Annotated in this window: 56 protein-coding genes and 2 tRNA genes (1 of these 58 only partly in view); 23 read left to right on the top strand and 35 right to left on the bottom strand. The window is 60.0% G+C overall.

Annotated elements, in window-relative coordinates; genetic code table 11:
- Positions 1-116, top strand: partial view of an amino acid permease gene (locus ACYP2A_RS20850; RefSeq protein WP_459747761.1) — the end only. Its footprint begins 1246 nt before the window's first position; the window shows 116 of its 1362 coding nt (coding positions 1247-1362); its start codon lies off the left edge, out of view; it ends in the stop codon at positions 114-116.
- A gap of 167 nt (positions 117-283) precedes the next feature.
- On the opposite strand, the gene ACYP2A_RS20845 is transcribed toward ACYP2A_RS20850, so the two are convergent.
- Positions 284-1945, bottom strand: a complete 1662-nt coding sequence (locus ACYP2A_RS20845; RefSeq protein WP_459747760.1) for an OFA family MFS transporter — start codon at positions 1943-1945, stop codon at positions 284-286.
- A gap of 428 nt (positions 1946-2373) precedes the next feature.
- Here ACYP2A_RS20845 and ACYP2A_RS20840 point away from each other — a divergent pair, with 428 nt between their 5' ends.
- The 4 genes from ACYP2A_RS20840 (at position 2374) to ACYP2A_RS20825 (ending at position 6132) form a co-directional block, all read left to right on the top strand.
- On the top strand, positions 2374-4605 hold the full coding sequence (locus ACYP2A_RS20840) for an AsmA family protein (protein ID WP_459747759.1): 2232 nt from the start codon (positions 2374-2376) through the stop codon (positions 4603-4605).
- A gap of 14 nt (positions 4606-4619) precedes the next feature.
- Positions 4620-5687: an A/G-specific adenine glycosylase gene (gene mutY, locus ACYP2A_RS20835; RefSeq protein WP_459747793.1), complete on the top strand. Its 1068-nt coding sequence runs from the start codon at positions 4620-4622 to the stop codon at positions 5685-5687.
- Positions 5684-5956 carry an oxidative damage protection protein gene (locus ACYP2A_RS20830; RefSeq protein WP_459747758.1) on the top strand — a complete coding sequence of 91 codons (273 nt, stop codon included), beginning with the start codon at positions 5684-5686 and terminating at the stop codon, positions 5954-5956. The genes mutY and ACYP2A_RS20830 overlap by 4 nt, the downstream gene beginning before the upstream one ends.
- Before the next feature lie 100 nt (positions 5957-6056).
- Positions 6057-6132 (top strand) — tRNA-Phe (locus ACYP2A_RS20825).
- Between the two features lie 266 nt (positions 6133-6398).
- On the opposite strand, the gene ACYP2A_RS20820 is transcribed toward ACYP2A_RS20825, so the two are convergent.
- Positions 6399-6644 (bottom strand): type II toxin-antitoxin system ParD family antitoxin, encoded by a 246-nt coding sequence (locus ACYP2A_RS20820; protein WP_459747757.1) that lies wholly within the window; start codon positions 6642-6644, stop codon positions 6399-6401.
- Positions 6645-7142: 498 nt separating this feature from the next.
- Here ACYP2A_RS20820 and ACYP2A_RS20815 point away from each other — a divergent pair, with 498 nt between their 5' ends.
- Positions 7143-7358 carry a hypothetical protein gene (locus ACYP2A_RS20815; RefSeq protein WP_459747756.1) on the top strand — a complete coding sequence of 72 codons (216 nt, stop codon included), beginning with the start codon at positions 7143-7145 and terminating at the stop codon, positions 7356-7358.
- Between the two features lie 375 nt (positions 7359-7733).
- On the opposite strand, the gene ACYP2A_RS20810 is transcribed toward ACYP2A_RS20815, so the two are convergent.
- The 5 genes from ACYP2A_RS20810 to ACYP2A_RS20790 all read right to left on the bottom strand — a co-directional run bounded on the left by ACYP2A_RS20810 (position 7734) and on the right by ACYP2A_RS20790 (position 13157).
- The gene (locus tag ACYP2A_RS20810; protein WP_459747755.1) at positions 7734-8039 is read right to left on the bottom strand and encodes an NIPSNAP family protein; all 306 of its coding nucleotides are present in this window, start codon (positions 8037-8039) and stop codon (positions 7734-7736) included.
- A gap of 98 nt (positions 8040-8137) precedes the next feature.
- On the bottom strand, positions 8138-8977 hold the full coding sequence (locus tag ACYP2A_RS20805) for a suppressor of fused domain protein (RefSeq protein ID WP_459747754.1): 840 nt from the start codon (positions 8975-8977) through the stop codon (positions 8138-8140).
- Between the two features lie 113 nt (positions 8978-9090).
- Positions 9091-11574 carry a TonB-dependent siderophore receptor gene (locus ACYP2A_RS20800; protein WP_459747753.1) on the bottom strand — a complete coding sequence of 828 codons (2484 nt, stop codon included), beginning with the start codon at positions 11572-11574 and terminating at the stop codon, positions 9091-9093.
- 99 nt (positions 11575-11673) lie between these two features.
- A complete protein-coding gene (locus tag ACYP2A_RS20795; protein WP_459747752.1) occupies positions 11674-12660 on the bottom strand; it encodes a FecR domain-containing protein in 987 nt (328 codons plus the stop codon).
- The gene (locus tag ACYP2A_RS20790; protein ID WP_459747751.1) at positions 12657-13157 is read right to left on the bottom strand and encodes a sigma-70 family RNA polymerase sigma factor; all 501 of its coding nucleotides are present in this window, start codon (positions 13155-13157) and stop codon (positions 12657-12659) included. The genes ACYP2A_RS20795 and ACYP2A_RS20790 overlap by 4 nt, the downstream gene beginning before the upstream one ends.
- A gap of 217 nt (positions 13158-13374) precedes the next feature.
- Between ACYP2A_RS20790 and nhaA the strand changes: the two genes are divergently transcribed.
- From nhaA to ACYP2A_RS20750, 8 genes are all read left to right on the top strand, one after another.
- Positions 13375-14571: a Na+/H+ antiporter NhaA gene (gene nhaA / locus ACYP2A_RS20785; RefSeq protein WP_459747749.1), complete on the top strand. Its 1197-nt coding sequence runs from the start codon at positions 13375-13377 to the stop codon at positions 14569-14571.
- Positions 14572-14954: 383 nt separating this feature from the next.
- The gene (locus ACYP2A_RS20780; RefSeq protein WP_459747748.1) at positions 14955-15413 is read left to right on the top strand and encodes a type IV pilin protein; all 459 of its coding nucleotides are present in this window, start codon (positions 14955-14957) and stop codon (positions 15411-15413) included.
- Complete coding sequence (locus ACYP2A_RS20775; RefSeq protein ID WP_459747747.1) at positions 15413-15883, top strand: prepilin-type N-terminal cleavage/methylation domain-containing protein; 471 nt, start codon at positions 15413-15415, stop codon at positions 15881-15883. Before ACYP2A_RS20780 ends, ACYP2A_RS20775 begins: the two co-directional genes overlap by 1 nt.
- Positions 15867-16283: a type IV pilus modification PilV family protein gene (locus ACYP2A_RS20770; RefSeq protein ID WP_459747745.1), complete on the top strand. Its 417-nt coding sequence runs from the start codon at positions 15867-15869 to the stop codon at positions 16281-16283. Before ACYP2A_RS20775 ends, ACYP2A_RS20770 begins: the two co-directional genes overlap by 17 nt.
- Entirely contained in the window at positions 16280-16972 is a 693-nt protein-coding gene (locus tag ACYP2A_RS20765; RefSeq protein WP_459747744.1) for a PilW family protein, read from the top strand. The genes ACYP2A_RS20770 and ACYP2A_RS20765 overlap by 4 nt, the downstream gene beginning before the upstream one ends.
- A 12-nt stretch (positions 16973-16984) precedes the next feature.
- Positions 16985-18841, top strand: a complete 1857-nt coding sequence (locus tag ACYP2A_RS20760; RefSeq protein ID WP_459747743.1) for a hypothetical protein — start codon at positions 16985-16987, stop codon at positions 18839-18841.
- Between the two features lie 136 nt (positions 18842-18977).
- A complete protein-coding gene (locus tag ACYP2A_RS20755; RefSeq protein ID WP_459747742.1) occupies positions 18978-19469 on the top strand; it encodes a hypothetical protein in 492 nt (163 codons plus the stop codon).
- Between the two features lie 72 nt (positions 19470-19541).
- A complete protein-coding gene (locus tag ACYP2A_RS20750) occupies positions 19542-20327 on the top strand; it encodes a hypothetical protein (protein ID WP_459747741.1) in 786 nt (261 codons plus the stop codon).
- A 48-nt stretch (positions 20328-20375) separates the two neighbouring features.
- Here ACYP2A_RS20750 and gabP read toward each other — a convergent pair whose 3' ends face one another.
- Positions 20376-21770, bottom strand: a complete 1395-nt coding sequence (gene gabP, locus ACYP2A_RS20745) for a GABA permease (protein WP_459747739.1) — start codon at positions 21768-21770, stop codon at positions 20376-20378.
- Positions 21771-22262: 492 nt separating this feature from the next.
- Between gabP and ACYP2A_RS20740 the strand changes: the two genes are divergently transcribed.
- The 6 genes from ACYP2A_RS20740 (at position 22263) to ACYP2A_RS20715 (ending at position 28441) form a co-directional block, all read left to right on the top strand.
- On the top strand, positions 22263-23036 hold the full coding sequence (locus ACYP2A_RS20740; RefSeq protein ID WP_459747738.1) for an ABC transporter ATP-binding protein: 774 nt from the start codon (positions 22263-22265) through the stop codon (positions 23034-23036).
- 14 nt (positions 23037-23050) lie between these two features.
- Positions 23051-23815 (top strand): ABC transporter substrate-binding protein, encoded by a 765-nt coding sequence (locus ACYP2A_RS20735; protein WP_459747737.1) that lies wholly within the window; start codon positions 23051-23053, stop codon positions 23813-23815.
- A 72-nt stretch (positions 23816-23887) separates the two neighbouring features.
- Entirely contained in the window at positions 23888-24583 is a 696-nt protein-coding gene (locus ACYP2A_RS20730) for an ABC transporter permease (protein ID WP_459747736.1), read from the top strand.
- Positions 24580-25269: an ABC transporter permease gene (locus ACYP2A_RS20725; protein ID WP_459747735.1), complete on the top strand. Its 690-nt coding sequence runs from the start codon at positions 24580-24582 to the stop codon at positions 25267-25269. Before ACYP2A_RS20730 ends, ACYP2A_RS20725 begins: the two co-directional genes overlap by 4 nt.
- Before the next feature lie 103 nt (positions 25270-25372).
- On the top strand, positions 25373-27040 hold the full coding sequence (locus ACYP2A_RS20720; RefSeq protein WP_459747734.1) for a DNA glycosylase AlkZ-like family protein: 1668 nt from the start codon (positions 25373-25375) through the stop codon (positions 27038-27040).
- 180 nt (positions 27041-27220) lie between these two features.
- The gene (locus ACYP2A_RS20715) at positions 27221-28441 is read left to right on the top strand and encodes a methyltransferase (RefSeq protein WP_459747733.1); all 1221 of its coding nucleotides are present in this window, start codon (positions 27221-27223) and stop codon (positions 28439-28441) included.
- A gap of 198 nt (positions 28442-28639) precedes the next feature.
- On the opposite strand, the gene ACYP2A_RS20710 is transcribed toward ACYP2A_RS20715, so the two are convergent.
- On the bottom strand, positions 28640-29620 hold the full coding sequence (locus tag ACYP2A_RS20710; RefSeq protein ID WP_459747732.1) for a J domain-containing protein: 981 nt from the start codon (positions 29618-29620) through the stop codon (positions 28640-28642).
- A 261-nt stretch (positions 29621-29881) separates the two neighbouring features.
- On the opposite strand from ACYP2A_RS20710, the gene ACYP2A_RS20705 reads away from it, so the two are divergent.
- Both ACYP2A_RS20705 and ACYP2A_RS20700 read left to right on the top strand, forming a co-directional pair.
- Positions 29882-29957, top strand: a tRNA-Thr gene (locus ACYP2A_RS20705).
- A 1132-nt stretch (positions 29958-31089) separates the two neighbouring features.
- Positions 31090-33225 carry a hypothetical protein gene (locus tag ACYP2A_RS20700; RefSeq protein WP_459747730.1) on the top strand — a complete coding sequence of 712 codons (2136 nt, stop codon included), beginning with the start codon at positions 31090-31092 and terminating at the stop codon, positions 33223-33225.
- A gap of 157 nt (positions 33226-33382) precedes the next feature.
- On the opposite strand, the gene ACYP2A_RS20695 is transcribed toward ACYP2A_RS20700, so the two are convergent.
- The 26 genes from ACYP2A_RS20695 to ACYP2A_RS20570 all read right to left on the bottom strand — a co-directional run bounded on the left by ACYP2A_RS20695 (position 33383) and on the right by ACYP2A_RS20570 (position 54245).
- The gene (locus ACYP2A_RS20695; RefSeq protein WP_459747728.1) at positions 33383-34360 is read right to left on the bottom strand and encodes a hypothetical protein; all 978 of its coding nucleotides are present in this window, start codon (positions 34358-34360) and stop codon (positions 33383-33385) included.
- Entirely contained in the window at positions 34345-35043 is a 699-nt protein-coding gene (locus ACYP2A_RS20690) for a hypothetical protein (protein ID WP_459747727.1), read from the bottom strand. The genes ACYP2A_RS20695 and ACYP2A_RS20690 overlap by 16 nt, the downstream gene beginning before the upstream one ends.
- A complete protein-coding gene (locus ACYP2A_RS20685) occupies positions 35040-35591 on the bottom strand; it encodes a baseplate complex protein (protein ID WP_459747726.1) in 552 nt (183 codons plus the stop codon). Before ACYP2A_RS20685 ends, ACYP2A_RS20690 begins: the two co-directional genes overlap by 4 nt.
- Positions 35588-36511, bottom strand: coding sequence for a hypothetical protein (locus ACYP2A_RS20680; protein WP_459747725.1), 924 nt, complete (start codon positions 36509-36511; stop codon positions 35588-35590). Before ACYP2A_RS20680 ends, ACYP2A_RS20685 begins: the two co-directional genes overlap by 4 nt.
- Positions 36508-37215 carry a phage tail protein gene (locus tag ACYP2A_RS20675; RefSeq protein ID WP_459747723.1) on the bottom strand — a complete coding sequence of 236 codons (708 nt, stop codon included), beginning with the start codon at positions 37213-37215 and terminating at the stop codon, positions 36508-36510. Before ACYP2A_RS20675 ends, ACYP2A_RS20680 begins: the two co-directional genes overlap by 4 nt.
- A 9-nt stretch (positions 37216-37224) precedes the next feature.
- Complete coding sequence (locus ACYP2A_RS20670; protein ID WP_459747721.1) at positions 37225-38835, bottom strand: phage tail-collar fiber domain-containing protein; 1611 nt, start codon at positions 38833-38835, stop codon at positions 37225-37227.
- Between the two features lie 3 nt (positions 38836-38838).
- Positions 38839-41676 carry a phage tail protein gene (locus tag ACYP2A_RS20665; RefSeq protein WP_459747720.1) on the bottom strand — a complete coding sequence of 946 codons (2838 nt, stop codon included), beginning with the start codon at positions 41674-41676 and terminating at the stop codon, positions 38839-38841.
- Positions 41669-42190: a hypothetical protein gene (locus tag ACYP2A_RS20660; protein WP_459747719.1), complete on the bottom strand. Its 522-nt coding sequence runs from the start codon at positions 42188-42190 to the stop codon at positions 41669-41671. The genes ACYP2A_RS20665 and ACYP2A_RS20660 overlap by 8 nt, the downstream gene beginning before the upstream one ends.
- On the bottom strand, positions 42187-42813 hold the full coding sequence (locus ACYP2A_RS20655; protein WP_459747717.1) for a phage tail protein: 627 nt from the start codon (positions 42811-42813) through the stop codon (positions 42187-42189). The genes ACYP2A_RS20660 and ACYP2A_RS20655 overlap by 4 nt, the downstream gene beginning before the upstream one ends.
- The gene (locus ACYP2A_RS20650; protein ID WP_459747715.1) at positions 42803-43978 is read right to left on the bottom strand and encodes a baseplate J/gp47 family protein; all 1176 of its coding nucleotides are present in this window, start codon (positions 43976-43978) and stop codon (positions 42803-42805) included. Before ACYP2A_RS20650 ends, ACYP2A_RS20655 begins: the two co-directional genes overlap by 11 nt.
- Complete coding sequence (locus ACYP2A_RS20645; RefSeq protein WP_122700795.1) at positions 43975-44292, bottom strand: DUF2590 family protein; 318 nt, start codon at positions 44290-44292, stop codon at positions 43975-43977. Before ACYP2A_RS20645 ends, ACYP2A_RS20650 begins: the two co-directional genes overlap by 4 nt.
- On the bottom strand, positions 44289-46277 hold the full coding sequence (locus ACYP2A_RS20640; protein ID WP_459747712.1) for a phage tail tape measure protein: 1989 nt from the start codon (positions 46275-46277) through the stop codon (positions 44289-44291). The genes ACYP2A_RS20645 and ACYP2A_RS20640 overlap by 4 nt, the downstream gene beginning before the upstream one ends.
- A gap of 3 nt (positions 46278-46280) precedes the next feature.
- Entirely contained in the window at positions 46281-46421 is a 141-nt protein-coding gene (locus ACYP2A_RS20635; protein ID WP_164708277.1) for a DUF6890 family protein, read from the bottom strand.
- A 23-nt stretch (positions 46422-46444) separates the two neighbouring features.
- Positions 46445-46735 carry a putative phage tail assembly chaperone gene (locus tag ACYP2A_RS20630; protein ID WP_459747709.1) on the bottom strand — a complete coding sequence of 97 codons (291 nt, stop codon included), beginning with the start codon at positions 46733-46735 and terminating at the stop codon, positions 46445-46447.
- 30 nt (positions 46736-46765) lie between these two features.
- On the bottom strand, positions 46766-47269 hold the full coding sequence (locus tag ACYP2A_RS20625) for a lysis protein (protein WP_459747707.1): 504 nt from the start codon (positions 47267-47269) through the stop codon (positions 46766-46768).
- Positions 47266-47790 carry a lysozyme gene (locus ACYP2A_RS20620; protein WP_459747706.1) on the bottom strand — a complete coding sequence of 175 codons (525 nt, stop codon included), beginning with the start codon at positions 47788-47790 and terminating at the stop codon, positions 47266-47268. Before ACYP2A_RS20620 ends, ACYP2A_RS20625 begins: the two co-directional genes overlap by 4 nt.
- Positions 47787-47993 (bottom strand): hypothetical protein, encoded by a 207-nt coding sequence (locus ACYP2A_RS20615; RefSeq protein WP_459747704.1) that lies wholly within the window; start codon positions 47991-47993, stop codon positions 47787-47789. Before ACYP2A_RS20615 ends, ACYP2A_RS20620 begins: the two co-directional genes overlap by 4 nt.
- Positions 47990-48202 carry a TraR/DksA C4-type zinc finger protein gene (locus ACYP2A_RS20610; protein ID WP_459747703.1) on the bottom strand — a complete coding sequence of 71 codons (213 nt, stop codon included), beginning with the start codon at positions 48200-48202 and terminating at the stop codon, positions 47990-47992. Before ACYP2A_RS20610 ends, ACYP2A_RS20615 begins: the two co-directional genes overlap by 4 nt.
- Entirely contained in the window at positions 48202-48657 is a 456-nt protein-coding gene (locus ACYP2A_RS20605; RefSeq protein WP_459747701.1) for a phage protein, read from the bottom strand. Before ACYP2A_RS20605 ends, ACYP2A_RS20610 begins: the two co-directional genes overlap by 1 nt.
- A 3-nt stretch (positions 48658-48660) precedes the next feature.
- Complete coding sequence (locus ACYP2A_RS20600) at positions 48661-49767, bottom strand: DUF2586 domain-containing protein (protein ID WP_459747699.1); 1107 nt, start codon at positions 49765-49767, stop codon at positions 48661-48663.
- A 12-nt stretch (positions 49768-49779) separates the two neighbouring features.
- A complete protein-coding gene (locus tag ACYP2A_RS20595) occupies positions 49780-50454 on the bottom strand; it encodes a phage virion morphogenesis protein (RefSeq protein WP_122700804.1) in 675 nt (224 codons plus the stop codon).
- Entirely contained in the window at positions 50447-50887 is a 441-nt protein-coding gene (locus ACYP2A_RS20590) for a phage tail protein (RefSeq protein ID WP_122700805.1), read from the bottom strand. The genes ACYP2A_RS20595 and ACYP2A_RS20590 overlap by 8 nt, the downstream gene beginning before the upstream one ends.
- On the bottom strand, positions 50884-51348 hold the full coding sequence (locus tag ACYP2A_RS20585) for a head completion/stabilization protein (RefSeq protein ID WP_459747697.1): 465 nt from the start codon (positions 51346-51348) through the stop codon (positions 50884-50886). Before ACYP2A_RS20585 ends, ACYP2A_RS20590 begins: the two co-directional genes overlap by 4 nt.
- A gap of 98 nt (positions 51349-51446) precedes the next feature.
- Complete coding sequence (gene gpM / locus ACYP2A_RS20580) at positions 51447-52265, bottom strand: phage terminase small subunit (protein ID WP_459747696.1); 819 nt, start codon at positions 52263-52265, stop codon at positions 51447-51449.
- Positions 52262-53290, bottom strand: coding sequence for a phage major capsid protein, P2 family (locus ACYP2A_RS20575; protein WP_459747694.1), 1029 nt, complete (start codon positions 53288-53290; stop codon positions 52262-52264). The genes gpM and ACYP2A_RS20575 overlap by 4 nt, the downstream gene beginning before the upstream one ends.
- 1 nt (position 53291) lies before the next feature.
- Positions 53292-54245 carry a GPO family capsid scaffolding protein gene (locus ACYP2A_RS20570; protein WP_459747693.1) on the bottom strand — a complete coding sequence of 318 codons (954 nt, stop codon included), beginning with the start codon at positions 54243-54245 and terminating at the stop codon, positions 53292-53294.
- Between the two features lie 162 nt (positions 54246-54407).
- Here ACYP2A_RS20570 and ACYP2A_RS20565 point away from each other — a divergent pair.
- Positions 54408-56069 (top strand): terminase large subunit domain-containing protein (locus ACYP2A_RS20565; RefSeq protein ID WP_459747692.1); only part of this gene is annotated, 1662 nt, incomplete at its 3' end.

Here is a 56069-nt window from a genome sequence, read left to right as displayed (position 1 = left end):
TGGTGATCATGTACCTGACGCCGGGCATCAGCAGTTCGGTGATCGCGATGCCGATCTGGCTGGGTGTGCTGGCGGCGGCTTACTACTTCAAGAACAAGGCAGCCAAGGTCCTCTGACCTTTTGTATCGCCCATAAAAAAGCGCCTGCAAGGGGCGCTTTTTTCATTTGGCTATACCGAACTCTGTAGGACCGACTTCAGTCGGGAAAGGCGCGATACGGTGTTAAGGCCCTTCGCGGCTGAAGCCGCTCCTACAACGATCTCCAATCGTTCGTAAATCGACGATCAGTTAAACAACACCGCCGTCTTCTGCAGCGTGACCCACACGCCCCACGCCAGCGGGATGCCCACCGCCAGCCAGGCAGCGATCACGAATGGCGCGCTGCCAGGAGCGGCTTTCCATTCCAGTACCGCAGCGGTGCCGGTGCTCTTGTCGTGACCGATGGCGCGCTCGGCGGCCAGTTCAGCGTCGGTCATGAAGTACTTGTCGGCCACCGGACGAATCAGCAGGTTGCAGACAAAACCCAGCACCAAGAGGCCTGCGAGGATATACAGGGTGATGTCATAGGCATCGGCACGCGCCACGCCATGGCTCAACTGGTACTCGCGCAGGTAGTTGACCAGTACCGGACCCAGTACGCCAGCAGCGGCCCAGGCGGTCAGCAGGCGACCGTGAATCGCACCGACCATCTGTGTACCGAACAGGTCGGCCAGGTAAGCCGGCACGGTGGCGAAACCGCCACCGTACATCGACAGCACCACACAGAACGCCGCGACGAACAGCGCGATGCTGCCCAGGTGACCCAGTGTCGGCACCGAGGCGTACAGCACAAAGCCCAGGGCGAAGAACACAAAGTAGGTGGCCTTGCGACCGATGTAGTCCGAGCACGAAGCCCAGAAGAAGCGCCCACCGATGTTGAACAGGCTCAACAGACCGGTGAAGCCTGCCGCGATGGCGGCGATGGCCTTGAGCTGGTCGGCGTTCAGTTCGCTGAAGGTCAGCGTGTTGCCCAGCAACTTGCCCGCAAACACTTCCTGCAACAGTGGCGAGGCCATGCCGAGAATACCGATACCAGCCGAAACGTTCAGGCACAGCACCAGCCACACCAGACGGAACTGCGGGGTTTTCCAGGCCACGCTGACGTGCACATGGCGGTCGGTGATCATCTGGTTGTTGGCTTTCTTGGCAGGAGCCGTCCAGCCTTCAGGCTTCCAGCCGGTCGGCGGCACGCGGTAGCCCAGCGCGCCGCCCATCATGAACACGAAGTAGATCACGGCCATGACCGCGAAGCTCTGCCATACGCCGACGCTGTCAGCGGTAGCAAAGTGATTCATCAATGCGGTCGCCAGCGGCGCACCGACCATCGCACCACCACCGAAGCCCATGATCGCCATACCGGTGGCCATGCCGCGCTTGTCCGGGAACCACTTGATCAGGGTCGATACCGGCGAGATATAGCCCAGGCCCAGACCGATACCGCCGATCACGCCCGAACCGAGCCACATCAGCCAGATCTGGTGGGTATGAATACCCAGCGCGGAAATCAGCAGACCGCCACACCAGCACAGTGCCGAGACGACACCGGCCTTGCGCGGGCCTGCGTGTTCCAGCCAGCCACCCCAGATGGCTGCCGAGCAGCCGAGGAAGATGAAGAACAGCGTGTAGATCCAGCCCAGCATCGAGATCTGCCAGTCGCAGGTCGAAGCGAACATCTGGGCAAAAAAGCCCATGTCGGGCGCGCAAGCAACGGGTTTGGAAATGCCGATGGCCTTGGACAACGGCAACCAGAACACCGAAAAGCCATACGCCATGCCGATACACAGATGGATGGCCAGAGCAGCCGGTGGAACCAGCCAGCGGTTGAAACCCGGCTTGGCAATAATGCGCTCTTTGGACAAGAACGCAGACGGGGCGGACGAACCACCCAACGCTGTGCTTGTACTCATTGTAATAACCCCAATGTAAGGAATGCTCGCAAGGACAATGACGCCGAAACCCCTTGGTTTTTCCTTAAAGGGAAGACCATGACGTTGTTATTCAAGGGGTTACGAAGATGTGGCAAAAAGCCGCATCTGCTCGACGATGGCGCAAGATTAGCACTTGTCGGGGACAGTTAAGTGTTTTTGTTACATGTTTTTTATTACGTGATCAATACGCTCTATCTATCGCGCAATAGATATAACCAATAAGCAGTAGTTGCCGAATCGCAAAGCGTTTTAATGCTGAAACATGCGTAAAGAGCATAGAAGGCTATAGCGGTTCGCGCCCGCCTTTTTCCACCTGACCGGCCATTACGGCAGCCGCGCCCGCCGTGGCGGCCAGATCGGTATACTCTCTGACCTGATTTCAACTGATTGACCACAAGGATCCGCTTATGAAAGCGTTCGGCAAAATTCTGGGGCTGTTTGTCCTCGGGTTGTTGCTGATCATCGTGGCTCTCGGCTTTGCCTTGACCCATCTATTTGATCCCAACGACTACAAAGACGAAATCCGCCAGCTGGCCCGCGACAAGGCCAATATCGAACTGACCCTCAACGGCGATATCGGCTGGAGCCTGTTTCCGTGGCTGGGCCTGGAACTGCATGAAGCACAGGTCGCGACCCTGAAGAACCCGACCCAGCCGTTCGCCGATCTGCAAATGCTCGGCCTGTCGGTGCGCGTACTGCCGCTGTTGCGCCGCGAAGTACAGATGAGCGATATCCGCGTCGAAGGCCTGAACCTGATCCTGCTGCGCGACAAGAGCGGCCACGGCAACTGGGAAGACATCGGCAAGCCGGTCAGCAGCACCGATCAGGCCTCCACCCCGCCCGCCGACGGCACATCGACTGCGCCTGCGGAACCTGAAAAACCTTCGCGGCCGCTCAAACTCGACATCGACAGCCTGACCGTCAACAACGCCCGCGTGCAGTACACCGACGAAGCCGCCGGCAAGACCTACAGCGCCGAGAGCATTCAACTGAGCACAGGCCCCGTGCGCGAAGGCTCGGACATCGCCCTCAAGCTCACCGCGTTCTTCAATGCCAACCAGCCTGTCGTACGGGCGCGCACCGAACTGGTCGGCAACCTGCGTATAGACCGCGCGCTCAAGCGCTATCAGTTCGAAGACATGCGCTTGTCGGGCGAACTGGCTGGCGAGCCGCTGCAAGGCAAGACCGTCACCTTCGTTGCCCAGGGCCAGTTGCTGGCAGATCTGACTGCCAACATCGCCGAATGGAACAGCCTGAAAGTGTCGGCCAACCAGTTGCGCGCCCTGGGTGAACTGCGCGTGCGTGAGCTGGACAAGACCCCGCAGGTCAGCGGCGGCCTGTCGATTGCCCAGTTCGACCTGCGCACCTTCATGGACGGCATCGGCCAGCCGCTGCCCGCCATGGGTAACGGTGCCCTGAGCAAGATCGAGATGGTCACCCGCCTGAGCGGCACGCCGACCAGCCTGATTCTCGATCAGCTCAACCTCAAGCTCGACGACAGCACTTTCACCGGCCGCATCGCCGTCGAAGATTTCGCCCGTCAGGCACTGCGCCTGCAACTCAAGGCCGACACCTTCAACGCCGACCGCTATCGCCCGGCCGAAAGCGAAACCACCAAGGGCACCAAGGCCGCGCGTCAGGCCGAAGTGCAAGGCAGCGAAGCCGCCGCCGTGGCCGGTGCCGGCACCACGCCGCTGCCTGAACAGCCGAGCAAGGCCGCCTGGAGCAACGACAAACTGCTGCCACTGGAGCGCCTGCGCAGCCTGGACGTGGAAGCCGACCTGAGCTTCGGCAAACTGATCGCCAACAAGCTGCCGATCGACAACGCCGCGCTCAAGACCCAGGCCGCGGGCGGCGTCATCCGCATCGAGAGCCTGCGCGGCGACCTCTACAACGGCAACTTCGAGGTCAAGGGCAACCTCGATGCCCGTCAGGACATTCCGGCCTTGAGCGTGCAGACCCGCGTGGCCAAGGTGCCGGTCGAGCGCGTACTGGAAAGCCAGGGCCAGACCCCGCCGGTGCGTGGCCAACTGACCCTCAACAGCGACCTGAGCGGCCAGGGCAACAGCCAAAAAGCGCTGATCGACAGCCTCGACGGCACCGCCAGCTTCACCGTGAACAACGGCGTGCTGGTCAACGCCAACCTCGAACAGCAACTGTGCCAGGGCATCGCCTTCCTCAACCGCAAACCGCTGAGCGGCGAGCCGCGCGGCAAGGACACCCCGTTCCAGCAACTGGGCGGCAGCCTGACGATTCGCAACGGCGTGGCCACCAACCCGGACCTCAAGGCGCGCATTCCCGGCCTGACCGTCAACGGCCGTGGCGACATCGACCTGCGCGTGCTGGGCATGGACTACCGCGTGGGCATCGTCATCGAAGGCGACAAGAGCGAGATGCCCGACCCTGGCTGCCAGGTCAACGAGCGCTATGTCGGTCTGGAATGGCCGATGCGCTGCCGTGGCCCGCTGGAGCTGGGCGCCAAGGCCTGCCGCGTGGAAAAAGAAGGCCTGGGCCAGATCGCCGCCAAGCTGCTCGGTGACGAAGCGCGCAACAAGCTGAACGACAAGATCGACGAAAAACTGGGCGACAAGGTCAGCCCGGAACTCAAAGACGCACTCAAAGGGCTGTTCAATCGATGAATGCTGCACACGCTCTGCCACCTGAGCAGTTCTCCCAGGCGGTGCTGGACTGGTTCGATGTCCACGGCCGCCACGACCTGCCCTGGCAGCAGAACATCAACCCGTACCGGGTATGGGTGTCGGAAATCATGCTGCAACAGACCCAGGTCAGCACGGTGCTCAACTACTTCGACCGGTTCATGGCCGCCCTGCCCGACGTGCAGGCGCTGGCCGATGCGCCGGAAGACGAAGTGCTGCACCTGTGGACCGGGCTGGGCTACTACACCCGCGCCCGCAACCTGCAAAAGACCGCAAAGATCGTCGTCGCCGAACACGGCGGCGAGTTTCCGCGCAGCGTCGAGCAACTGACCGAACTGCCAGGCATCGGCCTGTCGACCGCCGGCGCCATTGCCAGCATCAGCATGGGCATTCGGGCGCCGATTCTGGACGGCAACGTAAAACGCGTTCTGGCGCGTTATGTGGCGCAAGAGGGTTATCCGGGGGAGCCTGCGGTCGCACGCCAACTGTGGGCGGTTGCAGAGCGTTTTACGCCCCATGCACGGGCCAACCACTACACCCAGGCGATGATGGACCTGGGCGCCACGCTGTGCACCCGCAGCAAACCCAGTTGCCTGCTGTGCCCGCTGGAGCGCAGTTGCGAAGCGCACTTTCTGGGCCTGGAGACCCGCTACCCGATCCCCAAGCCACGCAAGAGCATTCCGCAAAAACGCACGCTGATGCCGCTGCTGGCCAATGCCCAGGGCGAAATTCTGCTCTACCGCCGCCCGTCTACCGGGCTGTGGGGCGGCCTGTGGAGCTTGCCGGAACTCGACGCCTTCGACGACCTGCAACACCTGGCCGACCAGCACGCACTGGCGCTGGGCAACCACCAGCAACTGCCGGGCGTGCTGCACACCTTCAGCCACTTTCAGCTCAGCATCGAGCCCTGGCTGGTTCAGGTTCAGGCATCCGCCGCCCGCGTGGCCGAGGCCGACTGGCTCTGGTATAACCTCGCCACCCCACCGCGCCTGGGCCTTGCCGCCCCGGTGAAGAAGCTGCTCAAACACGCAGCCGACGTATTGAATGCAGGAGAGTCGTCATGACCCGCACCGTAATGTGCCGCAAGTACAAACAAGAACTGCCAGGCCTTGAGCGCCCACCCTACCCCGGCGCCAAGGGCACCGACATCTACGAGCACGTCTCGCAGCAAGCCTGGGGCGACTGGCAGAAGCACCAGACCCTGCTGATCAACGAGCGCCGCCTGAACATGATGAATGCCGAGGATCGAAAATTCCTCCAGGCCGAAATGGACAAATACTTCTCCGGCGAGGAATACGCGCAGGCAGAAGGCTACGTCGCCCCCGAAAAATAAGGGGTTTTCTGGGTGTCGGACGTAAGCGCCGGTAAATAATCAGATTTTTTTCAAAAAAAGTTTGACGAGGTGCCGAAAAAGACGTTTAATGCGCCCCGTTGCCCAGATAGCTCAGTCGGTAGAGCAGGGGATTGAAAATCCCCGTGTCGGCGGTTCGATTCCGTCTCTGGGCACCATCATTAAGATTCAGATGGTGCATGCAGCATCTGAATGAACAAAAAACCCGCCTAGTGCGGGTTTTTTGTTGTCTGGGGTTTGGCAAATCCATCCCAAGTACACCACAAGACCTGTAGGAGCGCGCTTACCCGCGATTGAGTGCGCCAGCGCTCACAAAAATCGTCTAACCAATGAAAATTTACGACTGCCAACTCAGCCAGTCGCCCGCGTGCAGCCCAGACCAAGCGCGCCTCTACGAATCCGTGTCGCCGTTAACCGATCGCCATCACCCATGCGCTTTCAACATTCTGCCTTTGAATTCATCAGCACTGAACAGGCGAGGCTCCCCGCTTGATTCGCCCTCGTTCAAGGCAAGGCGAATAGCCTCAACCCCGGCGCTCCGAGCCTGTTCACCCCGGATAAGATCGCGGACGCACTCACTGTCGCTGGCATAGCGCCCCGCATCGATCTGCGCCTTGATCCAGGCACCCTGCTGATCGTTCAAGATGATGATTTTGCGCACGGCTGCCATGGTGTCCCCAAGCTTGGTTATCGGCGGCGCATGAAGCCGGCACAACCAATATCTCAGGTTGCACATCATCACGCTCGCGGTTACGGTTCGTCCGTCACTGCAAATTCAGCCGACCAACGATAGACGTACAGGTGCCCCCCCCCATGACGATTACAGGCGCTTTTTTACGCCTGCACATCCAGTTTATGGCAGCTGTGCGCAGGAGACCTTCGGGTCTGCCGGGTACCTATCGTCCTGGTCCGCGAACCCGCGCACAACTGCCACCCTTATTCTTTTCGCAGCAACTCCACCTGCGTCAGCGCAGAGCTGGCGCACGCAACTTATGGTAGCGCTGTGAGGGAGGGCTTCTGCCCTGTCGGGCTCCTTTTGCCCCGACCTTGCACACCCGCACAACGCTGCCGCCCTTCATGTACAAGTGATGACGGTAGCTCCATAACAAAAGGATTTGGAGAAACATGATCAAACTGCCAGGACGATTAATGCAGCAGGATCTGGTCGATGGGTGAACTATTGGGTGTACTGGCTGAATTTGTTTTCCAGGCAATTTGCTTCCCTATCGGCTGGCCCCCGATGAAGCTTCTCACCTTGGGAAAGTACCCTGCTAAAGGCTCCTGGTTTTCGGAAAGCCCGCCAGCCCAATGGACCTCAGCGATTGGGCTGGCTGTTCTGGTCATCGCGATGATGGCTGCGCTGAAGCAGTTCGTGCTGGCCTAGCAAATTGAATTAAAAAACACCGCCTGTAGGAGTGAGCGCAAGCTCGCGAATGCTGAGGTACAACCACCATAAATGTGCTGATTTTACGGACCCTTTCGCGAGCTCTACGCTCGCTCCTACAGATCCGGTGCCAGACGAAATATCGGCGAAAATCGTCTTAACTGATCGGCATTAGCCTGTAGGAGGGAGCTCTGCTCGCGATTGAGTGCGAAGCGCTCACAGAAACAGAAATAGATCACCACCGACCACATCGGCAAGCAGCACGGCACAATGACGGCCATTGCCTGGTATCGGCCCAGCAGCTCGGGCAAAGGCACGCTCTGCAGGCCTCGTCGCCTGCATAGCTTGCCTCCACAGGCTGACGACAGCCGGGCTTTATTCGAACACCGGTCGCATGAAGCTGCGCTCATAACTCACGATGAACTTCAGCTCATTGGCCTCATCCATCAATTGCATGCACACCGGATCTTGCGCCGCCTCCTGCCGATAACGCTCGTAATCGGCAAGGCTGGCAAAGCTGAACGAGCAATACGCAATATTGTTGGCGCCTTCGGACGGCATGAGATAGCCGTGGTGCTGGCCGCCAAAGTGTTTGACCAGGCCGATCCATTGACGCGCATAGCGCTCGAAGGCCGGCAACTGGTAGGGGTCGATGACGTATTTGAGGTGGCAGGTGATCACAGAATCAGTCCTTTGGGTTGGCGCGTAATTTCGATGCCTTGTATACGCCGGCCTCCTCGCTTTGGACAAGTCCAGCGCTTCGCACATTCAGCCAACCATCAAACAACACTGGCACGATGCAGGCTGCTCATATGCCCGATGCCCGCTGCCGCCAGACAGCTCACCAGCTCTTCGCGTGCCTCTCGTCCACCTGCACGCACATAGTCAAGCTCTGCCGCGGTGATCAAGACCACGGGCACCAACCTGACCGGGGATAAAGGCATGTCATCGAGTCGGTCAGGGAAATCCGGTTCAGGGCCGCCCAGCAAGACACCGATAGCGTCGTCAGCGGTCACGAAGTGTCCGGGCAGTTGATCGCTCAGGTGGTGTGACTGGCTGAACCCGGGAATCTCCAGCGATAGCGCACCGTGCTGGTCAAGCTGGGCGGTGATGCCGCCAGCGTCTGCCACGGTCCTGGCAACGTTCTCCACCAGCTCGAAAGCCCAACTGCGCTTCAAGGGATCGACTTCGCCCACGGCGCCGCGAGCATGCTCGGGGATATCGGCGGTTTCCACGAACAGTTCCATCTCGAAACCATTGCCCATCCCTTCAGTGTCGTCGAAGGGGTCTGACAGGCCCTCGGTGGCGATGATGACGGCATCGCCACGGCGAATCACGCGGTAGGCCTGGCGGGTCGAGGGCCAGTGAGGGCCGCCCGAAAAGCTCGGGCTGATGAGGTAGGAAAGGACATCGCGCTCGACAGTGCCAACAGCCCCCCAATGACGGTCCAGGCACGCTGCGCTGGCTTGCCGGGCGGCCTGGTTGGCCGCGTCAGCGTCCGCCTCAGCCGGGGTGTCAGGAGCCATCGGCTCATGCAGCTCGGCGGGCGGCGGTGGGGTCTGGACGTCCTGGGTTGCAGGTCGTTTCAACGATTCGAGAAGCTTCTTGAGGAAATTCATGCGCGTTCCTTGCCGGGTTTCGGCTCCTGCTGGTCAGGATATGAAACGCAAAAAGCTGCTTCGTTCCTGTACGGCCCGTGTGCAAGCGGTTGAGTCCGCGCAGATCCCCCCTATCAGAACTGATAACTGAGCGTCGCACTCACATTGCGCTCTTCGCCCACGTAGCAGTAGCTCAGGCTGGCGCAGGAGGCGATGTAGGATTCATTGGTGAGGTTGTTGGCATTGACCCGCACGTCCAGGCCCTTGAGCCCCACCTTGCCCAGGTCGTACCCGACCGACGCGTCGTAGAGCGTGTAGGACGGCACCTTCATCGTGTTTTCGGCGTCGGCCCAGCTGTACCCCACGTAGCGCACACCCGCGCCCAGGCGCAGGCCGTCGAGTGCGCCACTGTTGAACGCGTAATCGCCCCAGAGTGACGCCATGTGTTTCGGTGCCTGGGTCGGCGAATGGCCTTGGTTCTCGATAACATTGTCCGCTGTGCTGAGCGTGCTGGGCATGGACTTCGAATATTCGATGTCGGTCAGCGTGTAGCTGCCCAATAGTTTGAATTGCTCACTCAGTTGCAGGTGTGCTTCAAGCTCCAGCCCTTGTGATCGCACGGCGCCGATAGGCCGGTAGAAGTTCTCCTGAGGCAGTTTGGAGGCGAGGTTTTCCTGCTCGATGCGAAACACCGACGCCGTGAACAGGTCGTCCGTGCCTGGCGGCTGGTATTTGATCCCGGCCTCCCACTGCTTGCCGTCCGTCGGCGCCAGGGGATTGCCGGCGCTGTCGGAATACGAGTTCGGGTTGAAGGATTCCGAATAACTCAGGTAAGGCGCCAGGCCGTTGTCGAACAGATACAGCACGCCTGCCCGGCCCGTGGTCTTGGTGCGTTTATCCTGGCGCTCGGTGCCTACCGGTCGCCCCGCTTCGGCCAGTCGATTTTCATCCGAGGTCTCGACCCAGTCGTGCCGCAGACCCAGCGAGATGCGCCACTGGTTCCACTCGATAAGGTCCTGAGCGTAAACGCCGGTTTGCTCCAGGCGGCGCAGGTAGCGGGTAGGGTCGTAATAGCTGATCGCGTCATTACCATACACAGGCTCGAAGCCGTTCAGGGGGGCAACCGCGCCGCTGGTCCAGTCCACGACGGTCTTGCGCCGCTGGTAGTCCGCCCCGAACAGCAACGTGTGCTTGGCATTGCCGGTGAAGAAATCGGCCTGCAGCATGTTGTCGATGATGAACGCATGCAGACGCTCGTCGCCGCTTGAGTAATAGCGGTTCAGCTCGTTGCTGGTGGGCGTCGTCCAGCCATAGGCGTAGACCTGATCGAGTTCGACTTTCGACTCTTGGTAGCGGAAGTTCTGCCGGGCGGTGAAGACATCGTTGAGGCGATGCTCGAACTGATAACTGAAGGCCTGCTGATCCCGGCTGAAACCGTCGACACCGGGTTCGCCATCGAAGAAGTGCTCGGAGATACGCCGGCCATTGCGCTGGTGCAGGCTGCCATCGGCTGGAATGCCGCCGTGATAACCGCCCTCGGGATCGTGCTGCAGGTAGGCCTGTAGCGTCAGCGAGGTGTCTTCGGTGAAGTCGATGCTGACGGTCGGCGCCAGCGCGTAGCGTTTTTCTTCGGCATGATCGAACTGTGTGTCAGACCGGTCGACCAGGCCGGTCAAGCGATAGGCCACGCGCTTGTCGTCATCGACCGGGCCGCTGAAATCGAACCCCAGGCCGCGCTGCCCCTGGGTGCCGACGGTGGCCTGGATCTGGTGATAAGGCGTGAACAGCGGCTTCTTGCTGGTCAGCGCCACCAAGCCACCGGGCGAGCTGCGACCGTAAAGCACCGACGAAGGCCCCTTGAGGATATCGACCCGCTCAAGAAAGTAAGGGTCTACCTGCATGGTGCTGTAGGTGCCGCTGTCGCCCATCGACTTGAGGCCGTCGAGGTAGATGTTATCCACAGAGCCGTCGTTGAAGCCGCGCAGGGCGACGTAATCGTAGCGGTGGGTGGCACCGTAAGGGTTGGTCAGAACGCCTGGGGTATAGCGCATGGTCTGGGCGACGGTCTGCGAGCCTTGATCGTCCATTTGCTGGCGTGTCACCACGGAAACCGACTGCGAGGTTTCCAGCAGCGCGGTGCTGGTCTTGGTGGCGATCTGGCTGTGCGTGGCGTTATAGCCATCGACGCTGCCCAGCGCGTTGCCCAGCGCAAAGCCGCGAATATCCGTGGTGGGCAGGGACATGGGTTCGTTTGCCACACGGGTGAGCACGTAACGGCTGCCGTCCGCAGAGACCGCTTGCAAAGGGTTGCCACCCAGCAGGATCGTCAGGCCCTGCTCGACCGAATAGCTGCCCTGCAACCCCGGCGATTGCAGGCCTTGCGTCTGCTGAGGGGTGGCCGAAAGGGTGATGCCCGCCTGCCGTGCGAATTGATTCAACGCCTCGCTCAGCGGCGCAGGCGCAATCGAATAACTGCGCGTGCTTGCAGCCACCGCTGGCGCCTCCTGAGCCAGAGCCGACGCCGGCAGAACAACCGCGCCCATAGCAGTGGTCAGTGCAGCAAGGCGAATCGCAGCACCCAGCGTGTTGCGGTGTGGGGCGCGAAGGGGCGAAGACATCAATTGCCGGATCATTGAGGGTTCCGTGAGCAGGTGGGTCAAGAGGGGGTGATTTCTCTTAGCCGGCCAAGCGTGAAAAACCCGCCAAAAAAAACCGGATCAGGCCTGATGCCGCGACTGCTTGCTCAAGGTGACCCACCACGGCGTGCGGTAGCGCACCTCAACGGGCAGCGTTTGCGGCAGCACCGCCAGCAGTTTGTCGGTGTCTTCGAGACGAAATACCCCGGACAGCTGCCAATCGGCGATGTCGTCGGTACAGGCCAGATGGCCCCTGCGGTAGCGCGCCACCTCGGACAGAAACGCTGCGAGGCACATGCCGCGCGTGACGATCAAGCCGTCGACCCAGGCCATGGCGTCCATTTCCGGCTGCTGGACGAGGGTCGCCTGCGTGGCGCTGACCGAGTAATTCTGGCCGGCCCGAACCTCGACAGGGCTGGCGCCGAGCAGCCGGACCAGCACCTGGCCGGCGCTGACGCTGAGCCGGGTTCTGTCGCTGTCCTGACGCACGACAAAACGTCCGCCCAGGGTTTCGAACAGTGCCTGCCGGCTGCGTACGAGCAAGGGCCGCGAAGGTGTATCAAGGGTCACCAGAATTTCGCCCCGAACCAGACGGATCAGCGGCTGTAGACCGCTGAAGTCCTGGTCCACCGCGCTGTCGGTATTGAGCTGCAACTGCGTGCCATCGGCCAGACGAAAGCGGCCACGCTGCCCGACCCCGGTGGCGTAATCGGCGCGCCACTGCTGCACCGGCGCCAGGTCGCGAGCCAACCAGCCCGCCGAGCCGAGCACCGCGACGCCTGACAACAGCGTCAAGGCCCGCCGGCGGCTGAGCCGTTGTGTGCCCTGCTCCAGCGCCTCCAGGGCTGCGCCCGAAACCGGCAGCGCCTGAAACTGCGTGTTCAGCTCGCCGTTGAGGGTCAGGACACGTTGCCATGCGCACTCATGCTCGGGGCTCTGTGCCCGCCAGCGTTCGCACTGTTGGTACACCGACGCATCGACCGGGCGCGCTTGCAGGCGCAACGACCACTGGATAGCCTGGCGCACGACCTGCCGCGAAGGCTGATCCGGGGAAGCCGCCGGGTTCACGTGCCGTACCGCAACTGATAGCAATGATAAAGCGCATCGGCGACATAACGCTCTACCGAGCGCAGCGAAACCCCCATCTGCGCGGCAATCTGCTGATGGGGCATGCCCTCGCACTGAGCCAGCAGAAATGCACGCCTGACCTTGGGTTTCAGGCCATCGAGCATCCGCGCAATGCTTTCGAGCAGTTCGAAGACCAGCTCACGCGATTCCGGAGACGGCGATTCGAGTTCCGGGCGCAGGGCAAGGGCCTCCAGATAAGCGCGCTCGATTTCCTCACGGCGCCAGTGGTCGACGACCAGTCCTTTGGCGACTGTCCTCAGGAAAGCACGTGGGGCTTTCAATTCCAGCCGTTCGGGCCGGTTGAGCAGGCGCATGAAGGTGTCCTGCACCAGGTCCGCCGCGTCCGCGGCATTGTCCAGCCGGCTGCGCAGCCAGGCATGCAGCCAGCGGTGATGGTCGATATAGAGCGTATGCACACCCTGATGATGAGAAGGCATGAGGCGCGCCCCGGTGGTACGCAAATGATAATAAGTCGCATTGTGTTGAAGCGCCGAATCAATTGCAACCGTTGGCCCAATCTTGCCCGCGCCATCCTTTTGCTATGGCTACATCGCCTTGCGTATGTAAAATGTGACCTTGGGTGTCACCGCATGATGCGGCAGGGCAGGTTAAATCGAGCATGGGTCGGGCCGCCTGTGCGGAGCCCGCGCGCCTATGAGCCTGGATCCCGTACGTCAAGACAAAACCTCTTCCCCTTCTGCCACGGCCTTTTTGGCCCGGTTTTTCGCGGCCGAGTCGGCAGGTGGCCTGACCCTGATGGCAGCCGCTTTGGCGGCGCTGATCGTGGCCAACTCCCCGCTGTCGGCCGCCTATTTCTCGACCCTGCATACCTACGTCGCCGGGCTGTCGATCTCGCACTGGATCAACGACGGCCTGATGGCGATCTTTTTCCTGCTGGTGGGCCTGGAGATCAAGCGAGAAATGCTGGTCGGTCAACTGGCCAGTTGGGGCCAGCGGGCACTGCCGGGCCTGGCGGCGCTGGGCGGGATGATCATGCCGGCGCTGATCTATATCGCGATCAATCAGGACAATGCGCAAACCCTGGGCGGCTGGGCGATTCCGGCCGCCACCGACATCGCCTTTGCGCTGGGCGTGCTGTCGCTGCTGGGCAAGCGCGTGCCCTTGTCGCTGAAGGTCTTTTTATCGGCCCTGGCCATCCTCGACGACCTGGGCGCGGTGCTGATCATCGCCCTGTTCTACACCAGCGACTTGTCGATCAACATGCTGCTGGCGTCGCTGGGCGTGATCGCAGCGTTGGTGGCGCTCAACCGCTTTGGCGTAAAAAGCCTGATCCCCTACCTGCTGGCCGGCGCGCTGCTGTGGTTTCTGATGCTGCAGTCGGGCATCCATGCCACGCTGGCCGGCGTGATTCTGGCCCTGTGCATTCCAATGGGCAATGCGGATGACGAGCGCCGCTCGCCGCTGCTCTCGCTCGAAGGCAAGCTGCACCCCTGGGTGGCGTTTGCGATCGTGCCGATCTTCGGCTTCGCCAATGCTGGCGTCTCGCTGGCCGGCATCACGCCTGACAACCTGGTCGACCCGGTGCCGCTGGGCGTCGCGCTGGGGCTGGTACTGGGCAAACAACTGGGCGTATTCGGCTTCTCGGCGCTGGCCATTCGCATGGGCATGGCCAACCTGCCTGAAGGCGCCAGCTGGCGTCAGCTGTATGGCGTGGCCCTGCTGTGCGGCATCGGTTTCACGATGAGCTTGTTCATCGGCGCACTGGCCTTTGCCAACTCGGCGCACCTGGTCGATGAAGTCAAAGTCGGCGTACTGCTGGGTTCTGTAGTGTCGGCCATTCTTGGCGTGCTGGTCCTGCTCAGGGCCGCCCGCCAGAAACAGACGGCTTAAGCTTTGCTCCGGACCGCTTCAAAGTGCGACCTGCGAGGGTCGCACGACAGCACATAGTTTGAATAAACGCCTGGCAATCAATTAACCGGATGCATGAGACGTATAGGGCGTTCTTGTATAAAACTGATATGAATCAATAGTTTGATTTTCAAGACTTCATACTATTGAAACAATGCTCCACCAAGATGCTCCGTCGCACCCGCCCCGCCTGCCGAAAACGCCCGCAAAGCGCCGGTTTTCCAACACTGTGACGAAACGCTGACGCCCCTCGACAAACGGCAGCCAATAATCGGAAAGCCCTATAAAAGTTCACCTTCTGGTTCCGAACGGCTTGGTGGCATAGTAGTATCGCATTAATACTTTGGTTAATTGCGGTTTCCGATATGTGTGCTACACGCAGCGGCAACATTCGTGGCTTTACCCTCATCGAATTGCTGATCACCATCGCCATCGTGGGGATTCTGGCCGGCATCGCCTTTCCGTCCTACGAGAGCTACGTGACCAAAAGCAAGCTCAAGGGCGCGCAGTCGGATCTGGTGGCGTTGAGCCTGGTGCTGGAGAACTTCTACCAGAAGCAACTCAAATACCCGACCACGACCACCACCACGACCGCCGACACCCGTTGCGTCGCCGCCACCGGCACCACCACCTGCACCGCTGCCGGCTGGCAACCGAGCCAGACCGATTCGTTCGTCTACAAGATCGTGACCGCGTCGGCCACCACCTACAAGGTCGAAGCCTTGGGCACCAGCGGCAAGGTCAACGGCTGCAGCATTACCCTGACCCAGGACAACGTCCGGGCGATAGGCAGTTGCACCGGTTACGGCACGAGCTGGCTGTGATGAAGCGCAGCCAGGGTTTCACCCTCATCGAACTGATGATCACCATCGCCATTTTCAGCCTGATGGTGACGATGGGCGCGCAGCTGACCACGTCATGGGTCAACAGCGCGCAGCAACGCGATGCCGCCGGCCTGCTCAAGCAAGGCATCAGCCGCGCCAAGGCCACCGCGTTGCGCAATCCGGGTGGGGCATTGAACAGCTGGCCTGCAGCAGCGCTTTGCCGCTCGGGTCAGGTGCTGAAGCTGTACAGCATCACCGATCAGGCCAGCATCAATTGCTCCTCGACCAGTAATATTCTGTGGCAGACCGATCTACCCAGCGCGGCCACTCTTCAGGCAGGCGGTACGGACATCTCTTGCGTTGCTTTCAACAGCCGGGGTCTGCCAGTGACCGGCAGCAACGCCTGTACCACGAGCACGATCAGTGTGACGGTCGGCAGTGAGAGCGCAGTCGATGTCGAAATCATTTGAAGCAAGCCCACGTGCGCAGCGTGGCGATATATTGCTGGAGTCACTGATTGGCATTGTGTTGATGGCGATCATTGGCTTGGGCATGACCTATGCCTCGTCACGGGCGGCGGTCAGCCAGCGCGATATGAAAGTGCAGAATATTGCGGTCAGTCAGATGCGTGATTTGATTGCGAAGTATGGGAAGACGCTTTGTTCGACCAACTCCACCCGGGCCACGATCACTCTACCGACACAAACCACTGCCATTACCCTTGATGCCTCCTGCACCGATGCTGCCAGTGTCACCATCGGTGGCGTGGCCGTTAGCCCAACCAGTACGTTAGGCAAGGTAGTGCTGACCACTCGAAGCAGCGACAGCTCGCTGTTCGGCGGCATCATTCGCGTCGGTGACGAAACGTGAAACGCGGCCAGCGCGGCTTCAACCTGATCAGCTTGATGGTCGGTATAACGCTGTCGCTGATCAGCGTGCTGGCCATGCTTTCGCTGTACAAGAACATGGTTGGTATTTCGGTGCAGTCGATTCAGGATTCACGGCAGGACGGGCAGATTGCTGCGGCCCTGCTGACGGCTCAACAAGAGCTGCGCAATGCCGGCTTCTGGATCACCGTCACCAGCACGCTGGATACCCGCTTAAAGCTGCTGTACAACGCCACTTTGACCAATGGCACACTGTCAGGTACCGCCCGCACCCTCTCGGGTACCGAGACGAGCGGCAACGCTATGGTCTGGATCTACCAAACCAGCAGTAGCGCCACCGCCACTTGCGCCGGTTTGCTGGTGCAAAGCGGCAAACTGGTGCGCCTGCAAGGTGCGAGCAGTTGCACGACGCTGGCACAATGGAACAGCACGACCTGGACCGCGACCACACTGATCGAAACCAACCAGCCGGCAGATTTTTTCAAAGCCGTGCAAGTCGCTTGCTGGCCATTTGGCAAAGCCGTAACGCCCCTCAGTACGACGAGCCTGCCGCTCAAAGTCACCATCACTGCCGCCACCAGCGTCCTGGACTCGACCAGCACAGAGTCCGCACCGGTGTATGTAAAAAGCACCAGCGAAACCTGTCTGCCCAACCTTGTCACGAGCACCTAGCAGGAACCTGCAATGTTCAATTCCCGCCTGCTAAGCAATCGAGCGACACGCACCCGCCAGCGCGGCATGGCGACGACCCTGCTCATGATGCTGACTGGCGTAGCGCTGACGGCAACCACCATGGGCATGATGCATAGCATCCGCAGCGCGCAAGATCAGCAGATGGCCAGCCATGCTTCAGTATCCGCCGAGTCCAAGGCTTGGGAGGCAGTGGAACTGGTGCGTACATACTTGGACGCTGCACAGAAAGCTAATTTAAGTTCGCTGACAAGAGGGCAAACACTTACGACGAGCGTGAGCGGCCTGACTGTAAAAGTGTCCGTCCCCTATGACTCAACGACTGGCTATATCGGCTTTACATTGACAGGCGTTGTGAACGCTAATACGCCTGCCGCATCCAGCTCAACCGTTGAAGCCATTTACACAGTCGGCAGCTCTGGCAGCGCTACAAACACGCTTCTGAGTACCATTTCACTCGCCAAGACACTTGACCTGACCGGCTCGATTAAATTTACAGGATTGGAAAATACGATCATTGCCGTTGACGGCGATGCATCCATAGGAGCAACGGGAGGGGGGTCGATCACCGGACTCACTAACCTTCAAGCCACAGGTGATATATCCATTGGCTCAGGCAATCAGGTAAACACCGTCTTCGCTAACGGAAAGCTGACACTTCTCGGGTCCGCCAGCGTCACTAAAGGCTCTGCGATAAAAGAAATTAAAAACTCCAGCGGCGGAACGCAAGGCGCCTTGAAAACCAACGCCACGGTCACGGTTGACAACGGCACCACCAACGAAATAAATGCGATAGGCAATGTCATCGTCAACAGCTGGCCAACGACAAAAATCGTGAACAGCGGCGCGACAGTCACATGCCCTAGCCAATATTGGATGCAGTACACCTCAATCAATGCCAAAGCCACGAGCGGCTGCCCGACCGCGAACATATCCAATCAGGTTCCAGCCTCTACCTTGACGGCCTTAACGCCAATTACGGTCAACAGAATAAAAATTGATGCCACTGACTACAAATCATCCGCCAATTATATTTTTGAATACGTAAGCAACAAGATTCGCGTGACCGTTAGCGGCATCAATGGCATCACCGATGGCGTTTATTACCTTGGCAAGTATGGTTATCAAAATGATCGGGGGTATAACGACTTTCTATGCACCGCAACGGATGCCTCCGGGAACTGCACCACACCCGCATCACCCACCGGTGTCCGAACGCTGTGTGAGGGACAATCAACGTCAAATGGCTGCGTCACTTATAGCACCGGCACATGGACAGTCTCAGGAAAAAGCCTTGCGCCTGGCGTACTCTGGTTTAACGGAAACCTGACCATGTCCAATGGTCGGTATTACAACACTGTCGTCGCAACAGGCAACATCACGACGTCGGGCGACCATAAACTGTGGGCACTCAATTACGCTGGCTACAGTATTATTTGCGACAATGAATACCCCAGCGGTTATAAAACAACTGATTTTTCTGGAATGTACCCCATTGCATTTTGTGATAAGTCCGGCACAAAGCTGAAGTCAAATGCACTGGGGAATATTTCTTACCTCTCAGGGCTATACACGGGCAGCACATTTAGCGGAGGGATTATCAAACTCGGCGCGTCATCAGAAGTGTCCGGCACTATCATGGCAGGCGATACGTTCCTTACCGAAGGAAGCAGTACCGTTCACGGATATATCACCGCTGCTGGCCAAGGAAGTTCCGTCATCAATACGTGGGGCGGTTCGACGACTATTGATTTAACCGGTGCGCCCAAGACTTACGATCCCGGCACAGTACCCTCCACTGGCGGCGGACCGAGCACGTCAACAGCGGTTAAATGGACGCGAAACCTGTAACTCTGATCACCTTGAAATACGCCAAAGCTTTAGCAGCACCAAAGGCGCGTATTTTAATCACCCCGCTTGGCTATTCCCCCCATCTACGTTTCAATACCCGCCCCCCCACATCCACCGTCGCCCAAGGACAGCCACCATGGCCTCGCAAGACAAGCAGCAAAAGCGCGCCCAACGCGCAAAAATCAAGGCCAAGCAAAACCGCTCCGGTCGTAAACCCCAGACACCGGTGCATTCGCTGTTCGCCTCGCCGCTGGTGGATAACCCGTTCGATGACGTGAAGATCGACCTCAGCACCTTCGACTTCAAGGACCTGGTCGAGAACGGTTTCGACCCGGCCGACTTCGAAGACCTGTTCGAAGCCATGCACGCCGCCGAAGCCATCAGCCAGCTGGCGTTGTGCGCGGTGTTCATTCAATACCCGGTGCTGGAGCTGGTGCTGGCCGAGGAAGACGGCGAGCAAGCCACCGACTTCATGATGGGCCTGCTGATCACCTACCGCGCCCTGTTCCACAACGAAGACGAAGACACAGCCCTGGAGTGGATCGAGACCGATGCCTTCCAGAACGACTACCAGAAAGCCTCTGACCTGCTGGTGATGCGCAACGAAAGCCAGCGTCGCGGGCGCTGACTGGCCAGTATCGTCACGATTGGCACGGGCGATTAAACTCGTCCGTTCAAGCCAATTGCCCTGGAGACCGCCATGGCCTCGTCATCCAAGCAGCAAAAACGCGCCAAAAGAGCCAAGACCAAAGCCAAGCAGCAGCGCGTGCAACGCCAGGCCAGCCATTCTTCGGCTGGCTACTTTGCGAACCATGACGCTCCATCACCCGCCATTCAGCGCGCCTTTGCCGACTTTCACACTGGATTGACCGAGTATCAGCCGGGGCAAGTACTTCACCCCGCCGTCCTTGAACACTTCGCTGAAATGCAACAGGCCGAGGCCAACAGCCTGGAAGATCTGCTCCTGACATTCCTCGACGGGCCATTCGGTGCACCGCTTCTTGATATTGACGAAGAGCTGGTTGATGGCAAGTTGCGAGACTTGCTGTCCTTTTACTGGGCCTGGTCTGAGGGGCTGGACAGGGAAACCGCCGAAGATCGTATCGACGACCCAGAATTCGTGATAGCCCTCGCTTACACCATCATGTGCATCAATGGTGAGGAGCCTGCGGTCGACTTCGAAGCCATTAACGAATTCATGGAAGAGCATTACCAAGCGCTCAAGCAGGCCGAAGCCATCAGCCAGGAAGAGATGCTCAAGGTCTTTCTCGAAGGTCCGCTGCTACCGGATGAAGAGGAGATGCTCGAACTGGATGACGAGGAAGTGGCCGCTCATGTCAGTCTGTCGCTCATCATGTATTGGGACTGGTCCGAAGGGCTGAGCGAGGACGAGGCATTGACGCGCATTGCTTCCGGGCAATTCCAGATAGATCTGAATAATGCCAAGAAGCGTATCGATGACGAGATGAAGGCGATTTTTGGTTAAGCGGTGGGGCTTTCGCGGCTGAAGCCATTGCCTCAGCCGCGAATCACACTAGTTCAGAACGGTTTTACCCTGCTGCGCTGCCACCTTGCGGCGACGCGAGATCAGCAGACCGGTCGCCACCACACCCAGGCTCAGCAGCGCTGTCGCCACCACTTCCATGCGGTGTTTTTCCATGAACAGCATGGTGGTCAGCACGCCGACGATGAAGATGATCACCGCCCAGGTCAGCCACGGGAACAGCCACATGCGGAAGGTCAGCGGCTCGCCTTTGGCGACCAGTTGACGACGCATGCGCAGTTGCGAGATGGCGATCACCAGATACACCAGCAAAGCAATGGCGCCAGAGCTGGCCAGCAGGAACTCGAACACAGCTTCCGGCGCGACGTAGTTGGCGATCACGGTCAGGAACGCCGCTGCGGTGGACAGCATGACCGCCCAGTACGGCGTACCGGCCTGTGTGGTGCGCTTGGCGACACCCGGCGCGTCACCGCGTTTGCCCAGCGAGTAGAGCATGCGCGAGGCGGTGTACAGCGCCGAGTTCAGGCAACTGGTCACGGCAATCAGCACCACGACATCGACGATCATCTTGGCATTCGGGATGCCCATGCGTTCCAGCACGGTCTGGTAGGACCCCACGGCCGCCAGGGTCGGGTCGTTCCATGGCACCAGCGCCACGACGATAAAGATCGACACCAGATAAAACAGGCAGATCCGCCAGATCACCGAGTTGGTGGCCTTGGTGATCTGCTTGGCCGGGTCTTTGGACTCGGCCGCCGCGATGGTGACGATTTCGGTGCCCATGAACGAGAACATGGTGGTCAGAATCGCTGCCAGCACCGCGCCCATGCCGTTGGGCATGAAACCGCCAGTGTCGAACAGATGATCAATACCGCTGACCTGGCTGGTCGGCAGAAAGCCGAAGATGGCGGCCACACCCAGGCACACGAAGGCGACGATCGACAGTACCTTGATCAGCGCGAACCAGAACTCGAACTCGCCGTAGTTCTTGACGCTGAACAGGTTGGTCGCGGTCAGCAGCAGGGTGATGACCAGCGAGTAGACCCAGAACGAGATGTTCGGCCACCAGGCATGCAGGATCGCGGCAGCGGCGTTGGCCTCCAGCGGAATCACCAGTACCCAGAACCACCAGTACAGCCAGCCGATGGTGAAACCGGCCCAACGTCCGATCGCACGGTCGGCGTAGGTCGAAAACGAACCGGTGTCAGGCGATGCAACAGCCATTTCGGCCAGCATGCGCATGACCAGCACGACCAGGGTGCCGGCGGCGGCATAGGCCAGCAGCACAGCGGGACCGGCAGCAGCAATGGCATGACCGGAACCGACGAACAGACCGGCACCAATCACGCCGGCAATCGACAGCATGGTGATGTGCCGGGGCTTCAACCCCTGATCGAGCGTTGAGAAATTTTCGGAATTGCTCATTTAAAGCACCTTTGCGAGACGAGCTATACGCATCGCCGTTCATCGTAAAAAGTATGCAACGGCTATGTTCTTTATTATTTACGCAAGATCCACGCCAAAATGTTCTGATTACGACGTCGCTCAGAGAACGCCTACTTTTCAGGTCAGATTCGTCCTGAAAAGTGATGGGAATCTTTTACAGGGCGTGCAGGATTTGTTACCGAACACCCCAGGATTTATTCCCACAAATGCACCACAAAGAAACACCTACTCACAAATGCCCCGATACGGTGCACGCTGAATCGTTACCGCTGCCAAAAGGCGCTTCCCTGTACCCGGCAAAACTGGCAACATCGCGCCTTTTTCGCGCACGAGGCTCCCCGGTTTTGGATGCCGCGACACGTTCCTGCATCGATGCGACACGCCGTCGCATCCTGCGTTTTTGGCGCTATGCTTGGCCTCGCCAGGAAGGCCGCCAATAAGCAGGAGCACATAAATCTATGAGGACCCCACATGGCTGAGGCCACGCCCGCCCTGGAAATCCGCAACCTGCACAAGCGCTACGGCAAGCTTGATGTACTCAAAGGCATTTCCCTGACCGCCCGTGACGGCGATGTGATCTCGATCCTGGGCTCGTCCGGCTCCGGAAAATCCACCCTGCTGCGCTGCATCAACCTGCTTGAGAACCCGCATCAGGGCCAGATTCTGGTCGGTGGCGAAGAGCTGCGCCTCAAGGCCGCCAAAAATGGCGAACTGGTAGCGGCCGATAACAAGCAGATCAACCGCCTGCGCAGCGAAATCGGCTTTGTGTTCCAGAACTTCAACCTCTGGCCGCACATGAGCGTGCTCGACAACATCATCGAGGCGCCGCGCCGGGTGCTCGGCCAGAGCAAGGCCGAGGCCATTGAGGTGGCCGAAGCGCTGCTGGCCAAGGTCGGTATCGCCGACAAGCGCCACGTCTACCCCACGCAACTGTCGGGCGGCCAGCAACAACGCGCAGCCATTGCACGCACGCTGGCCATGCAGCCCAAGGTGATTCTGTTCGACGAACCGACCTCGGCACTGGACCCGGAAATGGTTCAGGAAGTGCTCAACGTCATTCGAGGCCTGGCCGAAGAGGGCCGGACCATGCTGCTGGTGACCCACGAAATGAATTTCGCCCGCCAGGTGTCCAGTGAAGTAGTCTTCCTGCACCAGGGGCAGGTCGAAGAACAGGGCACGCCACAGCAAGTGTTCGAGGCGCCCCGGTCGGTAAGGTGTCAACAATTCATGTCGAGCAATCGCTAAACGGAGCAACACCCATGCAGACGTACAAGAAGTTACTGCTGGCCGCCGCTGCCACTCTGGCAATCACCGGCAATGCGTTCGCCGAAAGCCTGAAATTCGGGATCGAAGCGGCCTACCCGCCGTTCAACAACAAGGATGCCAGCGGCCAGGTCGTGGGCTTCGACTATGAAATCGCCCAGGCCCTGTGCGCCAGACTCAAGGCTGAATGCCAGGCCGTGACCTCCGACTGGGACGGGATCATTCCAGCCCTGAACTCGAAGAAGTTCGACTTCCTGGTGTCGTCGCTGTCGATCACCGACGAGCGCAAGCAGGCCGTCGACTTCACCGACCCGTACTATTCCAACAAGCTGCAGTTCATCGCCCCGAAGGCGACCCAGATCAAGACCGACAGCGTCGACGCCCTCAAGGCTGAGCTGAAAGACAAGAGCATCGGCGCCCAGCGCTCGACCCTGGCCAGCACCTGGCTGGAAGACAACCTGGGCAGCGACGTCAAGGTCAGCCTGTACGACACCCAGGAAAACGCCTACCTCGACCTGTCCGCCGGCCGCACCGATGCCATCCTGGCCGACAAGTACGTCAGCTACGAGTGGCTCAAGAGCGAAGCCGGCAAGAACTTCGAGTTCAAAGGCAACCCGGTCGAAGAAAACGACAAGGTCGGCATCGCCGTCCGCAAGGGTGACCCGCTGCGTGAAAAGCTCAACGCGGCCCTGAAAGAAATCATCGCTGACGGCACCTACAAGAAGATCAACGACAAGTACTTCCCGTTCAGCATCCTCTGATCTGCCCCCGGTGAACGCTGCGCCCTTGCTGGCGCAGCCTTCTCTGAAGGGTGACTGAAAAAGCCTGCCCCCATGAACTTCGAACTCCACGGATTCGGCCCGGCCCTTGCGGCGGGTGCGCTGATGACCGTCCAGCTTGCCGCTTGCGCCCTGAGCCTGGGCCTGGTGCTGGGCCTGCTTGGCGCGCTGGCCAAAACCTCTTCCAGCCGCACCCTGCAATGGCTGGGCGGCACCTATTCGACCCTGGTGCGCGGCATCCCCGAGCTGCTGTGGGTGCTACTGATCTACTTCGGCACCATCAACGCCATGCACGCCCTCGGCGAGTGGCTGGGCATGCCGGAACTTGAACTCACCGCCTTCGCTGCCGGCGTCATTGCCCTGGGGCTGTGCTTCGGCGCCTACGCCACCGAAGTGTTTCGCGGCGCCATTCTCGCCGTGCCCAAGGGCCACCGCGAAGCCGGCCTGGCGCTGGGCCTGTCGCGCCCGCGCATCTTCATTCGCGTGGTCATGCCGCAAATGTGGCGCGTCGCACTGCCGGGCCTGGGCAACCTGTTCATGGTGATGATGAAAGACACCGCACTGGTTTCGGTGATCGGCCTGGAAGAAATCATGCGCCATGCGCAAATCGCCGTGACCGTCACCAAAGAGCCGTTCACCTTCTACGTGGTCGCCGCCTTCATGTACCTGGGCCTGACCATCATTGCCATGACCGGCATCCACCTGCTGGAAAAGCGCGCCGCACGCGGCTTTGTGAGGAGTGCCTCATGAACTGGGAAGTGATCATCAAATGGCTGCCCCGGCTGGCCCAGGGCGCGACCCTGACCCTGGAGCTGGTGGCCATCGCGGTTATCGCCGGCTTGATTCTGGCCATCCCGCTGGGCATCGCCCGCACCTCGAAACACCTGCCGGTGCGCGCCCTGCCCTACGCCTACATTTTCTTCTTCCGCGGCACGCCGCTGCTGGTGCAGCTGTTTCTGGTCTACTACGGCATGGCGCAGTTCGAAGCCGTGCGCCAGAGCGTGTTGTGGCCTTATCTGCGCAACCCGTTCTGGTGCGCAGTCATCACCATGACCCTGCACACCGCCGCCTACATCGCCGAAATCCTGCGCGGCGCCATCCAGGCCGTGCCGCCCGGCGAAATCGAAGCGGCCCGCGCACTGGGCATGTCGAAAAACAAGGCGCTGTTCTACATCATCCTGCCGCGTGCCGCGCGCATCGGCCTGCCGGCCTATAGCAACGAAGTGATCCTGATGCTCAAGGCCAGCGCCCTGGCCAGCACCATCACCCTGCTGGAACTGACCGGTATGGCCCGCACCATCATCGCCCGCACGTACCTGCCGGTAGAGATCTTCTTTGCCGCCGGCATGTTTTACCTGGCCATGTCGTTTTTGCTGGTGCAGGGGTTCAAGCTGCTGGAGAAAGTGCTGCGGGTGGACATGACGCAGGGACGGTGAGCAGGACCGGTCAGCCCTAATCGGAGCGGCCGCTTTCAACGAGTCAGACCCTGCCGTCATAATCGGCTTTATCCGTGAGCCCGTCGCAAGGAACTGCCACCTCATGAGCACCATTGTGCCGTTGCGCGAATCCCTCACCGTCGAGTTCAAAAGTGATCGGGCCAAGCTACCGGATCGTGAACTGATCGAGTCACTGGCCTGCCTCGCCAATACAGAAGGCGGTGAACTGTGGCTGGGGGTCGAAGACGATGGCACGCCAACCGGCCTGCATGCGGATCATTTTTTTCTGCAAGGTCTTGCCGCGATGGTGGCTGCGCGCACGTCTCCATCACTGGATGTGCAGGTTGAGGCGGTCGAAATAGTGGGCATTACGGTGGCCCGCATTCGCGTCCCCAAAGTGTCTGGAGAAGTAGCAACCACCAACGGCGTCTATCTACGGCGTCGCCTCAAATACGACGGCACGCCTGAGTGCGTGGCCATGCTGCCCCATGAGCGCAGCAGCCGTGCATCCCGCTTTGGCCTGCTCGATGTGTCAGCACAACCGGTTGCCGGTACTACGCTGGATGACCTGGACCCTCTGGAACGAGAGAGACTGCGACAGGCCGTTCAACAATACGGTGGTGATCGTGTACTGCTGGAGCTGGATGACGAAGCGCTCGACGGCGCCTTGATGCTGACTGCCCGTCAACCAGACAGCTCTCGCATTCCAACGCTTACAGGGCTGTTACTGGTAGGCCGGGAAACCTCTTTACGCCAGTGGGTGCCCACCCACGAGTTTGCCTTTCAGGTACTGGCCCAGCAGGCCGTTCACTTCAACGAGTTTCGACGTTTTCCGCTACTCAAGGCCCTGGACTGGCTGGAAACCAATTTCCGCCCCTACAACCCTGAGGAGGAGCTGCAGGTCGGTCTGTTCCGCGTACCGGTACCAAAAGTCGATATGGGGGCTTTTCGCGAGGCGGTGGCCAATGCAGTAGTACACCGTGATTATCACGGCCGCGGCGCCGTCCATGTACGCCTTGAGGACGATGCCCTTGTGGTCAGCAATCCCGGCGGCCTGGTCGATGGTGTGACTCTGAGCAACCTGCTGGTCACCGAGCCGCGCCCGCGCAACCCAAGCCTGGCGGATGCCATGAAGCGCATCGGCGTGGTCGAACGCTCCGGACGCGGCGTCGACAAGATTTATCGTGGATTGCTCAAGTTTGGCCGCCCTGCCCCTGACTATGGCTATACCACAGCTCAAGGCGTTGTCCTGCGTTTGCCGACCTCGGCGGCCGATCTCGACTTCTGCCAGAAAGTACTCGAAGAGGAACGACGCATCGGGGCGCCGCTTCCAATTGATAGCCTGATTGCCTTGAGCGCCTTGCGATCCGCCAAACGCGTAACGGCTGACGAGTTGGCCAAGCACATTCAGCGCGACGCGGCCTCTGCCAAGCGAACACTCGAAGCCCTGACAGAAGCAGGTCTGGTTGACGCGCATGGCGCTACGCGCGGACGCAGCTACACACTCTCGGCCAGCCTCTACCAAGCGTCCGGAGACAAAGCAGCCTATACCCGGCAGGCGGGCTTCACCTCCATTCAGCATGAGCAGATGGTTTTGAGCTATGCGCGTCAGCATGGAAAGATCAAACGCGTGGAGGTTAAAGAGCTGTGCCGTATAAGTGATGAACAAGCCAAAAAATTGCTGGCTCGACTTCGAGACAAGCAACAGCTTGTCCAGCACGGTCAGAAACGAGCCACCTTTTACACCCTGACACCCGATCTACCGACCTGAGCGTTATGGGGTGTTATGGGGCAGTCCAACGCTGTTATGGGCGTTTATGGAGGAGTTATGGGGCGGTTATGGGTTAGTTATGGGGCAGTTATGGAGTTTTATGGGCGCTCCACCCCAAAACCCAGTGGCCTATTGCTCTGCATTACGTCTCAATAACCCAGCTCTCAATGGCCCGCCAGCATGCACAGCCCCTGTAACCTGCTCACCCGCTTCCACGCCTTGGACCGCTTCCTCGTCGAGCACCAGGTGCTGTGGCGGCCCAAGCCGTTTACCGAGCAGCGCCTGCCTTGGGAAGCCGATCATCCCCAGCTCGCCCACTGGCTGCGCAGCCGCACGCTGGAACAGGCCGAAGCCGCGCACAACCATCCCGAGCACCTGCAAGCGCCCGCGCCGTTCCCGCAGTGGGCCGCCGAGGCCATCGCGCTGGCGCATGTCGATGAGCTGCCTAGCCAGCCTTTGACGCCCGTAGAACCGCGCCTGAGCGTCGATGTGCCGGGGCGTAAATGGCAACAGATCGAAGCCTTCGCCAGCCACCTGAACCTGCAACCGGCGCCGACTCACTGGCTCGACTGGTGCGCCGGCAAAGGCCATCTCGGCCGCCGCCTGACCGACGCCAGCCAGCGCCTCACCTGCCTGGAATACGACCCGGCACTGATCGACGCCGGCCACGCGCTAAGCGTGCGGCACAAGGTGCAGGCCGAGCACCTGCAACAAGACGTCATGGCCGACGACACCCACCAGCACCTGCACGCCGGGCACACACCCGTGGCCCTGCATGCCTGTGGTGACCTGCATGTGCAACTGATGCACCTGGCCAGCGACGCCGGCTGCCGGCAACTGGCAATTGCGCCATGCTGCTACAACCGCACGCAACACAGCCACTATCAGGCGCTGTCCAAAGACGGCCAGGCCTCGCGGCTGAGTTTGTCCCGCGACGATCTGGGCCTGCCCCTGAGCGAAACCGTCACCGCGCCGGGCCGCGTACGCCGCCAGCGTGACCAGTCGATGGCCCGCCGCCTGGGCTTTGATCTGCTGCAACGCCAGTTGCGCGGCGTCGACAGCTACTTGCCGACCCCGTCACTGCCCGTCGCCTGGCTGGCCAAACCCTATGCCGACTACTGCCTTGAGCTGGCAACGCTGAAAAACCTGCCCGCGCCCGGCCCGCAAGACTGGGCCGCACTGGAGGCCGCCGGCTGGCAACGCCTGCGCGAGGTGCGCAACCTGGAACTGGTGCGCAACCTGTTCCGCCGCCCGCTGGAACTGTGGCTGGTGCTGGACCGCGCCCTGTACCTGCAAGCGCGCGGCTACCACGTGCAACTCGGCACGTTCTGCCCCGCAAGCCTGACCCCACGCAACCTGCTGCTGATTGCCCGACAAAAAACATCCACAACCTGTGGATAAGTCTGTTGATTAAAATCCGGAGCCTGGGGAAAAACCTGTCGAAAATGCCCTGCACACAAGGCGGAATAATCCCGCACGCAAAGTCAAGCACCGCGTAATCCGCAGGCTGGCGAGCAGACGCACGTCGGGATTTCAGCCGTATGTCCGAAACCGATCCTGGGGTCGTGAACTTGTGAATAAGACTTTGAACAGTTGGATTCAAAACTGATCGGCTTTCAACCGCACAGGCGAAGCGCCACGCTCATGCAGCTTGCTCAGCGTCAGCTTGTAGACACTGGATTTGATCTGACTGCCCATCGGCGTCTCTTCCAGCAGAATGCGGCTCGATGCAAAGACACAGCCGGTGTCGAGCATCTGGTATTTGAGCAAATAGTAACCAGCATCCATCCGCGCAAAGGTGAACTGACCGCCAGCAGGAATGTACGCATACCGATAAGCGTTGCGCCCTACAGCGTCTGTCACCTTGGCGTACACCGCCGACTGGCCGCCGGCATTGTCGATCACAATCTGCGACCAGCCATTGTCCTTGCGCATCGGCAAGCCTTTCAGATAACCCGCCTGCACAGGCCAGGCCGCACCCAGCGGGTCGGCCGCCGGCACAACACATTCAGGCTCGGTAATCACCGGCGTCAGCACCGCATTGGTCAAATCGGCGCGTTCCGACGCCGGCGTGTCTCGTGGGTCGACCACTGGCAACGACTCGGTCGGGATAAACGACTGCGCCGCATTGCGCTCATACCCCATCCACGCCCCGCCGGCGCAAAAAATCACGAACACCGCCGCCCAACGCCACACGCGCCGCTGGCGAACCGGCTTGCCCGCCGGCGCATCAGCAGGCCGAGACCTGGGCGCAGAATCCTGGGCAGAAGGTGCCGGCCGCGCGGGCTGAGCCGCAGCGGCATACATCGCCGCACCCTGGCGCGAAGCGGCCTGCGGCGACAAAGCACGCGCGCGCCGCTCATCCTCGGCCAACTGCGCATCATACAAGATGCGCTTGGCCGGGTTGCGCAGCACCTCATGCGACGCATTGAGCTCACTCATCAAATCCGACGCATTCGGCGCCGGATTACGATCAGGATGCAGCTGCTGCGCCAGCTTGCGATAAGCCCGCTTGATCTGCTCAGGCGTCGCATCGCGCGCGACATTCAGGTGCTCGTAGTGGGTAAAGGTCTTCTGCATTAGGCTTGCGGTCCATGGCATCTTGCCAGCTCGCAACTATATCGGCATAAAGCGCCAGAGCTTCAATGAAACTGTGCACTGAGGCGGATAGCGCTGCAACACCGATGCCCGCAGGAACGCCTTCAGCCGTGAAGAGGCCCGCCTGATCGACACATTTCTCGCGGTCTGCCGGCCTCATCCACCCATCGAGAAAATTTCTCCAACCGAATCAGCAAGCTAGGCTTTACAAGCGCATCAGACTCTATATACTCTGGCGCCATTGCCGGTATAGCTCAGTTGGTAGAGCAACTGACTTGTAATCAGTAGGTCCCGGGTTCGACTCCTGGTGCCGGCACCATACAAAACAAGGGCTTGCAGCGATGCAGGCCCTTTGTTTTTCCCCCAGACGTAATAAGGGACGTAACAAGGCCGCCACATGACCTTGCGTACACGCTCACAACGTCCAGCTCACACGCAGCCACAAGCGCTCACGAACAGCAGCGCGAGACCTACGGCCGCCACCCCCTTTAGGAGCCATTTCCTAAAATTTGTTGGGGGTAAAAAAAAGAGCGATATTAGTAATATGCTTTGCCGAAAACGGCTACAGCCCTTGTAAATCAAGGCCTCCAGCGGTTTGGGGAAAAGGCGATATTTAGGCGATATGAAAGCGATAGTATTACCTTTTATAGAAGCAATATTTCCATTCCTTAAAACCCAATGAATCCGGGGGTTTGAGGAAAATATTACCTTCCATATCGCTTCATATTACCTTTGCTTGTAATACGCAGAACCCAGTAAAACCGGGGGTTCCAGACCCTATTGGTGGGCCGTATAGCTAATATCGCTCTTTTTGAAAACACTACCCCACGCCTGAGATTCACTCTCATTTAAAAAGCTTTTTTTCACCAACCTTTCTGACGAGCATGACCGCCTGTAGATCGTCACCAGCTCGTGCAAGCATGTGCAAGGTGGAACAGGTCGTGGATCTGGCTACAACCCCGGCCCGCTTGGCCTCTAGCGTTTTTTATTGGTCTGCCCATCGATGACCTGGTGCACACTTCCAAGAGCCGTGCAGATTTTGAAAACTACCGCTTTCGCCAGTTTTCCAATTTTTCGCCCAGGCGGGCTGGGCCTTCCAGGAATTGCCCCTCCGGTTCCGGCCTGTGGCGCGCTGTGCAAGGCGATGACATTTTTCTGCAAAACCTTGCACGCTGTGCAATGGCCGCTGCCCTGCGCAACCCCACGGCCGGCGTGGGCTGGAGCATCGGTTGCACCACACCTCGGGTTTGCACAAAAAAGGGACACAAAGCCCGTCGGCGGGAGGGGGATAAGTGTTTTTTTGTAGATTTTTTTTTATGGTCTAACGTTAAAATCTTGGAGCACGGACACTACATATGAGTGCGGACTCGTAAAAGCAAAATGTATTCTGCTACATTTAAACCACAGAAACTTCACAAAGCCTTGTAGTTACATCAAAGGAAGGACCCTTCATGCTTACAGAAAAAGCTATACACTTAGAGCTTGAGCGCCTTATCAATAATGGTGTTTTCTATAAAAGCATTAACGCAAATGACATTCAGAAAATAAAAAACATTACATCTACTAATGAAAATCTGCTTCCGGCATTTTCCATAGATGAATATGTTCGAAAAAGATATGCTTTCTCTGCCGAAAACACGCTACGATCTATTGAAAAACTAGAGATATTGACATCTGATAACAATATTTCAACTCAACTCAATCAAATATTGCGCCCAGACTTGGTATGTATCAACCCTGAAACTCAACAGGTTATAATTTTTGAAATAAAAAAATCTAACCAGACGGAGCGCCAAGCCTTAACTGAACTTTTAGCATACGAACACGAGATAAAAAATCTTCTTCCATTCATTTCCAGCCACGACCTAACTTTTGTCTTAGTCTCAACTGAATGGTCAGTACTGCTAGAGCACGCCGCAGGAAGTGCTGTTTCATGGGCAAACAAAAATTTGCTATGCTTAAAAGCAAATATTAATAAAAAAAATCTTACATTTAATATTCATACGTTCACATCCTGGAAAATAACAGGCAACGTTTTTTTTCCACCTAAAAGCGCGTCAAGCATTGCTATATCCTTCGAAGCTAATTCGTCCATAGAAGATTCAGAGATAACATACCGGCTAGATCTGTTGCTGAATTTTTTTGCTAGGGAGGCAGATAAAGCTGGCCTGCATGGTTTTGCTATTACCACCACGGACTTAGGCGCAAAAAATAAAAGATCGTATCAGATTGTCTTTTGCGCGATCAGTCCACTGGCTTTTTTTGACAACATGCTGTCCTCTGGACAAATAACTGCACAGGATGGCCATCTAGTAAAAAAAGTCGAAAGGCACAAAATAAAAAATGGTGACACCTCAGGCATTTCCTCTTTAGATTTCCTGATATCAAAGATGGTCAGACCTCGTTTAAGCGTCTTCGATAATGTGGAGTTCGGGAATTATACCCCATGGAATGTAATGAGAAACAAGTTGAAAGATCAAAGCCTACCTACATTGGTAGAGTTTTGGGGGCTACCAGCGGACTATGTTAGGGACTACATAACTAACCCAGCGGTATTGAACGCGCGTGAAACACTATTTGCAATAGGTACGACCGACTGGCGATATCCGTACACAGGTCTGTGGCTAATCCGAAACTTATTTGAGCCGTCTTTTTGCCGCGATGGTTTTGTTCGACCTTCAGACACTTTTCGCTTAGGCATTACTCTAGGACATGATAGCTATTTACGCTATGTAGCTAAGAACTCCCCAAAACGACCAAAGAACATTGAAGCCGCTATGTTTTGGAATTTCTCAACATTAGAGTGTTACCTTGATGAGATATTTGTAATGGCTCGGACGGCCAAGACTATATCTGACCCTAAGACACCAATACAATTTTCCGCAAATGTTGACTATGAAATTGATCACAAGCTATTGATTGACTGGCTCACATCTGAAGTTCTTAGCAAGGATAAACTGCATATCAAAATCTTTTATCTAGGATTGAATCTATCTCAATCAATCACAGCAGAGGATCTTCAACCCTCTAACTTTAGATCGTTAACGACTGACACGCTTATTTTGAGCGAATTGAAAGCCACAGTAAAATATATTTTAGAAAACTCCCTCAACTACCACTCATACAATGAAGCTGAAAAGCTGAAACTACTTGAAAAAGCAATTTCTACAATCGGTATTTCCTTCGAGGAGTTGAGAGATAGAAAAATAAACCTTACACATACTGATATAGATCTGATATACATCGCATTAAAAGATATTCTTAGCTTAGCAGATCTAACTATGGAGGCAGTAACTCATATTTATCCGAATCTACCTGCAATGCATGTGGACTGGGATGCTCTTAAGCAGGGAATTGATGAGATGTACAAACGAGGCGTACGATATCCAGCTATTTTTATATCAACCAGTGGAGTGATTGGAACTGCTTCCTATGACAGCGTGGAATATGTAAAAGCTTTCGCAACTTTGAAAGACACAGATCAAGAAGTTTTTTTCATGGATGGATCTTCAGGAATTGAATTTTTTAAAATTGAAAAATGGTCCGATTTGAGAGCAGGGAAAATCATTCGACCGCCAATCCCTTAAGCCCCTAACTGACCATATCAAAATCACTGCCTTCGCTTGAGAAAACACTCTACACTTGCCGAAGATAAACTTCTGAATAAAATACAATTGTAGAAGCCGCTGTAGCTAAAAGCCAATATAAACAGATGCTCAGAGGGTACTAACTAGTGCCTTCAAACTAAAGAGTGATGGCTTTGATCTTGCCGCCCAGCAGCGTGGCATTGGTGGCTTTCAGACTGAAAGCGGCGGCATCCGTCGGGCTTGGCGTCGGCCCCGGCACATGGGTATGCGCGGCCAGCTGGGTGTTCATCTGGGCCACCAGATCGATCAGATCGGCCAGCACAGCCAGCACGTTAACGCCGCTCGATCCGATCCATGTTTTGGGCGACTCATATCGCTGGCTCTGGTCCGCAATACTCTTGCGCAGCCCCTTGATGCGCTCGGCCATGTCGCCACCGATCACCGCGTTATGCTTCTGACCGACCACCAGATTCAGATCCCGGCCTGTCGCTTGGTGCAGGTCGTCCACAGCGGCCAGGCTCGCGCTGCCGGCAGACAGCAGTTTCATGGCGCCCAGCGCCTCAATGGTCTTGATCCCTCCCACCGATTCGGTCGAATGCTCGTCGACGGTCTGGGTGTGGCTCTGGTAACCCTCCTGGTTTAACAGCGCCTGGACCTGGCGCTCACTGCAAGCGTCCTTGATGGCGGCGTCCGTCTGCCGCGTCCAGTTGCCATCGGCATCGACGCGCTGTTGCACCGCATCACTGTGCTGCCACACCTGGTCCCCTTTCGGTACTTGGGGCAGGCTCAGGCCATGCGGCAGCACCGTTTGAATAAATGGTTTGTCCGGGCGCCCGTAGGCAAAGCCCATCACCACAGTGGTGCCTTCGGACGGGAAACCGAAAAACCCCATCTCATCGCCGCCAATGGCCACCGGCAGCGGCACGCCGGCCAGCACCGGGATATTGCTGTCAGGCTCGCCGTTTTCGTCGAGTACCTGCAGATCGGCCGCATAGCGTGGGCGGAAACTGTCACAGATGCCGGCCGCTGCCGGCGCGTCGGCCACGCCCTGAATCACCGCGAAGCGCGGCAAGTGATAGTTGCCAGCCAGCTCGGGGAACTGGCGCTGCACAGCGCGGGTTATTGCTTCTTCCATCTCAAGGCCATCTGGTCGGCGGACAGCGAGACGGACATGACCCGCTGCTCCTGGTTAATCAGTGCTCCAGGACGAACGCCCGGTAGGGCCGCAATCATTGCGCTCTGGTTGTCCTGGTAGCCGTTAAAAAGCTCGATGGGCAGTTGCAGCGCCTCACGGGCGCCAAAGTAGCTGTCTGCCCAACTGCCTACGAATACTTCCCCGTCGCCCTGCTGCTGCCAGATCGGGTCGGGAATGTTGTAGATCCTGGCCAGGCTATCCATCGCCTGAATGCCGGTGGCCAGGTTGTAGAAATACGGTGCTTTGGTGCGCGCATAGGCCTGCTCAGGCACGCGAAAACGCAGGCCGGTGCGTTCGCTGATCGCGCCCAGCACGTCGTGCAGATCGACGTGGCGCAGGTTCAACGGCAGCGAGCTGTTGAGGATCGCGGTCAGCTCACGGCAGGCCAGCAACTGTTCCATGCTGTTCACTTGGGTGCTGCGCTCGACATAACCGATGAAAAACCGCTGCAGCGGCCGGTCGTTGTAGCCCAGATCGAGGATCACCAGCCCGCTCAGGGCCTCGGCCGACCGAACGGTGAACGAGGCGCGCCCGGGCGATCGCAGATCGAGGCGGACATCGTCCTTGACCAGCGGCACCACGGTGCCGGCGACGGTCAGCACCTTGTGCAGTTTCAGGCTCATTTTTCACCAATCCACTTGTCGATTTTGCCAAGCACGCTTTCAAAGCCGGTCAGTTCCTGCTGGCCGTCGCCGCTACTGCTGCCGGTGCCGGCATCGCCCGACGCGGCTACGGCCTGGCCAGTTGCCGACTGGGCGGCGGTGGCCTTAGCAGCCTGCCGGTTCTCCACACGCTCTGGGTTGCTCAGGTACTCGGTCAGGGTGAACTGCACGGTCCAGGCGCGGATGCTGTCGCCTTCCCGGGCGCTGACCCCCTCGCTGAACTGCACCTGGCGCACGCCAAACGCAGCGGCCGTGTCATTGACGATGCGGTACGTCTTGAGCTGCCCGCCGCTGGCCGTGGCCTCGGCCAGTTTCATCAGGGCTTGCAGCCAGTCCGCTTGGGTGTAGGGAATCAAGCCGGTGAAGGCCAGCGTCTTGGGCTTGAAACCGTTGTGGGCCTTGTCCGTGCTGCTGCTCTGCCCGGACAGGTCTGCGCTTTCGATGCGCAGACTGCCCGTAGCATTCAGGGTCTTGGCGCGCACGTATTCGCCATCGAGCAAAAGAGTCATAGGCCCAGCATCTCCCGCACAAAGCCCAGCCCGGGCAGCGAGCCGATCAGGACAACGCCGGCGCACATGCCGAACTCATGCCCTGGGGTTTCGCCGTCCAGCAACTGCTGGCCCAGCTCAGCCGGCGTGCCCGGTCCCAACAGGCGTACCTGCATGCTGGTGTTTGGCACATTGCCGGCCAGTTGCTCAATCAGATCAGTCAGTTGGCTGGCCATGCCCTGCGCCTGCTCGACCTTCTTGGCCGCAAGCCGGCCCAGATCGGCCAACGGCGAACTGTCGGCCGCGTAGCTTTCCAGCGCGGCGACCTGGCTGGACAGCGCCTGGCTGGCGGCTTTGGTGATGGTGCAGCGCTCCAGGGGCATCTGCCCCCAGCCGGGCACCGTGACCGCCGTAGGAATCTCCCACTTTTCGATCTCCAGCTTGAACAACTGCTGTGCACGGCGTTCGGCGCGTTGCAGATCCGGGAACGGCAGCAACTGGTTGAAACCGGCCAGGGTATTGGCCAACTGGTCGTAACGAGCGCCCAGGAACAGCACGACCAGGGCATGTTGATCGCCGGTTGGCAGAGCGGCATCGGTGCTGTCCTGTAGGCGAGTGCCGAGGTGTTGCACCAGGTTCGGCGCCGACAGCGCACGCAGCATGCCGGTGCCTTGCCCGACCCCGGCCTGAAACGGCGTGGCCACCAGGCAGGTCGGCACTTCGCCCAGCACTTCGGTGATCGCAGCTCGACCGGCCTCTATACCCTGTTTGGCCAGCTCGACGATTGCGCCCGGGGCGGTGGTGGCGATGCTCGCAAGGCCTTGGATTCGCGTGGCTGCCTGATCGAGCGTGGCCGATGCCAGTTGCTTGGCCCCTGCCAGGTCATCGAGAAACTGCGTGGCCTGGGTCGGCCACTGCAAGGTCACTGGGGTCCAGGTCATACGTCCGGCCCCCAGACCACGGCCTCAAGGGCGGCCAGGTCCTCGGCGGCGAGCGCATCGGCCAGCCGCTGTTTCAGGTCCAGGGCTTTCTGCAGGCGTGCCAGCCGGTGGCTGTTGAAGTCGGCGCCGGCAGCCTTGAGTTGCTTGACCGTGTGCACACGGTAGGCTTTGACCCCGGCCACGTCGCGGCAGACCAGGCTCCCGGCCGTGCCCAGTTGCAATTGGCTGGTCAGGTTCAGTTGATCCGCAAATGCGCTGTCGTAGTGGTGCTGCTCGCCCAGGGCGGCCGAGACGAAACCGCCCAGAATCTCACGCTCGCACACCGCATTGATCGTCTCGACCTGCTCGCGGTAAAGCGCCTGTAGTTGCGCTGGCACATCGGCGGTCCATTGGCCGTCCTGCCAGACCTGCTGCGCGCCGGGCGCTTGCAGGGTGTAGCCGTCCGGCAGCGGTCCCGGCTGCTCGATCAGCAACGACTCGCCAGTTGTTTGGTGGAAGGCGGTCTGACCCTGGAAGGATTCAGTCAGGCGCCATTGCTCGCCGTTCCAGTGGGCGACCTGGTTCGGCCCGGGCTCAGGCGGCGCTTGCTCGACGCAGCCGCCGGGAATCAGCCAGACACCCGGCTCCAGCGGGCATGCGTCGGCGTCGGCGGTCCCGACAAACACGCCATTGGCGTCGGTCTGGTAAACAGTCAGTGTGATCATGGTGGCGGCTCAGTATTTGATGCAGTAGAGGACGGCAAGGTTGCGCGGGCGCGTTTCGTCGCCGCCGGTTTTATCGACGGTGATGGCATGGGTGTGGTCGCCGACGCTGTCGATGGTCACGCTCACGGAGTGGGTGTGGTCGCCAGACAAATTGGTCGTCGCTGTGGTGCCCGCCAGGCCATTAGCTGTGGTGAAGTTCGGGCTGCCGGCGCCGACGTCGTTGTTCTCGGCACGCGGTGCGCTGTGGGCGTGTTCACCACTGCCACCCATGGATGCCGTAGCGCTGTGGCCATGACTCCCGCTGCCTGCGGATGAGGCACCGTGGCCGTGAGAAGCCAGCATGTCCAGCTGTTCACTGCCGACGGTACGGCCCGGATCGAGGCCTCGGCCATCATCCACGCCACGCAGGAAATTCGCCCGGGCGTCGGGCAGGTTGAAGGTGGTGCTGCCATTACCGCTGCCGTACCGGGTGCCCAGTTTGGCGAACAAGGCGCTGTACGTAGTGCGCGACACGGCCGCGCCGTTGGCTTTCAGCCAGCCGGCCGGCGCGCTGCTCAGCATGAAACCGGCAATCATCGCGGTGGTGTTGGTGTCCAGCGAGTCGCGCAGTGCCCAGAGCGCGGCGGTGGTGGCCAGGATCTGGCTGCTGTTACTGGCCGGGTCATCGCTCTTGGCATTGGGCAGATTGCCCAGACCGACGTCGTCCTTGGTCGTGGCCCGGGCGCGCAGGTTTGGATAATCACCGCTGCGCAGCACAATCGCCTCGATCAGTGAATCCGTGATCGCCTGTACAACGCGCTTGTCCGTGACGACGCCGGCGCTGCTGATTTCGGCCAGAGGTGCATAGAAGTACGTGGCACCGGCGCTGTCGGTATAGCTGGCTTTGGTGGTGCCAAAGACCACATTCTTGACGGTCAACAGCTCACTGCCCTGACGCTGCAGGGAAACCTCCAGCCAGGCGGTGGCCGGCAGGCTGACCACCGCCACTGGCAAGACTCCGGTCTGGCTCACGCGAATGCCTTCGACGTAGGCCAGGCCGGGATTGAGCTGGTAGACACTGCCCGATTTAACCAGCTGCAGGGAGTTGGCAAAGAAACAGGCCGCACCGAACACGTCACGATTGGACAGGCGCTCGCGCTCGTCGATGCCCTTGAGCCGGGCGGTAAAATCGTGCTGCCAGGTCTTGGCATCGATCGTGACGCCGGTGAGCGACTGGGCGCCGGTGAACGCGACCATAAAGTTGCGGGTCAGGTTGTTGCCGACCTGCGCGGGCAGGATGTTTTTGCGCTTCTGCTGCAGCGGCACATACGCCACGGCGAACAGCACGTTGTCGGCGGTCTCCAGGCCGATCCAGTTAAAGTCCCAGTCGCCAATGTCGGCGCCCAACTGGGCGCTGTAGACCACCTGGTTGGGATTCACATAGCCCCGGTTCGCGCTCGGGATCGTGTAGGTGTGGACGATCCGGGATGCAGCAGGCTTGGCCTGGGTCCGGTCGACCTCGGCGCTGGTGTCCAAGCCCGGGATGTTGGCGAAAATGAATCGCGCCACGTCCAGGACCAGTTTGTTGCCTTGTTTCCTGGCGATAAGGTTTTCGCCGGCGATGGTGATGTTGGTCGACATGGGTTACCTGATTTCTTTAAGACGATCAAACACGCTGGCACCAGGGCCAAGCTGCTTGAGCAAGATGTACATGGAGAGGCCGCGCAGGATCTCGCCGGCCCAGAAGCCGAAAAACATCCCGTTGTCAGTGCCCAGGCGCACGCCCGGACTCCAACTGCCGTTCATGGGCTGGTTCGGCTCCGGCGTGACGATGTAGTTGTCCTGCAGCTCGGTCACGCAGGCCTCGATCAGCGCGTCCAGCTGAGGGTGTGTGCAGCCGGCCATGGCCGCCATGCACGCGCCGGCCAGCCACAGGCCGGTCATATGGCCGGTAAAGTCATTCGGCAGGGGCTTGGGTACGGTGGTCATCGGGAAGTCGGTCGGCAGTGCGCCGGCATTGCGGCTCACGTAGCTGGCCAGCCAGGCGATCCAGTTCTCGACGTAGGCTTTCAGCTTCGCCGGCACAGCCGCTCCGCGCTCTGCCAGTTCCTGCCAGGCACGGCACGCCGCTTGAAAAGCCCGGGGCTGGTAGCCCGACCAGGCGGTGCCGTCACCCCAGTGGTACATGGTGAAGGTGTCCGGGCTGCCGTACTTGTAGTTGTCCCAGCGGTTCCAGATATACGCGCTGGCCCCTGGTCCCAGTTCGCCAAACTTGGCGTAGTACCACTGCTGCGAGTCGTACATGAAGTCGACCATGCTGGTCAGGTGCCGGGCGTACTTCTGAGGCTCCAGGCAGTAAATCATCGGGTACTGATAACCCGGGTACGGCATGCCGTGCCAGGCGCCGATCTGCTCCGACCCTTCCTCGTAGATGTTGGAAAACGGGATCACGCCGGGCGTGTAGGCCAGCGAGTCGTCGCGGTAACCGATGACAGTGCAGTCGCCCAGCAGCGCGGTGAACGGCTCGCTGCAGGACAGGGTGACGCGGTACAGCAGGCTGTAGCCGTCCTCAAGCACGTACAGCGGCGGCACGTCGTTGATATAGGCATAGGTCCAGCTGATATTGGTGTCGCTGCCGTTCTCCAGAAGCACGGTGAACTGGTCGATCTGGTCATAGACCGGCGCCGCCGGATCCGGGTCGTCCGGGTGGTTGGGCTGGTAGCCGGACAGCACCAGGTTGCCCGGCAGCAGTTGATGCGTGACCCAGGCATTGCCGGTGTTCGGCAGGATCCAGTACCACCGCCACCCGTTGGCATCCTCAAAGCGCAGGTCTGTCTCGCCGTCGGACTTGTAGGTAATGGCCTTGATCGGGGCCAGGCCGGATTCGGTCGACCAGAAACCCACGACAAAGCCCGCGTCGTCGTTGGGGAAAAATGCCTTGATGGTGCTGCAGCTGCGCGAACCCAGCACGCCGGTTTCGTACTGCTGGGCGTAGGTCAGGCCGCCATAGTCCGACACTGCATCGATCGCGGCGCCGATATAGGCGCTGCCGTCGGCCTTCTGCAACTGCTGCAGGCTGCCCAGCGGTACGTCGCGTACGACGGGCACGGCGCTGGTCGATGCCGGCAGGTCGAACCCCCAGCGCTGGCCGTGATCTTCCTCCTTATCCAAGCTCATCAGCAATTCAGCCTTGGCGGTCACCGGCGCACCGTTGATACCCACGCCGCCGAAGGTGGTGCGGATGCTCGATGCCTGATTGAGGCGGAACCAGATCGACTGCTGTTCCAGGGAAATACTGGCGGCCCGATCAGCTTTGGCTGTGATGAACCCGGCGTTGTTGCGGCCGTAGGTCACCTGGGCGGCGGACGGGTAGATAAAGTCGTAGGAGATGCCGTCTGTAAAAGGAGTGCCGGCCACGGTGGACTGCCGGAAAAATTTATCAGTGGAGTCAATCGAGGTGTATTCGTGCGCGGTGAACAGGCAGGCGTCCATGGCCTTTTTGAACGGTGCTTCGCCGGTGATCTTCCACAGTAGGTAACAGGCATCGGCAAACCACTGCTCGCCGTCGGCCGCATTGCCCATCTGGTTCACCGTGCCCAGTAACGGCACCTGCAGAGGCCGGTTGTGCTGCACGGCGTTGCGCGGGATCAACTGACCACCGTATTCAACCGGCTGCCGATTGGCGTAGTTGAATTTGTAGGTGCCGTTCAGGCTGGTGTTCTTGAGCTTGACCGTCCCGCGCTCGGCCAGCGCGTGGCCGCTCGACAGCACGTTGCCGTCCCAGTCGATCTTCTGGCCGGTCCAGGCAATGATCCAGTCCACATCGTGCTGGGTGCCGGTGCGGTTCCAGTCGGTTTCGCCGTCAGCTTTCAGCGCCTTGACGCCGGCGTTGATCGCGTCCCAGGCCAAAGCCCCTTCAAACGCGAACGTGGCCTTGTCCAGGTACTGGCCCCAGTGCGGCGCACCGTGGGGGATCTGGGTCACGCCGTTGGTAAAGGTGAACGGCACGCCCTTGAACCCGCTGTGGGTCGGTGCGGCCGCATCGATCGGCCAGTTGGACAGCACCGGCTCTTTCGAGTTGATGATCCAGTTGCAGATCCAGCGGCCCGGCGTCTCCGGGATCGGCTGGCCGGCATAGAAATACTTCACGTAGGCATCCCAGTGCCAGCGCGCTGCTTCCAGATAGGCCGGTTCCAGAGTGGCCAGGTAGGCATAGACATACCCCAGGATGTGCAGCGCCTGGCCCTCGGTCGTGCCGTCACCGTTGGGCTGGTACTCCATCTGGCTCAGGGCGATAAAGTGCCGGTTGTTCGACAGCACGCCTTGGTTGTTCTGTACGAAGTGCTGCACCTGGGCGTCGGTGGTGTCGCCGGTGTTGGCTTTCAGAAAGCGGTGATGGCCTTCGATCATCGACAGCGCGTTGGCCACACCCGGGGTACGGCTGGCCACCAGGCGGCGACTGTTCAGGGCAGAGTTAAACATTGAACCAGTTCCCGTCGACCAGGCCGCGCCACTTGTTGGTCACTGGGTCCGAGACCAGGGTGATCATGTCGAACGCGCCCTGCTTGTAGGAAAGCACCGGCGCCCGGTTGTACTGCCACAGTATGCTGCTCGGCCAGGTCACCAGGTTGGCACCAGTGCCCTGGCGCAGGGTCAGTGTCACCGCGCCCTGGTAGCCGGCCGGCACCACGGCATTGAGCAGCGACAGGGCACAGGTCGGCCTGTTCAGGGTGATGTCGAATGCGGTTATACGGCTGGCCGCATCGACGTCCAGGGCCAAGGCGGTGCCAGCGGCCGCGACGATGCGCACCTTGGGCAGCAGTACGCCGCCCATGGCTTCCAGTACGGCATTGGCCAGGCCCGCCAGGGTCGGAATCTCGCCGGCATCGGTAGTGACGGTTTCGGTCTTGGTGCCGTGGTGGAATTTGCGCCAGGTGACGCCCAGCGCCTGCAGCGTGGCAATGGCGGCGGCTTGTTGATCGGTCAGGTCGCTCATTGAGTCCCCAGGTATTCGGCCAGTTCGGCGTGGGTGAAGTAGTAGGCACTGGCGATCGAGCGGTTCAGCTCGTCCAGCGCGGTCTGGTTGCCGGGCAGGATCGAGGCGCCGATCGTCTGCTGGTCGTCGTTGAATTCCAGCGAGCCGATCCGAACGGTCAGCGGCGTGAGCGTCACGAACTCATAACGGCGGCAGGTGCGCCCGTACTGCTGAGCGATCACGCGCAGCAGCTCGGGGTTCTTGCTCAGCTGCGATTCGGTCAGGTGCAGCTCGATGACATCCCAGTCCCGCCCTTCCAGGCGCTCCTTGACCTCGACATAACCGACGCCCAGGCGCTCAAAGATCCGTTTGAGGCCGGCAGTCGAGCCGCCGTCGACGGCATTGATAAAGGCGTACTTGACCCGCAATCGATACAGGTCTTCGGACTCGGTGCGAAAGCGGGTGATGTCCCGCTGCCAGGCCAGCATGTCCAGCACGCTCAGGTGGCAGGTCTCGGCATCGAGCTGCAGCAGCGGCCATTGCAACCAATCGGCGGCCTGCTCCCACCAGGCTTGCGCGGCGGCCTTGAGCTTGCCCAGCTCAGGGCCATCGAGCCAAAAGGGCAGCGTCAGATTAAGTGCCAAAGGTCACCTCGACGCCGGACAGCCGCGGAATCGTCAATTCCGACACGATGTCGGTGTTAACGAAGCGGATCGACTCGATGCCAACGAACTGCAGGTGCATTTCTTCCGCCAGGCGCGAAAACGAAAAGCGCGACTGTGGATAAGTCCGGGTCGGTGCGTAGTCGCTGTCGGTGCTTTCGCGGAATGCCGCCTTGATGAACAGCTCGACGTCGGACTTGAGCGCGGCATAGCGCTCGCTGCCGACAGATGCCTTGGGCCAGATCGTCAGGCGCACCAGGTGCTGGGTCTCTGGCATCAGCTTGACCAGCAGGTCGTCGCCGTGGCCATGGTTGCCCTGGTCGCGGATATGCTTATTGATCTGCGCCAAGTAGGCAGCGGCCGGCACGTCGGCTTCAAACAGCACCAGGGCATTGGCGCTGCCCGGCCCCCTGGGCGCGTTGTGCTCAAAGTACACGCCGTCGGCCTGTACGCCCTGGAACCCGGCGATCATCGCCCGGTAGACCGCGTCGGTGTGGTACTGGTTGACCGCCGAAAACTGGTTGCGTACGCGCAAACGCAGGTCGTCGTCCTCCTCGATGTCGGCGCCGGGCGAACTCAGCCAGCCATCGGCATTGACCACTTGAACGACGCCGGGGATTGGCTCCGGCAGGATTGAGTAATACCCGGGCGCCAGGTTGTAGCCGCTGCCGGTTTCTGTGGCGATCGCCGGTACCAGAATTTGCGACTCGCCATCGGCAAAGGTCCGGTCTGCTGTGGTCGTGAGGATGTAGACGTTGCCGTTGATCGCAATCGACTGCACGCGCGTGCCGGCCGGCACGACCAGCGCGCCGGCGACCGAGGTTCGACTGAACAGCAGTTGGCCCTCGGCTTTGGTCGCAGGCTTGCGCGTCACGTCCACCTGCCAGGCCAGCGTGTCGAGCCAGGCCTTGGTCGCAGTCTTCACAAAGAAATTGGGCAGGACGGTGCCGGCGATCAGATCGATCAGCCACAGCACCGGCTTGGTTACCAGGGCTGTGACCACGCGCCAGAACGGCGACCAGTTGCTGGTGTTGCTCAGCTTGCTGCCCTGAGCCACGACCTCGGCTGTCCAGGCCTCTTTCAGCTTGGCCTCGGTAATGGGAATGCCGGCGTCAGCGAGCGCCTGCTTGAAATTGACGTCGCTCAAAAGGTGACCTCGATAGAGCCGAATTCGACTGTTTTGGCAGTGACCAGGTACTGGCCGCCGGTGGTGTTCTCGATACGTACGGTGCCGGGCACCAGGCGCGTGTCGTTCTCGATCAGCAGTTCCAGTTGCTGGATGCAATCGGCGCGGCGGTAGCGATCGCGCTCGGCCACCAGCGTGACCATCAGCCCGCTTTCGCGGATCAGATGCGCGATGTCCTGGGCGATGCTGGCCCGATCGTCGATCTGCAGCGGCTGGTTGGAAGGGTCCAGAGTCAGATCGTTATTGGTGATCAGCAGATCGATATAGAGGCTCATCCTGGAACGCTCATGCCGATCATGTTTTCCAGTTCCAGCGGGGTCAGCGGCTTGCTGTTCTCGATCGTCAGCTTCTCGACGTTGATCGTCTTGCCCTGACTCTGGTTGGTGGTCGTGGTGTTCTGGATCGTGCGCAGTAACCCGCCTGGTGGCACGGCCGTTGGGCCGGACGGGCTGATACTCCCGTTGGATTCATTCATCTGCTTGCGCGCCTGCTCGGTATCGTTGGTCAGCGGCACGGACATACCCGGGATCTCTGGGGTTTTCGGCAGGTCGCCAAAGACCGCATCGATCTGCACACCCGGGATCTTGTTCAACATGGCAATCAGGCTGTTAACCGCGTCGGTGAAAATCGACACGATGCCATCCCACGCCGACTGGGCCAGGCCGGCCCAGCCGCCGATCGAGCCAAACCATTCAGAAAGCTGCAGCAGCTGGGCCGCGATCCACTGAAACGCAGCCGTATTCATCAGCGCGGCGGTCCACTGGTCCCAGTAGATGACTGCAGCCGCGACCACCGCGATCAGGGCAACGATGCCGGCGACGACCAGGCCGATCGGGTTGGCATACATCGCGGCATTGACCAGCCAGATCGCGCCCTGGAACAGGAGCATGCCGGTGCGCACCAGGCCCATGACGGTATAGAACGCCGTCATAGCCACAACTTGCACGGCAAACACTGCAGCGTGAACCAGGAACATGGCCACCGAACGCAGTCCCGTCGCGGTCAACAACTTCCAGACCGTGACCAGGGCCAGCCAGACCATCTGGCTCATGCCGACCACAAGGGTCATAGCCGACATGGCGGCGATGATGCCGAACACGGCCAGCGTGGCAATGCCGATCACCCGGGTGATGTTCGGGAAAATCTGCGTCCAGCGGGTCAACGTCCGGCCGATTCCGACAAGTTTGTCCATCAACGGCGTCAACATCGGGATCAGTGCCTGGCCAAAGGAAATGCGCAAGGCGGTGACGGCTTCACCGAACTGCTGCCAGGGGTCGACCATCGCCTGGGCCATGGCCTCGGCGTTTTCCATGCCGCGCACCTTGCCCAGCTCGGTAATGCCGTTCTTGAGTCGGTCGGTGTCCAGGGCCAACGCACCGATCACCTGGGCACCTTCTCCGCCGAATGCCTCGATCAACTTGGCGTTGCCGGCGGCGTTTTTCAGGTCACCGAATTTGCCCTGCAACTTGGCCAGGATGTCGAGCATCGGCAGCGCTTTGTCGTTGGCATCGGTGAATTTCAGGCCCAGCTTTTCCTCGGCGTTGCCGATATTCTCGAAAAACGCCTTGTAGCGGCCGCCGGCATCACCGCCTTCCATGGTGCTGCTCAGGGTGCCCATGACCGCCATCTGCTCGGCAAAGCTGACGCCCGACGCCGTGGCGATCGCGCCGGCTTCCTTGAACGCATCTTTCAACTGTTCGCCATCGGTGCGGAACAGCTTCACAGCCAGCGCCGTCTGCCCGGTCAACTGCTCGACCCATTTGACGCGCCCGACCTTGTCCGCTTCGCCTTTGAACAGGTTGTACATGGTGCCCATGTAGTTGCTGGTCGTTTCGGCATCGCTCTTGGTGGCCTTGGCCAGGATGCTGCTGGCATTGGTGACAGCGGCGAGCTGGCCGCCGACAAGCCCCTTGATAGCACCGTCGATCGTGCGCGCCGACGCCACGAACTCGGTCGCGCTTGCCCCGTACTGCACGGAAAAATCCAGCGCCTTGGCATTGAGCGACGACAGCGCATCCTCGGCCACGCCCATCGCCCGAACATCGCCCAGAGCGCGGTTCATCTCCAGGGCCGGTTCCATCGAGGCGGTAATGCCCTGAAAGGATTCCTGCATACCGATCCAGCCCGCGCCCATCTTTTTAATGTGCGCTTCACCGGAATCAGCCAGGTCGATGATGCTGTTTTTGATCTTGCCGGCCGGAGCCGTGACCTTATCGGCCAGGCTCAGGATGAAGGCCAGGCGAGCGCTCTGGTCAGCCATGGGTTATCCGTTTAATGCGTGGGCAATGCCGTTGGCGACAGCCATTTCAGCCCGTCGCCAGTATTCGTCTTCCAGAAACTTGGCTGTGCCCAGGTTCTCGATCGAGGGTTCCGCACCGGGCAGCCAGCGGCGGTTCAGGGCCATTAGCTGGCCCAGCCCGTCGTCGGTCAGGCCTTCAGCGAAGTCGAGGGCTTTTTTACGATTACGCCCAGATCCGGCGCGTATTCCTCGACCAGGGCGCCGGTGATGCTCAGCATATGCACCGGGTTTTCCAGCAGCGGCTTGAGCTTGGCTTTCTGTTCCTGGTCGACGGTGCCCATCAGCAGGTTGTGCGCCGGTGCGACCTTGTTGCTCGCGGTGGTGGCGTTGAAATACTTGGTGATGTCAGCCGGGGTCAGGGTGAAATTGAATTCCTGATCGCGGACTTCCAGGGTGATGGTGCGGTTTGCTTCGGACATGGTGTGTTCCATTGGTTGAGTGAGGGTGGTTCAGGGTTGTGCCGGCGTGCGTTGTACGACGCGGCGGATGTAGTCCTGCAGGCCGAGAATCATTTCCCGGGCAAGGGCGAGCTGGTCTCGGAGGGTGAAATAATCCGATCGAGCGTCTGGATCGAGTTCGGCGGTGCCTGCATCAGCCACGCCGGCGGATCCGGCGGCGCCGGGCACTGGGGCTGCGCAAGTGGCTTTGACGAGCAGCCGCTGACGGCCATCAGTAACGTCGCGCTGCAGGCGAAGGTTTTCATCAAGCGCACGGTTCAGCTCCTGGGTGCGTTGGTTGTCGATTTCATTCCTGGCATCGAGCATTTCACCGGCCAGTCGGGCGGCTTCACGCTGGTCGGCCAGCTCGTTGTAGGCGCTGTCCAGTTCGCTCTGTGTGTCGCTCAAGGCCTGGCGAGCGGTAACCACCTGGTCGCCCAGGTAATCGATCACGACCCAGCCCAACAGGCCGATCAGCAGCAGAACGAGGGCAAGGCGTAGCGGGCTAATCGTCATTTCAGGCACAGCTCCATCTCGGCCTTGCGGCGGTTGTGTAAACCCGGGACAAACTGTTTGGTGCCGTCGGCGCGGGTCACGTAGGCCCACACCGGGCGGCCATCAGCCCCCCAGGCCAGTGCCCGGCAGCCATCGGCCACGCGGCCGGCATTGATCAGTCCCACGGCGCGGCTTGCGCATGTGCTGGGCGTGCCGACGTTGTGGCCATGGCTGGTCAGGGCGTCGAAGGTGTTCTGGCTGATCCGTTCGTTCTTCACGCAATCGGCCAGGGCCAACTGCCCTTTGCTGATCACCAGGTTCTCGACTTCGGTGCATTTCTCGGGCGACCAGTAGTCACCGACGATCACCGCATAGGTGCTGGTGTGCCGGGTGACGCCCAGGCATACGGTGGGCAGGCCTCGGGCCAGCCGATCGGCATACACGACGTTCTGGCCTTTGCCTTCCCAGTCGCCCAGGAACGCGGTCAGTCCGGTGCTGCACAGCACGATGACGCCGGCGGCGATCTTGGTGCGCAGGCTCATACCTTGCGTTTCCAGTCGCGCAGCATCTGCCGATACTTGGGCACCAGGAGCAGGATCTGCAGCGCCATATAAAAGGCGGTCAGCATGTAGGCGACCGCCGACCAGTCGACGGTGCCTGTCGCCCCGGTGGCAGCCACGCCGATGGCGGGCGCCGCCTTCGCGACGGCAATCACCGTGTCCTGAGCGGCCTGATTCGTACTCATCGGCGCACATCCTTTTCAAACTTGGATTGGCACGGCACGCAACGGGTGATGCCGCCCAGCGCTTGGCGCGCCGCCGGAATCTCTTTGTCGCAATCGGTGCAATGGGTGAGGCTCGGCCCGCTCGGGCGCGGCCGCGCTCGGGCGGCGGCAATGGCAGCCTCGCGTTGCCGCAGCTCCAGCGCTTGTGCGCGATCGAACGGGCAGACCATCAGGAGATCAGCCCTTCGATTTCAGCAGCGTCCAAATACGGCACGCCGTTGATCTTCACGAAGTCCGGGCTGGTGAGGTCATACGGGATCTTGTGCGTGGTCTTCGCGCCGCCCTTGGGGTCGATGCTGAGCAGGCTGGAAATGCGGATCGCCGCGCCGAAGGCCTCGATGCGCAGTTCGCTGTCGCCGGCCTTGGCGAAAAACACCATGTCGAAAGGCTCCAGGGCACGCCAACTGCCGGCCTCCTTGGCCTTTTCACACAGCAGGGCGAAGCTCGCACTGTCCAGCTCCAGTTCGCCGGCACCGGCTACATCACCAGCGACACGGCCGTTGGGCACGCCCTTGCTCTGTGCGACGGCGCTGTTGTCGGTGATGTCCAGGGACGCAGCTTCGACGTGCAGCAACAGGTCGCCCAGGTTCACATCAAAGTTCTTACCGCTGAGTCGTTGAGTCATGGGTTATTCCGTGGACAGGTCGAGGGCGATGTTGCCGGTGAGGTCTTTCGGGCAGTCATACGGGCGCAACTTGATGTAAGCCTCGACCTTGGTTCTGCTGCTCCAGGACAGGACGATGTCGCCGTCCACAGGCGGCTGGATTTCGCCGGGAAAGACGGTGCCGGCGAAGGTGGTGGACTTCGACATATCGCGCAGCGGCTTCATCAGCCGGTTAGTGGCCGAGGCCATGGAGTTGGCGGTTCTGTTGATACGGCGATCGGCAACCATCTTGATCAACAGAATGCGCACTGCGCGTGCGGCCTTATCGACCAGGCGCAGGTTCTCGATCACCAGGTAGTCAGAACCAGGCGCATCGAGCATGTTGGCATCGCCAAAGAACACGCCCGGGTAATCGGGATAGGTCTGGGTTAGCGACAGCCGTGCGGTGTCCAGCTCGCCACGCACTGCCGAGGTCAGGGCTGCGCCAGTGGAGTCAGTCGGGGTCGCGCCCAAGGCGAGTACAGCGCCGGTTGCTACGCGCATCGGGCTGTCGGCAATGCTGGCCTCGACATTGGCCAGGCGTCCGGCAAGAACGCCCAGATCGTTGCCGTGCAGCAGCGGTACAACACAAACACGCGGTGCGGAAACGCTGGCCACGATGGCTTTCTGAGCAGTGACGTACTGCGCCCAGGTCTGTGCGGCCTGGATACCCGCCGTCGCGGCCAATACGAACAAACGCCGACCGTAGGTGTTGTTCAGCTCGATCGCCTTGCTGTGCATGGCGGTGAGGCTGGCAGCGGCAGTCACCACGTCGGTGATCACAACCCCCTCGACCGAGTAACCGGCCAACTGCGCCTTGTCCAGCGCCGTGCTCCAGTCGCTGACGGCCGCGATCGGGGCCGCCACGCAGGCCCAGCGGCTACCGCCGTTGGCTTTGGCAGCGGCCACCTGGGTTTTCAGGCTGCTGGATGCAGTGCCCAGCAGGGTGTCCAGATCGCTCTGGGTGTCCAGCGGAATGAACTGGCCGACGCTCTTTGCGCCGATACCAATAAAGATGAAGTAGCGCTCGATCTCAGTCACGGCGCCTTGGCCGAGATTGAGGTTATTGACGCTGACTTTACCGAGTGCCATGGGTGTGCCTCGTTAAACAGGGGATTGAAGGATTTGCTGCAGCACGGTTTGCACGAGCTGGCGGGTCTCGCTGTCGCTCGCGCCCAGGAACTGTCGTGCCGGTAGCTTGATTTCCCAGCTCTGCTGGCCGGTCGAGGTTTGCGCCGGATCGAGCAGGCGAATCAGCAAGCCGGCACGGGGGTACGTCAGGTGCTGTTTGATCCAGTCGACTGACGGCCGAGTGGCGGTCTTCTTGCCAGGCATGCGCACCTTGAAACCCAGCTGACGCAGGCGCTTGGCTTGTTTCTCGGTCGCCGCGGTGCCTGGGGGAACCTTGCTCCACTCGCGCATTTGCGCGGCAGTGCGCCGTTCTGAGACGCCATGGTGTTGTTGGGCGGCGACCCAGCGGGTCAGCGCGTTGCGCCATCCCAGTTCGGCTTCTTCGCCGGTCAGGCGGGTGACATCGAGCAGCTTGCCCAGACCCGCTTCCATGCGCTTTTTGGACTTGCTGGTGTCCTTGCGCGGTGCAAACGCGCTGCCGTCCAGATTCTCCTGGTCGCGGATCCGCTTGCGGGAGAGGCTGCGCACGCGCTTGCTGACGTTGTTGAGCAGGCGCTTGCGCTTCTGCACCGGCAGGTTCATCAGAGCAAGCAACTGCTCGGCCTGCAGCATGCCGCGCACGTCGAAGTCGAAGGCGTTATCAGCCATGGCTGGTCACCTCGCCCTGCTCAGCAACCCACAGGTCATAGGGAATCAATGACCAGGTCTTGCCCTGGGCCACGATTTCGCCGGCCGGATCCTCGGCCAGGTGCTGCGGTTCGACGAATTGCAACGTCAGGTCGACATCGGCCAGATCGTTGTCCAGCATCGTGATCTGGAATGCCGGTGCCGGTAGGTCTTCGCGGTCATCGTCGTGCGTGTCCAGCCAACTGCCGATCAGGGCGACCAGGCGCACAGGTTCATCGGCAAACCGCTCCAGGGCGATGGTCGCGGTGTAGATCATGTCGCCCATGTGCAGCCCCTGCTCGGTGTCTTTCCACACCAGATCGAGGCTCAGGGTGTCGGTCCAGCTGTCGAGCTGCTCCGGCGCGACCAGCTTGCGATCGAGCAGGTACTGAGTGAGTGCGCGCAGCTTGATCACAGCAGTGCCGCCGTCATGCGGCCACGGCCCTGCAGCGCACGAATGGCCTGCTGGCTGAATTCCAGGAAGGTTTCGCCACGCTCTGGCAGCTCCTTGGCCGTGTTCTCGGCCTCGGCCCGGCGGTTGACGGTCGCAAACTGGGTCAACAGGGAAGCCTTGGCCCGGGTATAGACCGCACGTTTGTACAGCTCGACTTTGTAGGTGCGCTCCGGCAGGACGGTGGTGTCTGCAGATTCAATGCGTGACACTCCAGCGCCCTGCCAGCGCGCTTTCAGCTTGGCCAGATCAAGGTTCACCTCGACCATGGCCGTTTTCAGGTCAGTGATCAGCATGTCGACCAGGTATTCCGCCGGCAGGCGATAGCCTTTCTGGAACTCGGACAGGGAGAGGCCCGGCCAAAAACCGTCGTTCTCGACTGCCTGATCCACAAACGTGGTGGGCTTGCCGGAAAATCCGCTCATGCTGATCACTCAAATAGGGCAGGTTGCAGCTTCGGGTCAGACCGGATGTCATGAATGACGTGGTCCTTCCGTGGCAGCTCCCTGCGGGGGGTAGTCGGTTATTCGGTGCCGGTACCGGCGTTATCGCTGTTGTCGCCGCTGCGATCAGGCGCCGGATCTGGGGCGGTATCGCCCTGCAGAACCTCGTCCAGTCGCATGGCAATGGCCGCGCTTTCATCACCCGGCGGAACTTTGGCCAGCTCCTTGCGGGCAGCGGCCAGGCGGGTGCCCACACCGATGCTGCTGTACAGGCTTTCAGCACGTTCGAAGTGCAGGATCGCGGCCGTCCAGTCCTTTCGATCCATCGCCAGAAGGCCCAACTGCTTGTGGTAGCGGGCAGGAATGCGTTCAAACAACTGCCATTCGCCGTCGACGCGGTGCAGCAGGTTTGAAACGTACGGCTCAGGACTGCGGCCGGCCTTGTATTCGGCTTCGGCCCAGTCGATCACCTCATCCGCGACGAAGGTCGGGATGTTGCGGTTGAAGCGCTCGGGCAGCTCCTGGCCCTGACTGACGGCGAAGTCGGCCAGCTCCATGCCCTGGGTGAATTGCACGGTGTCGAACAGCCAGACCAGGACATACATCAGCACCGGGTTCGGGTAGTTGAGGCCCGAATCGCGGTAGCGCTGCACGTACTCCAGGTACTTGGGCAGCAGCTCGTTACGCTTGAGCTGCTGCCGCTGCTCGCGGCTGTCGATGTTGCCGATACGCTCCAGATCAGCCTGCAAGCTGCTTTCCATCAGCTTGAGGTGCTTCTGGGCATTGGCCGGGCTGTCCAGCGCCGTGTCGGGCGAGTACGCGACAACGGCGGCACTAGCGGCAGCGGCCGCCGGCCCCTCGGCAAGAACGCGGCGCTTGTGTCTCAGGGCGAGGCTCACGCTACGCCCTCAAGCACTTCCACTTTCTCGATCAGGCCGATCTTTTCCAGCTGCTCGATCACGTAGCCTTCGTTTCGGCTGTTGTAATCCTCGACGCGGCTGCGCTTCGGATTGTCGATGGTCTGCTTACGCCAGCTCGAATCCTGGAAGTAGATCGACAGGTTGTCGAACGAAGTGACCAGCACCGCATTGACCGGGAAATAAGGCACGCTGAAAGCAGGCAGGCCGCCGTAAGTGGCGATAACCTGGGCCAGCTCGATGCGCTCTTTCTCGGTCGGGGTGTTGGCCTGCTTGGCGTACAGCTTGGCTTTGTCGGCCGCCAACAGGTCGGAGCCGATGATCACGATCAGATCGCCGCCTTCGCGGACACGCTCGTCGACCAGTTGCTTGCAGTCATGCACCAGGGCATCGAGGTTGGCATAGTCGCCATTCGGACCCATGGTGACCTTGCCGGCGACCTTGCCAGCGCTCAGCACTTGGGCCGGTGCCTTTTCACGCAACTGCTGCAGCCAGCCTTTGTTCACGTCCTGCAGCATCGGGTACGCGACTTTGTCGGTCTGCGCGGCCGCATGGGTGCCGTGGAAACCGATCATCATGCGGTCTAGCGCGATCTGTTTCTGCACAGCGGCCGAATACTTGGCGTGGAACTCCGGGAACTTCGCCCAGGCATCGATCTTCGCGTACGACAGGCTCACATCGGACTCGGTCGACGACAGCAGGTACTCATCGTCATCCAGCGCCGATGCGTCGTTGGCTTCACGATCGGTGGTCTTGGTGTTGGTGCGGCCGGTGACCGGGCCATTGGTGCCCAGGAAGACCTTCTGGCCTTTGATCTCGCTCACGCCAATGACGTTGATGCGAGTCAGGAAGTCAGCCTGGTGGGTGATCGCGTCATTCAGTTCCTGGGCGATCGAGGGTTCGACATTGAACATGGCGGCGGCGGTTTCGACCCCGTAGGTCTCAGCCATGGCCAACTGCATTTCGGCGTACATTTTCGCGCCGTGGTTGCTCAGCGGATGGGCCATGTCAGAGCACCCGCTTCACAGGAGCACTGCGAGTGGTACGCGCCAGGGGGCGGGCCTTCGGGGTGTCCAATGCTTCGGAGAACATCTGTTCGATGCGCGTCATGCTGGCCTGCAAGGCTTGATTGCCTTCGGGAGCGGCGACTGGTTTACGACGGCTCAACTGCTTTTCTTCGGCAGTGGTCACGATGCTGTCGACAGCGGTTTGCACATCACTGACCGCATCCGCATCAGCGGCAGGTTCGGTCTGCGCAAATTGATCGACGATCGCCTGGAAACCGGCTGTAACGACCAGTTGCTGTTCGATCAGGCCTTGAATGGCCGTGGCTGTTGCTTCATCCATTTGCGGAATCTCAGTAGGGTTTTCGGTCGACGGGTCCGCTTGCTGATCGCCGGCAGCGAAGCGGTTAAACAGTCGGGCGAAAAACGCCTCGACCGTAGTCAGTTGGGTTTCTTGAGTCATGTCGTTCAATTCCAGGGGGACGCCAACACTGAGATGGCCAGCACGGCGTGGGGCACGGCTGCGTTTAGCCGGATGGCGGGTAGTGCTGGAGAAGTACCACTCTTGAGTGCCCAGGCTGGCCGGCTCGTCGGTCACGGCTAAACCGCCGAGATAAGCCTTGCCGGAGCCTGCGAAGTTGGGGCGGATCTCAATGCTGGAAAACAGCTTTTCGCCCCGGTCATTGAGTTCCAGCAGCTTGTCGTTGGGCTTGATCTGCGCTTCCAGGGCGACTTGGCCTTGCTGCAGATCTGGCGATGTTTCATCGAGCCTGACGCTAAATACCGTGCCGTACGAACCAAAGTCCCGGTCGTGCTCAAGCCAGACCGTGGCGGTATAGACGGACGTGTTGTACGTCTCAGCGATGTCTCGCAGTTCCTGGGGCAAAATCTCGCGGCCGTCGACGGTAAGGCCACTCAGGGCAACGCGCTTCCAGTAGGAGACAAGGGAACGGGGCATGGGTGTGAACTGCGCTCATCGGTGAAGTGAGGCCCCAAGATAGGGAGCCAAACACCCGTCAACAAACGGTTTAAATCCGCGCTTCTCCTATTTTCCATTTCTAGGAGAAACGCGGATTTTTACCGCACGTTTTCCGCTTTTTCGCCGCATAGACTGCGGCCCATGAACTACTCGACCGAAGTAAAAGAAGCCGCCAAACGCCTGTTTCTGCGCCGCTATAAGGCCAAGGAAATTCAGGCGCAACTCGGCCTGCCTCACATCCGTGTCGTCTACTACTGGATCCGGCAGGGCAATTGGGACGACATGCTCACGGATGAGGAGCCGCTGACCGCCTGCAGCCGGCGCATCACCCTGCTCCTGGAAAAGACCGAGGCGCTGACCAAGGGCGAACTGGATGAACTGGACCGGCTGACAACTCTGCGCGAGCGCCTGGCCAAGCAGTGCGCCAAGCCGGCACCTGCAGATGCCGGTGATGCCCAGGGCGACGGTGGCCAGCAGCGCGAGCGGCCGCGCCGCGATCGAGGCGATCGGGAAAGCCGAGGCGACAAGGGCGAAAAGAAGAAAGGGAAAAAGGCCAAGAACGACATCGATCACCTGACCGAAGTCGACTTCCTGGACAAGTTCATTTCCAAAATGTACGGCTACCAAAAGGAGCTGTTCGCGGCGAAACAGAACCCCCTGACCGCCCGGATCCGTAACATCCTTAAAAGCCGGCAGGTCGGTGCGACGTACTATTTCGCAGGCGAGGCGTTCATGGACGCCGTGTTGACCGGCGACAACCAAGTGTTCCTGTCGGCCAGCCGCGCCCAGTCCGAGATATTCCGCAGCTACATCATCGGTTTCGCCAAGCAATGGTTCGACATCGAGCTAACCGGCGACCCGATCGTGCTGAGCAATGGCGCCAAGCTGCAGTTCATGAGTACGAACAGCAGCAGCGCCCAGGGCTACAGCGGTCACGTCTATGTCGACGAATATTTCTGGATTCGGGATTTCCAGAAGCTGAACAAAGTGGCGTCGGCCATGGCGACCCACCACAAGTGGCGCAAAACCTATTTCAGCACGCCCAGCGCCGTGTCCCACCCGGCCTATCCGTTCTGGACCGGCGAGTCGTTCCGCAACAGCAAGAAGCGCAGCAAGCCCAACGCCGGCAAGGAGTGGCCAACCGACAAGGCGTTCCAGGCCGGGGCGCTGTGCCCTGACGGCCAATGGCGCAAGACGATCACGATCCTGGACGCCATCGCCGGTGGCTGTGATCTGTTCGACCTGGAGCAGCTGCAGCTGGAGTACGACGACGATTCGTTCGACCAGTTGTTCATGTGCAAATTTATCGACAGCAGCCAAGGCGCATTCGCGCTCAAGGACTTGGAGCGCTGCTACTCCGACCTGGCGCTGTGGACCGACTACGACCCCGAGGCAGATCGGCCATTCGGCAACAGCCCGGTATGGATCGGCTACGACCCCAGCCGAACACGCGACGACGCCACCTGTGTGGTGGTCGCCCCGCCTCTGGAGCAAGGCGGCAAGTTCCGCATCCTGGAGAAACATTCGTGGCGCGGGCAGTCGTTCACCTACCAGGCCGAGCAGATCGAAAAGCTGGTCGGACGCTTCAACGTGCAGCACATCGGCATCGATACCACCGGCATCGGGTATGGCGTGTTCGACCTGGTGCGCGCGTTTTACCCGCGTGTCATGTCGATCCATTACAGCCTGGAAACCAAGAACATCCTGGTACTCAAGGCCCAGGACACGATCCAGAAAGGCCGCATCGTTTGGGACGCGGGCTGGAACGACATTTCGCAGGCCTTCCTGAGCATCAAGCGCGGT

The organism is Pseudomonas sp. 3A(2025) (assembly GCF_054589175.1).
Note: the sequence above shows the minus strand (reverse complement) of the source record. Positions and strands in the feature narration are given on the sequence as shown.

Excerpts from the sequence above, each read along its gene's own strand:
- ACYP2A_RS20780 (WP_459747748.1), top strand. The coding sequence starts at position 14,955 with ATGTGTGCTACACGCAGCGGCAACATTCGTGGCTTTACCCTCATCGAA.
- ACYP2A_RS20675 (WP_459747723.1), bottom strand. The coding sequence starts at position 37,215 with ATGATCACACTGACTGTTTACCAGACCGACGCCAATGGCGTGTTTGTC.
- ACYP2A_RS20815 (WP_459747756.1), top strand. The coding sequence starts at position 7,143 with ATGGGTGAACTATTGGGTGTACTGGCTGAATTTGTTTTCCAGGCAATT.
- ACYP2A_RS20620 (WP_459747706.1), bottom strand. The coding sequence starts at position 47,790 with ATGAGCCTGCGCACCAAGATCGCCGCCGGCGTCATCGTGCTGTGCAGC.
- ACYP2A_RS20750 (WP_459747741.1), top strand. The coding sequence starts at position 19,542 with ATGGCCTCGTCATCCAAGCAGCAAAAACGCGCCAAAAGAGCCAAGACC.
- ACYP2A_RS20645 (WP_122700795.1), bottom strand. The coding sequence starts at position 44,292 with ATGAGCCTCTATATCGATCTGCTGATCACCAATAACGATCTGACTCTG.
- ACYP2A_RS20740 (WP_459747738.1), top strand. The coding sequence starts at position 22,263 with ATGGCTGAGGCCACGCCCGCCCTGGAAATCCGCAACCTGCACAAGCGC.
- ACYP2A_RS20625 (WP_459747707.1), bottom strand. The coding sequence starts at position 47,269 with ATGACGATTAGCCCGCTACGCCTTGCCCTCGTTCTGCTGCTGATCGGC.
- ACYP2A_RS20690 (WP_459747727.1), bottom strand. The coding sequence starts at position 35,043 with ATGAGCCTGAAACTGCACAAGGTGCTGACCGTCGCCGGCACCGTGGTG.
- nhaA (WP_459747749.1), top strand. The coding sequence starts at position 13,375 with ATGAGCCTGGATCCCGTACGTCAAGACAAAACCTCTTCCCCTTCTGCC.
- ACYP2A_RS20585 (WP_459747697.1), bottom strand. The coding sequence starts at position 51,348 with ATGAGCGGATTTTCCGGCAAGCCCACCACGTTTGTGGATCAGGCAGTC.
- gabP (WP_459747739.1), bottom strand. The coding sequence starts at position 21,770 with ATGAGCAATTCCGAAAATTTCTCAACGCTCGATCAGGGGTTGAAGCCC.
- ACYP2A_RS20840 (WP_459747759.1), top strand. The coding sequence starts at position 2,374 with ATGAAAGCGTTCGGCAAAATTCTGGGGCTGTTTGTCCTCGGGTTGTTG.
- ACYP2A_RS20805 (WP_459747754.1), bottom strand. The coding sequence starts at position 8,977 with ATGAATTTCCTCAAGAAGCTTCTCGAATCGTTGAAACGACCTGCAACC.
- ACYP2A_RS20695 (WP_459747728.1), bottom strand. The coding sequence starts at position 34,360 with ATGGAAGAAGCAATAACCCGCGCTGTGCAGCGCCAGTTCCCCGAGCTG.
- ACYP2A_RS20680 (WP_459747725.1), bottom strand. The coding sequence starts at position 36,511 with ATGACCTGGACCCCAGTGACCTTGCAGTGGCCGACCCAGGCCACGCAG.
- ACYP2A_RS20790 (WP_459747751.1), bottom strand. The coding sequence starts at position 13,157 with ATGCCTTCTCATCATCAGGGTGTGCATACGCTCTATATCGACCATCAC.
- ACYP2A_RS20710 (WP_459747732.1), bottom strand. The coding sequence starts at position 29,620 with ATGCAGAAGACCTTTACCCACTACGAGCACCTGAATGTCGCGCGCGAT.
- ACYP2A_RS20640 (WP_459747712.1), bottom strand. The coding sequence starts at position 46,277 with ATGGCTGACCAGAGCGCTCGCCTGGCCTTCATCCTGAGCCTGGCCGAT.
- ACYP2A_RS20725 (WP_459747735.1), top strand. The coding sequence starts at position 24,580 with ATGAACTGGGAAGTGATCATCAAATGGCTGCCCCGGCTGGCCCAGGGC.
- ACYP2A_RS20615 (WP_459747704.1), bottom strand. The coding sequence starts at position 47,993 with ATGAGTACGAATCAGGCCGCTCAGGACACGGTGATTGCCGTCGCGAAG.
- ACYP2A_RS20630 (WP_459747709.1), bottom strand. The coding sequence starts at position 46,735 with ATGTCCGAAGCAAACCGCACCATCACCCTGGAAGTCCGCGATCAGGAA.
- ACYP2A_RS20720 (WP_459747734.1), top strand. The coding sequence starts at position 25,373 with ATGAGCACCATTGTGCCGTTGCGCGAATCCCTCACCGTCGAGTTCAAA.
- ACYP2A_RS20605 (WP_459747701.1), bottom strand. The coding sequence starts at position 48,657 with ATGACTCAACGACTCAGCGGTAAGAACTTTGATGTGAACCTGGGCGAC.
- ACYP2A_RS20775 (WP_459747747.1), top strand. The coding sequence starts at position 15,413 with ATGAAGCGCAGCCAGGGTTTCACCCTCATCGAACTGATGATCACCATC.
- ACYP2A_RS20715 (WP_459747733.1), top strand. The coding sequence starts at position 27,221 with ATGCACAGCCCCTGTAACCTGCTCACCCGCTTCCACGCCTTGGACCGC.
- ACYP2A_RS20730 (WP_459747736.1), top strand. The coding sequence starts at position 23,888 with ATGAACTTCGAACTCCACGGATTCGGCCCGGCCCTTGCGGCGGGTGCG.
- ACYP2A_RS20820 (WP_459747757.1), bottom strand. The coding sequence starts at position 6,644 with ATGGCAGCCGTGCGCAAAATCATCATCTTGAACGATCAGCAGGGTGCC.
- ACYP2A_RS20700 (WP_459747730.1), top strand. The coding sequence starts at position 31,090 with ATGCTTACAGAAAAAGCTATACACTTAGAGCTTGAGCGCCTTATCAAT.
- ACYP2A_RS20830 (WP_459747758.1), top strand. The coding sequence starts at position 5,684 with ATGACCCGCACCGTAATGTGCCGCAAGTACAAACAAGAACTGCCAGGC.
- ACYP2A_RS20800 (WP_459747753.1), bottom strand. The coding sequence starts at position 11,574 with ATGTCTTCGCCCCTTCGCGCCCCACACCGCAACACGCTGGGTGCTGCG.
- ACYP2A_RS20845 (WP_459747760.1), bottom strand. The coding sequence starts at position 1,945 with ATGAGTACAAGCACAGCGTTGGGTGGTTCGTCCGCCCCGTCTGCGTTC.
- ACYP2A_RS20670 (WP_459747721.1), bottom strand. The coding sequence starts at position 38,835 with ATGTCGACCAACATCACCATCGCCGGCGAAAACCTTATCGCCAGGAAA.
- ACYP2A_RS20595 (WP_122700804.1), bottom strand. The coding sequence starts at position 50,454 with ATGGCTGATAACGCCTTCGACTTCGACGTGCGCGGCATGCTGCAGGCC.
- ACYP2A_RS20575 (WP_459747694.1), bottom strand. The coding sequence starts at position 53,290 with ATGGCCCATCCGCTGAGCAACCACGGCGCGAAAATGTACGCCGAAATG.
- ACYP2A_RS20665 (WP_459747720.1), bottom strand. The coding sequence starts at position 41,676 with ATGTTTAACTCTGCCCTGAACAGTCGCCGCCTGGTGGCCAGCCGTACC.
- ACYP2A_RS20755 (WP_459747742.1), top strand. The coding sequence starts at position 18,978 with ATGGCCTCGCAAGACAAGCAGCAAAAGCGCGCCCAACGCGCAAAAATC.
- ACYP2A_RS20760 (WP_459747743.1), top strand. The coding sequence starts at position 16,985 with ATGTTCAATTCCCGCCTGCTAAGCAATCGAGCGACACGCACCCGCCAG.
- ACYP2A_RS20770 (WP_459747745.1), top strand. The coding sequence starts at position 15,867 with ATGTCGAAATCATTTGAAGCAAGCCCACGTGCGCAGCGTGGCGATATA.
- ACYP2A_RS20660 (WP_459747719.1), bottom strand. The coding sequence starts at position 42,190 with ATGAGCGACCTGACCGATCAACAAGCCGCCGCCATTGCCACGCTGCAG.
- ACYP2A_RS20635 (WP_164708277.1), bottom strand. The coding sequence starts at position 46,421 with ATGGCCCTGAACCGCCGCTGGCTGCCCGGTGCGGAACCCTCGATCGAG.
- ACYP2A_RS20610 (WP_459747703.1), bottom strand. The coding sequence starts at position 48,202 with ATGGTCTGCCCGTTCGATCGCGCACAAGCGCTGGAGCTGCGGCAACGC.
- ACYP2A_RS20685 (WP_459747726.1), bottom strand. The coding sequence starts at position 35,591 with ATGACTCTTTTGCTCGATGGCGAATACGTGCGCGCCAAGACCCTGAAT.
- ACYP2A_RS20600 (WP_459747699.1), bottom strand. The coding sequence starts at position 49,767 with ATGGCACTCGGTAAAGTCAGCGTCAATAACCTCAATCTCGGCCAAGGC.
- ACYP2A_RS20570 (WP_459747693.1), bottom strand. The coding sequence starts at position 54,245 with ATGCCCCGTTCCCTTGTCTCCTACTGGAAGCGCGTTGCCCTGAGTGGC.
- ACYP2A_RS20735 (WP_459747737.1), top strand. The coding sequence starts at position 23,051 with ATGCAGACGTACAAGAAGTTACTGCTGGCCGCCGCTGCCACTCTGGCA.